The sequence below is a fragment of the Streptomyces sp. NPDC052225 genome (assembly GCF_040679615.1).
In the GTDB taxonomy this organism is placed as follows: domain Bacteria; phylum Actinomycetota; class Actinomycetes; order Streptomycetales; family Streptomycetaceae; genus Streptomyces.
The window spans coordinates 112,471-169,211 of the sequence record NZ_JBFAVD010000015.1 but is presented as its reverse complement, the minus strand read 5'-3'; the positions used below and the strand labels follow the sequence as shown (position 1 = coordinate 169,211).

The window sequence follows — 56,741 nt, the reverse complement described above, 5'->3', positions numbered from 1 at the left end:
CGCCCGCGGCCGCCGCCGCTTCGATGCCGCGGCGGCAGCGGTCCTGCCAGTCGAGGACCGCGTCCAGGAGCGGGGTGCGGTCGGTGACACCGTAGGCGTCGCAGAGGAGGCGCAGGCGGCGGGAGGTCTCGGGGACGTCGCTCGCCTTCGGGCCGAGGTCCAGGTACTGCCAGCAGACGTGGGCCACGTCGTCGATGCGGCGGCCGGGGGCGGCCAGGTCCCAGTCGATGAAGGCGGTGGGGTGCCAAGTGCCGGGCGCGTAAAGCGTGTTGCGGGGGTCGAGGTCGTTGTGGCAGACGACCTCGTGGTCCCCTGCGAGTGACGTGCCCGCCGTGATGTCGTGGAACTCGCGTACCAGCGTGCCCAGTTGGGCGAGGGTCTCGTCCGTGCGGGCCGCTTGCCGGTCCTCCGCGGAGAGGGCCGCGCTGCCCGGCAGGTACGTGTAGATCTCGCGGCCCCCGTCGTCGGTGCCGAGGAAGCGGGGCGCGCCCGGCCAGCCCTGTCGCTCGAACAGGGCCAGGAGTTCATGGACGTACGCCGAGCGGGGCGTGGGGGCCCGGCGGACCGTCGTGCCCACGCGTGTGACGTGGTGGACGTGGCCGCCGGGAAGGGTTTCGCTGATGTCGGGCTCGCTCATCCCGCGACTGCCTCAGTCGCCGGAGAAGCCCCAGAAGTACAGCTCGCTCGGGCGGCCCGCCGCGTCGTGCAGGACCGCGACCCTGCCGTACCAGCGCTCGGTGGCCAGCGGCTCTATCGCCTCGACGTGCTCGCGCGTGAGGACGTCCGTGCCGGTAGCGCGGCGGGCCTCCTCGGCGCTGACCGGGCGGACCGTGGTGATCTCGGGGTCTTCGCCGGGGCGCAGGACGCGGTCCATGTCGAGTATCGAGTGGGTGCCCGTCTCCTGGACGGACTCGTCGTCCCACAGTTCCTCGATCGTCGCCGGATGCGGGATGTCCTCGTACCAGAGGTAGTCCCGTGCGTCGAAGACCTGCCGCTTCAGGTCGTCGAGCGCCGCTCCGACGTCCTCCAGGTACGGAACGTAGTAGTCCCAGCCCGATGCCCCCATGACGGCCTGCTCCCCAACTCGTCCATATGTGCGTGCACTTGGCAGGCGAAGAACGTAGCAGCGAAATCCGGTTGGCCGGGCGGGGGGTGGGTGTTAGCTTCTCGGTGATCGTGAAGTCGGCCCAGGAGGTGAGTCCCGTGAACGCAGTACCGCATGGGTGCTCCCCCTGTCCTTCACGGTCGGGCGACTGACGCAGGTGTCGCCGGGAGCGCCGGACCGCACTCCCGAAGGACGGACACCATGAATGCATACATAGACGTCGCGCGCGTCGCCGATGACCGATGGCAGGCGCTTGAAGGCGATCAGGTCGTCGGCACCGGAGACCTGTCGCACCGGCCCGACGGACGGGCCTTCGTCAGTATCGACGCCTGGACCGACGCGGCCTTCGACCGGCTCGCCCGCGTCCTGCCCGCCGAGCTGCCCGCCCCGCTGTACACCCTGGTCGACGAGGCCGACCACGCCCTCGTCGAGCGCTGGCGGCAGGCCGGTTTCGCGCCGGGCCGCCGCGAGGGCGAGTACGTCGTCCCCACCGATCCCCGCGTCACGGGGCTCGGCTCCGCGCCCGCGCCGCAGGGGGTGACGATCGTGCCCTTCGGCGAGGCGGAGGAAGGCCCGCTGATCGCCCTCGACCGGGCGGTCAGGGAGGAGGTGGGCGCCGCGGGCGGCTGGCACACCATGCCCGCCGAGGTCGTGTCGCCGCCGGCCCTTGATCCCGCCAAGTACGCCGTGGCCGTTCTCGACGGCCGGTACGTCGGCATGCTCAGGATCGCTCCCGTGCCGCGCAGGCCACGGCTCGGGGCGCTCGCCGTCCGCATCGAAGCGCGCCGCCGCGGTATCGCGCGGGCCCTGCTCGCCGGGGCTCTTGGGTCGCTGCACGCCGCAGGGGTCGCCGGCGCCTGGGCCGAGGCCCAGGAGTCCAACCGCGCGGCCGTCTCCCTCCTTGAGGCCGTCGGTGCCCAACGGGTCGGCGTCAATGTCGAGTTGGAGCGTCGATAGCCATGGCGCGTGTGGCGAAGGGCATCGAGCTGGAGGGGGTCGTCGTGGAGTGCCTGCGCGGCGCGACGTTCCGCGTCGAGATGCAGAAGGGGCACGTGGTGCTCGCGCACATCAGCGGAAAGATGCGCAAGCACCACATCAAGATCCTGCCGTACGACCGGGTCCTGGTGGAGATCAGCCCGTACGACCTGACCCGCGGCCGGATTCTGTTCCGGTACCGGTCCTAGTCGTGGGGCCGGCCGGCGGGGCCACCGGCGCCCCCGCCAGGATCCAGCCCTCCACCGCCTCGTAGAGGTGCCGCTGGGCCTGCGCCTTGCGCGGAGCGGTGAGGACCGTGCCCAGCCAGCCGAGGAAGAAGCCCAGCGGGATGGAGACGAGACCCGGCGTCGTGAACGGGAACCAGGTGAAGTCCTGGTCCGGGAAGGCCGACGCCGGGTTGCCCGACACCAGCGTGGTGCCGGTGATGAGGACCATCGAGGAGAGTGTGCCGCCGATCAGCGTGCACAGCAGTCCCGTACGCGTGTAGCGCCGCCAGAACAGGCTGTACACCAGCGCGGGGGCGAGCGCGGAGGCGCCGATGCCGAGGGCGAGGAAGACCAGCGGCTGAAGGCTGCGGTGCTGGAACCAGGTGGCGAGCGCGATGGTGACGGCGCCGACCGCGAGCGCCGAGTAGCGGGCGAGCGCCATCTCCCTGCGGGGTGTGGGCCGGCTGCGGCCCCAGTGCGCGAACACGTCGTGGGCAAGGGAGTTGGCGCAGGCCAGGATCATGCCCGAGACCGACGCGAGCAGTGTGAGGAACAGGGCCGTGGTGACCGTCGTGAACACCAGGGCGCCCACGGTGGACAGTTCGGCGCCGAACGCGGCGCGCGAGCCGAGCAGGAACGCCGTGTTGCCCTGCGGGTCGGCCGTCGCGATCACCTTGCTGCCGACCAGCGCCGTGGCCCCGAACCCGATCACCGAGATCATCAGCGCGAACACCCCGGTCGAGGTGACGGCCCAGGACATCGAGCGGCGCACCTCGCGGGCGTGGCTCGCCGTGTACATGCGCATCGTGACGTGGGGCAGGGCGGCGCCGCCGAGCATGACGGTCACGTACGAGCTGATCATGTCGAGGCGGGGACTGCCGCTGTGCACGAACTGGAGCCCCGACGTCAGATAGGCGCTGCCCGCGTCGTTGTGGGCGACGGCCGCGGCGAGCAGCGTGCCCGGGTTCCAGTCGAAGCGGCGCAGGATGAGCAGGGAGACGACGGTGCCGGAGCCGAGCAGTGTCACGATCTTGAGGATCTGGATGACGGCGGTGCCCTTCATGCCGCCGATCGCCGCGTAGCTGATCATCAGGCCGCCGACGGTGATGATGACACCGGTCTTGAAGCCGGTGCTGTCGAAGCCGAGCAGGAAACCCAACAGGTCGCCCGCGCCCGCGAGTTGGACCAGCATCATGGGCATCAGGGCCGCGAGCGTGACCAGGCAGGCGGCGAGCCGCGCGGCGCGGCCCGGCATCCGGCGGGCGAGCACGTCGCCCATGGTGAACTGGCCCGCGTTGCGCAGCGGTTCGGCCAGCAGGAACATCAGCAGCGTCAGGGAGAGCGCCGTGGCCAGGGCGAGGACCGCGCCGTCGTACCCGGTGAGCGCGACGACGCCGCAGGTGCCGAGGACGGTCGCCGCCGAGATGTAGTCACCGGCGATGGCGAGCCCGTTGCGCAGCGGGCCGAGCCGCCCGAACCCCGTGTAGAACTCGGTCAGGTCGTCCCGCTCGGGCCCGGTGACGATGCACAGCAGCAGGATCACCGAGGCGACACCGGTGAACGCCACCAGGGCCATCGACTCGGTCGACACGGGGGTCGCCGCGAGCGGGCTCATCGCGCACCTCCCTGGCGGCGCAGCCGGTACGCGAGCGGGTCGACGCGGCGCCGGGCCGTGTGCTCGTACACGTAGACCGCGAAGCACGTGACGGGGAACTGGCACAGCCCGATGAGCAGCCCGAGCGACAGGCCGCCGGTGACCGCGCGGGTCATCAGGGACGGGGCGAACGCCGACAGGACGAGGAAGGTGAGGAAGTAGCCGATCGCGGTGAGCGTCGAGACGCGGCGCTGCCAGCGGTAGGCGGTGCGCAGCAGCATCAGTTCGCCCGCGGGGCCGGACTGCGCGGGGCCGCGGTCCGGGTGGCGGGGGAGGCGGTGCGAGTGGGCGGTGCGGGGCGGCTGCTGGGCGAACGGCTGGTACGGCTCGGACATCCCGGGGCTCCTTGCACGGCTCGGGTCCGCCGGGGACGAGCGGACCGCAGGGAGGTCGTGGGGGGAGCCGGAACGTTACTCGCAGGTAGGGGAGTTGGGCGAGGGTTTGGGCGAACTGTTCAGTCGGTTCGCCGCTCGTTTTCCAGTGAGGGAGGTGAGTGTTGCTGGTGAGGTAGTTGTGCTTCGGGTGACTTTTCAGCGGGGTGGGGATCGGCTAGCGGCTCGCTCAGTACGGGGAAGCGGCGCGGCGCCAGCGTCAGAAGGATGATCAGCGACAGGGCCGCCGCGCAGGCCGCGCCGGTGTACACGGAGTCGACGGCAGCGTCGACCGCCCGGCGCACCCCGGCCGCCGCGGAGTCGCGGACCACCGAGTCGAGGTCGGCGCCGCTGCCGAGGCGGGCCGAGACGACCCTGTTGGCGACGGCGCCGAACAGGGCCGCGCCGACCGTCTGCCCGATCTGCCGGTAGAAGAGGATCGACGCGGTGGCCGTGCCGCGCTCCGCCCAGCCGACCGTGGACTGCACGCCCACGATGAGCGGGAGCTGGAAGAGGCCGAGGGCCGCGCCGAGCAGCAGGCTGAGCAGCGTCGGCTGCCAGACGGCGCCGGGGAACGGCAGCAGCGGGAAGGCGATCAGGATGCCGAGCGTGGCCGTCATGCCGATCACCGCGGTGTCCCGGAAGCCGATCCTGCGGTACACGTGCTGGCTCAGGGCCGCCGAGATCGGCCAGCTCAGCGTCATCACGGACAGCACGAACCCGGCGGCCGTGGGCGACAGGCCGAGCACCGACTGCGCGTACGTCGGCAGGAACGTGGTCGGCGCGACCATCAGCAGGCCGAGCGCGGCAAGCGCCAGATTGACCGCGGCGATGGTCCGCCGCCGCCACACCCACCCGGGCAGGATCGGTTCGGCCGCGCGCCGCTCGATGACGACCACGGCGCCGACGAGCGCAAGTCCCGTACAGAGCAGGGCGATGGAGGCGGCGGAGCCCCAGGCCCAGGCGACGCCGCCCTGCACCAGCCAGGTGAGCAGCACACCGCCGGCCGCGAACACGGCGAGTGCGCCCGCCCAGTCGACGCGCGGACGCGGGGCCGCTTCCCGGGGCGGCTCGTGCAGATGCCGTACGACGAAGAAGAGCGCGACCGCGCCGATCGGCAGGTTGATCAGGAAGATCCAGCGCCAGCCCGCCGTCGAGGCGAGGACGCCACCGAGCGCCGGGCCGAGGACGGACGACGTGGCCCACACGGTCGACAACTTCGCCTGGATCCTGGGGCGTTCCTTCAGCGGGTAGAGGTCGGCGGCGAGCGTCTGGACCGTGCCCTGGATCGCGCCGCCGCCCAGTCCCTGGATGACGCGGAAGGCGATCAGGGCGCCCATGTTCCACGCTGTCGCGCACAGCAGCGAGCCCGCGAGGAACAGCACGCTGCCCGCGATCAGGACCGGCTTGCGGCCGAGGGTGTCGGAGAGCTTGCCGTAGACGGGCAGCGTGACCGTCACCGCGAGCAGGTAGCCGGAGAACAGCCAGGAGAAGACGGAGAAGCCGCCGAGGTCGCCGACGATCTGCGGGACCGCGGTGGAGACGATCGTGGAGTCGAGGGCGGCGAGCGCCATGCACAGCATCAGGGCGGCGACGACCGCCGTGTTCCTCTTCCGCATTTCCGTTTCCCCCTGCATCTATCTCTGCTGCGAGCTTATGCGGGTGGAGACGACCCTGAGTAGAGCTCCACCGAGGGGTGGACCTCCCCTAGGGGGACCTCCGTACAACGGACCGGGGACGGTTCCTCCCCCTGGAGGACGAGGGCGGTGGGGGGTTCTTCCTACCGTTCAGGGGTGGGGTTTTCCCCCGGGAAAGACGGTGACTTCCACCAGCGCGCCCGGGGCCCCGCGTCACCAGACTTGTACCCGTACCGCAGAGGACTGCGGACGCCGGGTGACCGACATAGGAGACTTACCGTGACAACGGCTGTGACCATTCCCAGGCACGGGGGCACTGGAGGGCGAACGGCTGTTGCCGCGAGGGCGCGGCAGGTCGTCAAGGCGTACGGGTCGGGGGAGACCCGGGTCGTCGCGCTCGACCACGTCGACGTGGACATCGCGCGGGGCCAGTTCACCGCGATCATGGGCCCGTCGGGGTCCGGCAAGTCGACGCTGATGCACTGCCTCGCCGGCCTCGACACCGTGACGTCCGGGCAGATCTACCTCGACGAGACCGAGATCACCGGCCTCAAGGACAAGAAGCTCACGCAGCTGCGCCGGGACCGGATCGGCTTCATCTTCCAGGCGTTCAACCTGCTGCCCACGCTGAACGCCATCGAGAACATCACGCTCCCGATGGACATCGCGGGCCGCAAGCCGGACGCCGCGTGGCTGCGCCAGGTCGTCGAGACCGTCGGCCTCGCCGAGCGGCTCAAGCACCGGCCGACCCAGCTCTCCGGCGGCCAGCAGCAGCGCGTCGCCGTGGCCCGCGCGCTCGCCGCACGGCCCGAGATCATCTTCGGTGACGAGCCCACCGGAAACCTCGACTCCCGTGCGGGAGCGGAGGTGTTGGGCTTCCTGCGCCGCTCGGTCGACGACCTCGGCCAGACCATCGTGATGGTCACGCACGACCCGGTCGCCGCCTCGTACGCCGACCGCGTCCTGTACCTGGCCGACGGCCGCATCGTCGACGAGATGATCCGCCCGACCGCCGACGCCGTCCTCGACCGCATGAAGGACTTCGACGCGCGGGGGCGCACCTCATGAGTGCCAACACCGTCATGAAGACCTCGCTGCGCAACTTCTTCGCGCACAAGGGCCGCATGGCCCTCTCCGCGGTCGCCGTGCTCCTGTCCGTCGCGTTCGTGACCGGCACGCTCGTGTTCACGGACACGATGGACAAGACCTTCGACAAGCTGTTCACGGCCACCGCGTCCGACGTCACCGTCAGCCCGAAGGACTCCGGGTCCGAGGGCAGCGCCACCGGGCGGCCCGAGTCGCTGCCGGCCTCCGTCCTGGAGACGGTGAAGAAGTCCGAGGGCGTCAAGTCGGCCGAGGGCGCGGTCAGTTCGATGAACGTGACCGTCGTGAACGCCGACAACAAGAACATGGGCTCCGAGAACGGCGCCCCGACCATCGCCGGCAACTGGACCACGAACGACCTCCGCTCCATGGAGATCACCTCCGGTCACGCGCCGCGCGGCCCGACCGAGGTCATGGTCGACGCCGACACCGCGAAGAAGCACCACCTGAAGCTGGGCGACGAGCTGCGCACGATCGCCGTCACCGGCGACATCAAGGCGAAGATCGTCGGCGTCGCCTCCTTCAAGGTGACCAACCCGGGTGCGGCCGTCGTCTACTTCGACACCGCCACCGCCCAGCGTGAACTCATCGGAAAGACCGGGCAGTTCACGCAGATCAACGTCGCCGCGGCCGAGGGCGTCTCGGACGCGCGGCTCAAGCAGAACGTCAAGGCCGAACTGGGTGCCTCCGGTACCTACAAGATCCAGACGCAGCAGCAGGCCGCGGACGCCAACGCCTCCGACGTCGGCTCCTTCATGGACGTCATCAAGTACGCCCTGCTCGGCTTCGCCGGCATCGCCTTCCTCGTCGGCATCTTCCTGATCATCAACACGTTCTCGATGCTGGTCGCCCAGCGCACCCGCGAGATCGGCCTGATGCGCGCCATCGGCTCGTCCCGCAAGCAGGTCAACCGCTCCGTGCTCGTCGAGGCGCTGCTGCTCGGCGTCGTCGGCTCCGTCGTGGGTGTCGGCGCCGGTGTCGGCCTGGCCGTCGGCCTCATGAAGCTCATGTCGTCCATGGGCATGGACCTCTCCACCGACGACCTGACCGTGAAGTGGACGACGCCCGCGATCGGCCTGCTCCTCGGCATCGTCGTCACCGTCCTCGCCGCCTACCTGCCCGCACGCCGGGCCGGCAAGGTCTCCCCGATGGCCGCCCTGCGCGACGCGGGGACCCCGGCCGACGTGAAGGCCGGTGCTGTGCGCGCCGTCATCGGACTGCTCCTCACGGGCGGCGGCGGCTTCGCCCTCTACCTCGCGACGCAGGCCGACAAGGCGAGCCAGGGCTCGCTGTGGCTGGGCGTCGGCATCGTCGCCTCGCTCATCGGGTTCGTGGTCGTAGGACCGCTGCTCGCGGGCATCGTGGTCCGCGTCATCAGCGCCGTCCTGCTCCGCTTCTTCGGCCCCGTGGGACGCATGGCCGAGCGCAACGCGCTGCGCAACCCGCGCCGCACCGGCGCCACCGGCGCGGCCCTGATGATCGGCCTGGCGCTCGTCGCCTGCCTCTCCGTCGTCGGCTCGTCGATGGTCGCCTCGGCCACCGACCAGCTCGACAAGTCGGTCGGCGCGGACTTCATCGTCGAGGGCCAGGGCGGCATCAAGCCGCAGGCCGCGCAGGCGCTGAAGCGGGTCGAGGCGGACGGCCTCGTCTCGCACGTCACCGAGGTCAAGTGGGTCAAGGCCACCGTGACCACGCCGGGCGGCGCCAAGGAGGACGAGGAACTCTCCGCGGCCAGCCCCAGCTACACCCAGGACCTGCGGCGCGAGGCTACCTCCGGTGAGCTCTCGGCGGCGTACGGGAAGAACGCGATGTCGGTCGGTTCCGACTTCGCGGAGCGCCACCACCTCAAGGTCGGCGACACGATGACCGTCGCCTTCGACCACGGCCGCACGGCGAAGCTGAAGCTCGCGGCGATCACGTCCGACGACACCGCGTTCGACAAGGGCGCGATGTACACGAACATCGCGACGGCCGAGCGGTACCTGCCCAAGGACCGGGTGCCGCTGAACGGGATGATGTTCGCCAAGGCCGCCGAGGGCAAGGCCGACGCCGCGTACAAGGCGCTCAAGAAGTCCGTGGCCGCCGACCCGACGGTCAAGGTCAAGGACCAGACCGACTACAAGGAGACCCTCAAGGACCAGGTCGGCCAGCTCCTGAACATGATCTACGGCCTGCTGGCGCTGGCGATCATCGTGGCGGTCCTCGGTGTGGTCAACACCCTGGCCCTCTCGGTCGTCGAGCGGACGAGGGAGATCGGCCTGATGCGCGCCATCGGCCTCTCCCGCCGCCAGCTGCGCCGCATGATCCGCCTGGAGTCGGTGGTCATCGCCCTCTTCGGCGCCCTCCTGGGCCTCGGCCTGGGCATGGGCTGGGGCGCGACCGCCCAGAAGCTCCTGGCCCTGGAGGGCCTCGGCGTCCTGGACATCCCCTGGCCGACGATCATCGGCGTCTTCATCGCCTCGGCCTTCGTGGGCCTGTTCGCGGCACTGATCCCGGCGTTCCGGGCGGGACGGATGAATGTGCTGAACGCCATCGCCACGGACTGACTCCGTCGGTACGTGTGAGGGGCCCGGAAGCTCGTGCTTCCGGGCCCCTCACACGTCATGCGAAGAACCTGCCGGCGGTGTCCACAGCGGGGTCGTCCCCGCTGACTCGGCAGGTCGACAGCGCTTCAGCCCCCGTCGCCCACGGACCTCGTCCGGCGGGACCCCGGCAACCGTTCCGGCAGCCTGTCCGGCGCGGTAGTCCGCCGGAGCCGGCCGTTCCTCCGGCTCCGCCGGTTCGGACAGGTGCCATCCCGCCCGGCGTCGTACCCTGGAACCCCCGGCCCGTTCGACGTGTCGGGCCCTTTGCGTTGCCCACTGACCCGGGACGGATCTTCTCCATGAGTCTGCACGGACTGCTCGACGCCGTCGTCAAGGACGCCGCGCTCGCGGAAGCGATCAAGGCGGCCGGTGACGGCAACCGGATGCATGTCGACCTGGTCGGGCCGCCCGCGTCGCGGCCCTTCGCCGTGGCCGCGCTCGCGCGCGAGGCGAAACGTCCCGTCCTGGCCGTCACCGCCACCGGGCGCGAGGCCGAGGACCTGGCTGCCGCGCTGCGCTCGCTGCTGCCCGAGGACGGGGTCGCCGAGTACCCGTCGTGGGAGACGCTGCCGCACGAGCGGCTCAGCCCGCGCTCCGACACCGTCGGGCGGCGGCTCGCCGTGCTGCGCAGGCTGGCCCACCCGAGCACCGACGACCCGGAGACAGGACCGGTGTCGGTCGTCGTCGCGCCGATCCGGTCCGTGCTGCAACCGCAGGTCAAGGGGCTCGGTGACCTGGAGCCCGTCGCCCTGCGCAGCGGACAGACGGCTGACCTGAACGAGATCGTGGAGGCGCTGGCGGCAGCGGCGTACGCCCGCGTCGAACTCGTCGAGAAGCGCGGCGAGTTCGCGGTCCGCGGCGGCATCCTCGACGTCTTCCCGCCGACCGAGGAACACCCGCTGCGCGTGGAGTTCTGGGGCGACGACGTCGAGGAGATCCGGTACTTCAAGGTCGCCGACCAGCGCTCCCTGGAGATCGCCGAGCACGGCCTGTGGGCGCCGCCCTGCCGCGAGCTGCTCCTCACCGACGACGTGCGCGCCAGGGCGGCCGAACTCGCCGAGCAGCACCCCGAGTTGGGCGAACTCCTGGGCAAGATCGCCGAAGGTATCGCGGTCGAGGGCATGGAGTCCCTCGCGCCCGTCCTCGTCGACGAGATGGAGCTGCTCATCGACGTCCTGCCGGCCGGGTCGATGGCCGTGGTCTGCGACCCGGAGCGGGTGCGGACCCGCGCCGCCGACCTGGTCGCCACCTCGCAGGAGTTCCTCCAGGCGTCCTGGGCGGCGTCCGCGACCGGCGGCGAGGCCCCCATCGACGTGGGCGCCGCCTCGCTGCGGGCCGTCGCCGACGTACGGGAGCGGGCGCGCGAGCTCGGGATGATGTGGTGGTCGGTCTCGCCGTTCGCCGCGGACGAAGCCCAACCGGACGCGGACACCCTGAAGTTGGGCATGCACGCCCCCGAGATGTACCGCGGCGACACCGCCAAGGCCCTCGCCGACACCAAGGGCTGGCTCGCCGACGGCTGGCGCACCGTCTTCGTCACCGAGGGGCACGGCCCCGCGGCCCGCACCGTCGAGGTGCTCGGCGGCGAGGGCATCGCCGCCCGCCTCGACAAGGACCTCACCGCACTCGCCCCGTCGGTCGTGCAGGTGGCCTGCGGCAGCCTCGAAGTCGGCTTCGTGCACCCGGAGTTGAAGGTCGCGGTCCTCACCGAGACCGACCTCACCGGCCAGAGGACCGCCGGCAAGGACGGCCAGCGGATGCCGGCCCGCCGCCGCAAGACCATCGACCCGCTCACCCTCGAATCCGGCGACTACATCGTCCACGAGCAGCACGGCGTGGGCCGCTACATCGAGATGGTGCAGCGCACGGTCCAGGGCGCGACCCGCGAGTACCTCGTGGTCGAGTACGCCCCCGCCAAGCGCGGCCAGCCCGGCGACCGCCTCTACATCCCCACCGACCAGCTGGAGCAGATCACCAAGTACGTCGGCGGCGAGGCGCCCACGCTCCACCGGCTCGGCGGCGCGGACTGGACCAAGACCAAGGCGCGCGCCAAGAAGGCCGTCAAGGAGATCGCGGCCGACCTCATCAAGCTGTACAGCGCGCGCATGGCGGCGCCCGGCCACGCCTTCGCCCCGGACACCCCGTGGCAGCGCGAGCTGGAGGACGCGTTCCCGTACGCGGAGACGCCCGACCAGCTCACGACCATCGCCGAGGTCAAGGAGGACATGGAGAAGACGGTCCCGATGGACCGCCTGATCTGCGGCGACGTCGGCTACGGCAAGACGGAGATCGCGGTCCGCGCCGCTTTCAAGGCGGTCCAGGACGGCAAGCAGGTCGCGGTCCTCGTCCCGACCACGCTCCTCGTGCAGCAGCACTTCGGCACGTTCTCCGAGCGCTACTCCCAATTCCCGGTCGCCGTACGGGCGTTGAGCCGCTTCCAGACGGAGACCGAGTCGAAGGCGACCCTGGAGGGGCTCAAGGACGGCTCGGTCGACATCGTCATCGGCACGCACCGCCTCTTCTCCTCGGAGACCCGGTTCAAGGACCTGGGCCTGGTCATCGTCGACGAGGAGCAGCGGTTCGGCGTCGAGCACAAGGAGCAGCTGAAGAAGCTCCGCGCCAACGTCGACGTCCTCACGATGTCCGCGACCCCCATCCCCCGTACGCTCGAAATGGCAGTCACCGGCATCCGCGAGATGTCGACGATCACGACCCCGCCCGAGGAGCGCCACCCGGTCCTCACCTTCGTCGGCCCGTACGAGGAGAAGCAGATCGGCGCGGCCATCCGCCGCGAACTCCTGCGCGAGGGCCAGGTCTTCTACATCCACAACCGCGTCGAGTCGATCGACCGCGCGGCGGCGCGGCTCCGCGAGATCGTCCCGGAGGCCCGCATCGCGACGGCCCACGGCCAGATGTCCGAACAGGCCCTTGAGCAGGTCGTGGTCGACTTCTGGGAGAAGAAGTTCGACGTCCTCGTCTCGACGACGATCGTCGAGTCCGGCATCGACATCTCGAACGCGAACACGTTGATCGTGGAGCGCGGCGACAACTTCGGCCTCTCCCAGCTCCACCAGCTGCGCGGGCGCGTCGGCCGTGGCCGCGACCGCGGCTACGCGTACTTCCTCTACCCGCCGGAGAAGCCCCTCACCGAGACGGCCCACGAGCGCCTCGCGACGATCGCCCAGCACACGGAGATGGGCGCGGGCATGTACGTCGCGATGAAGGACCTGGAGATCCGCGGCGCGGGCAACCTCCTCGGCGGCGAACAGTCCGGCCACATCGCGGGCGTCGGCTTCGACCTCTACGTCCGCATGGTCGGCGAGGCGGTCGCCGACTACCGGGCGTCCCTGGAGGGCGGCGTCGAGGAGGAGCCGCCGCTGGAGGTCAAGATCGAGCTCCCGGTCGACGCGCACGTCCCGCACGACTACGCGCCCGGCGAGCGCCTGCGCCTCCAGGCGTACCGGTCCATCGCCTCCGCGAACACGGAGGAGGACGTCAAGCAGGTCCGCGAGGAACTCACCGACCGCTACGGCAAGCTGCCCGAGCCGGTCGAGAACCTGCTCCTCGTCGCGGGCCTGCGGATGCTGTCCCGCGCGTGCGGCGTCGGCGAGATCGTCCTTCAGGGCACCAACATCCGCTTCGCGCCGGTGGAGTTGAGGGAGTCGCAGGAACTCCGCCTGAAGCGGCTCTACCCGGGGACCGTCATCAAGCCGGCCACGCACCAGATCCTGGTGCCGCGCCCGAAGACAGCGAAGGTGGGGGGCAAGCCGTTGGTCGGGCGGGAGCTGCTGGGCTGGGTCGGCGAGTTCCTGGCGACGATCTTGGGGTCTTAGGGGTCGTAGGGGTCGAGTGCGGGTGCGGGTGCGTGGGGGCTGGTCGCGCAGTTCCCCGCGCCCCTGAAATGCAGGCGCTGCGCGCCGCATTTCCCCGATGAAGGCTGAGCGGCGAAGCCGCTCGCCTTTAGGGGCGCGGGGCTGTGTCATGAGCGGCTCCGCCGCAGGGCGCGACCAGCCCCCACCGGACCCGCAGACGACGGCTAACCCAACCCGGCAGAATCCAGCGCCGCCGACAACCGATCCCGCACCGCCACCTGCGACGCGATCCGCCGCTCGATCACCGCGAGCCGCTCACGAGCAACCCGCACGAACCCCTCCGACACCCCGCGCGCCAGCATGTCCCCGTCGAGACACGGCAGGAACACCCGTACGTCGTCGACGGTGAGCCCCGCCTCGACCAGCATCCGGATGTTGCCGACGCGGGTCACGGCGCCGGCGTCGTACACCCGGTACCCGTTCGCCGCCCGCTCCGAGTCGATCAGCCCCGCCTGTTCGTAGTGGCGCAGGGACCGCGCCGACACCCCGGTCGCCGCCGCCAGTTCTCCGATCCGCATCCCCGCATCATGCCCGCACGGTCATGCCACGACCGCGCCCCCGTCCACCGGGACGACGACGCCGGTGACGAACGACGCCTCCGGCGAGGCCAGATACGTGATCGTCCGCGCGATCTCCTCCGGGCGCCCGACCCGGCCGAGCGGCGTGTGCTCCAGCTGCCACTTGCGGATCGCGGCCCGCTGCTCGGGCGAGTACGCGGAGTGGTCGGCGATCGGCGTCTCGACCGCGCCGGGCGCGACCGCAGCGACCCGTACCCCGCGCGGGGCGAGCTGCACCGCCCAGCTGCGGGTCAGCGAGTCGAGGGCCGCCTTCCCGGCCGCGTAGAGGGAGTTGCCCGGCCAGCCGCGCTGCCCGATCGCGGTCGTCACGTTGATCACGACGCCCCGCGCCTCGGCCAGGGCGGGCAGCGCAGCCTGCGTCAGGAGCACCGGCGCGATCAGGTTCGTACCGAGCAGGGCGTGCGCGGAGTCGCGGGTGTACGTCTCCAGGGACTCGGCGTTGGTGATGCCCGCGTTGTTGACCAGGACGTCGATGCGGCCGTGCGTCTCCAGGACCGTACGGACGATGCGCGACGGGCCGTCGTCGGCCGTGATGTCGGCGGGCAGCGCGGTGATCAGGCCGGGGGAGTGCGAGGCGGTCTCGGCGAGCGGGTCCGGCCTGCGGCCCACCGCGACGACGCGGCAGCCCGCCGCGGCGAAGGCGTGCGCGGTGGCCCGGCCGATGCCGGTGCCCGCGCCGGTGACGACGACGGTGCGCGGCACGGTGGTGGCGTTCATGAGGTCCATGCGGGGATTGTCTGTCCTTGACGTCAGTGACAAGGTCGAGTCGAACGTCGAGCCGGGCGCCAAGTCGCCTGGGAAATGGGGGAGTTCATGACGCACGTGGCCGACGCCAAGGTCCGTCAGATGTGGCACCTGCTGGAACCGCTGCACGCCGTGCTCTACTACGCGCCCGAGGTCTACGAGGAGGCGGCCGCGCTCGGGTACGAGGTCGGGGAGCGGTGGCCGAGCTACTTCGCCTGGCGGGCCGCGCCGCTCGGCCCGGTGGGCGTGGAGCGCGTCGCCTCCGCCTTCTACAGCTTCAGCCCCGCCAAGGTCGCCGAGCACATACCGGCCGCCTGGGCGGTGGCCGCGCCGCAGGACGTGCTCGCCGCCCGGCTGCGCGGCATCGACCGGACCTACCGGACGCTCTTCGGTGACGTACTGGACAGCCCGGAAGTGGCGCGGGCCGCCGAGCTCACCCGGCGGGCCGCCGAGGCGGCGAACCTCGAAGGGCGCCCGCTGGCCGCCGCCAACGCCGAACTGCCCTGGCCCGACGCCCCGCACCTGGTCCTGTGGCAGGCGGCCACCGTGCTGCGCGAGCACCGCGGCGACGGGCACGTGGCCGCCCTGCTCACGGCGGGGCTCGGGCCGGCCGAGTCACTGGTGTCGTTCGCGGCGATCGGCGCCGCGCCCATGGACACGTTCGCGAGCCGCGGCTGGACGCGGGCCGAGTGGGACGCGGCCCATCAACTCCTCGCCGGCAAAGGCCTGGTGGACGAGGACGGCATCGCCACCGACGCGGGCCGCGCGCTGCGCGCCGACGTCGAGGCCCGCACGGACCGGCTCGCGGCAGCGCCCTGGCGTGCGCTCGGGGAGGAGACGGTCGGCGAACTGGGCGATCTGCTCGGCGAGTTGTGGGTAACCGTCATCGGGTCGGGGCTTCTCCCCTCTGTCACGACGCTGGGCATCGGAAAGGTGTGATCTTGCGTCGGGTACGGTGAGGGAGGCGGGCGAAAGCGAACAAAAGGGGAGTGGTGTGGTGCGGTTGAGGCGGATCGCGGGCGCGGTGCTTGTGGCGGCCTTCGCCGTCACCGGCTGCGAGGCGACGACCGGGACCGGCGGCGGTGATGCGGGCCCCGAGCCGCAGGGCAAGGCGGGCAGCGCGCTCGCCGCCGTCGACACGCTGACCGTCAAGGGCCGCGCGCCCAAGACCGGTTACTCCCGGGAGCGGTTCGGCAGCGCCTGGGCCGACACCGACACGAACGGCTGCGACACCCGCGACGACATCCTCAAGCGCGACCTCGACTCCGTCCGCTTCACCGACGGCGAGTGCCGGGTCGGCTCAGGCTCGCTCGCCCCGGATCCGTACAGCGGCAAGGACATCGCCTTCGTGCGAGGACGCAGCCAGGTCGACATCGACCACCTCGTCGCCCTCTCCGACGCCTGGCAGAAGGGCGCCTTCCAGTGGGAGCCCGGCAAGCGCATCGCGCTCGCCAACGATCCCCTGAATCTGCTCGCCGTCGGGGCGACTCCCAACCGCAGCAAGGGAGACGGCGACACGGCGACCTGGCTGCCGCCGAACAAGAAGTACCGCTGCGCGTACGTCGCAGGTCAGGTCGCCGTGAAGAAGAAGTACGGGCTGTGGGTGACCGCCGCCGAGCGCGACGCCATGAAGAAGGTGCTCGGCGGCTGCCCGGACGAGAAGCTGCCGACCGGCGGGAATTCGACTGCGGCGCCGCCCCGCTTCCATGCACGATGAGGGCATGACATCTGGCGAAGGCCCCGACCTCACGATCACCACGCTTGCCGAGCGCCCCGAACTCGGCGTCCCGATGTGGACGATGCCGGACACCTGGCCGGAGTTCATCGGCCACGACCTGGTCGGCGCCGCGTTCCTGCCCCGCATCTGGCAGGAGCTGCCGGAGTACGTGGTGGTGGCGACGGACGCCGAAGGAGCCGTGGTCGCCAAGGGGTTCAGCGTGCCGTTCGCCCTGCACGCCGACCGCCGCAGCGGCCAGGGCGGTGGTGAACTGCCGGACAAGGGCTGGGACCAGGTGCTCCAGTGGGCCTTCGACGATCAGGCGACGGGCCGCGCCCCCGACACCGTCAGCGCCATCGAGATCAGCGTCCTGCCCGGACTCCAGGGCCGCGGCCTGTCGGGGCGGATGCTCGCCGCGATGCGGGACAACGCCCGCGCGAAGGGTTTCCGCGAGGTCGTCGCCCCCGTGCGGCCCAGCTCCAAGCACCTGGAGCCGAAGACGTCCATCGACGAGTACGCGTATCGCGTACGGGAGTCGGACGGGCTGCCGCACGATCCGTGGCTGCGGGTCCACGTCCGCGCGGGCGGCGTCATCGCCAAGGTGGCCCACGCCTCGATGACCGTGTCCGGCTCCCTCGACCAGTGGCGGACCTGGACCGGGCTGCCCTTCGACACCGAAGGGCCGGTCGAGGTGCCGGCCGCCCTGGTGCCCGTGCACTGCACGCCCGAGAGCGGCTACGCCGTGTACGTCGAGCCCAACGTGTGGGTGCGGCACGCGCTGTGAGCGCGTGCCGCACGTCCTCCCGCCGGTGACTACAGCTTCAGGTCCCACTGCGTGGCGTCGTACTCGAAGCTCGGCTCGACCTCGACCGTGAGGTTCTTGGCGGCGGCCGGGGAGTCGAAGCCGTAGACGACCGTGGCCTTCTTGCCGGGCATGATCGTGCCCTCGAAGCCGGTGCCGACCGCGTCGTCGAAGATCTGCTCGGAGTCCACGCCGTCGGCGCCGGCGCGGGCGCTCACCTGGAGCAGGCTCGCGTCGAACTTCTCCTTGCTGTCGTTCGTGACGGTGACGGTGACCTTGTAGGCGTGGTTGCCGTTCTTGTGGCCCGCCGCGTACTGGCTCGGGCTGAAGGTGACCGCGTTCGAGACGGAGACGGTCAGGTCGTCGTCGTAGATCACGGAGTCGCCCGCCTCGAGCGCCTTGCCGGCGGCCGGCTTCTCGTCCTTGCCCTTGTCCGCGCCCTTGTCCTTGTCGGACGTGCCCGAGCCCTTCGCGTCCGAGCCCTTCGAGTCCGTGTCCTTGGCCTTCGTGTCCGACACCGACTTGTTGATCTCGTCGACCGCGTCGTCGACCGCGTTGAACGTGGTGACCGCGCCGAACACCGCGAGGCCGAGCGAGACGAGCGCCAGGATCGCCCCGGTCAGCGCCACCCCCTTGTTCGTGGCCTCGCCCCGCTTGGCGCGGGCCCGGCCCGTCAGGCCGAGGATCAGCGCGATCACGCCGAGGATGCCGGCCAGCCAGAACATCAGCGGGATCAGGCCGGAGAGCGCGCCGATGATGCCGAGGATCAGCGCCGCGGTCCCCAGACCGTTCCGCGCGACCCGCGTCGGCTCCTGCGGCGGCTGGAACGGCGGGTACTGGGGGTGCTGCTGAGGCTGGTGCGGCTGCTGGATCTGCGACATGGGACTTCCTCCGAGATGAGAGACGCCAACCTCCCCCCGGCTTTCCGTGTGTCCGGCGGTTGGCTGGGTCAAGAACACCATCTTCTGTGAACCGAGTCAACCTGGTTCACAGGGAATGGGTTGTGCACAGCTGTGAATGCGGTTCTTACGCAGAAGTCGATAAGGTCTGGCCCATGGACAACGCGACTGAGGTGACGGCCGCCGGAATCGCCCGGCTGGCCGGGGTGGGCCGGGCCGCCGTCAGCAACTGGCGGCGGCGGCACGCCGACTTCCCCAAGCCCGTCGGGGGCACCGAGACCAGCCCGTCCTTCGCGCTGGCCGAGATCGAGGACTGGCTGCGCGCTCAGGGCAAGCTCGCCGAGGTCCCGCTGCGCGAGCGCGTGTGGCAGCAGCTCGCCGGGCACCCCGCGGGCCCGGTCACCGCGCTGCTGCACGCGGGCTCCGTGCTGCTGCTCGTCCACGACCGGCCCTCCGAATGGCTCGCCCTGAGCGCCACGGACGACGACCCGTTGCTCGCCGAGCGGCTGCCCGCCGCCCTCGAAGGCGTCCTCACCCTGCGCTTCGGCCACGCCACCGAGCGCGCCGTCACCACCCCGAAGGCCGCCGCGCTGCTCCCGTCGGTGCCCCTGCTGCGCGGCGCCGGCGAACTCGCCGCCGAGCTGGGCGCCCGCCGCGCCTTCGCGTTCCTGCTCGGCCGCCACCTCGACGCGAACCCGCGCCAGTACACGCTCACCCCGCCGGGCCCGGCCGCGCTGATGGCCGCCCTCGCCGGACCCGCCGACAGCGCTCTCGACCCGGCCTGCGGCACCGGCGCCCTGCTGCACGCCGTGCGCACCCTCGACAGCCGCCCCGGACAGCGCCTCTACGGCCAGGACGCGGCGCCCGAGCTCGCGGCCCTGACCGCCCTGCGCCTCGCGCTCGACGGACCGGCGCAGGAGGGCGCCGACCCCGCGATCCGCACCGCGGCCGCCGACTCGCTGCGCGCCGACGCCCTCAGTGACGTACAGGCCGACGTGGTCGTCGCCCACCCCCCGTTCAACGAACGCGGCTGGGGACACGACGAGTTGGCGTACGACCCGCGCTGGGAGTACGGCTTCCCGGCCCGCACCGAGTCCGAACTGGCCTGGGTGCAGCACGCGTTGGCCCGCCTCAAGGACGGCGGCAGTGCCGTCCTGCTGATGCCGCCCACCGTCGCGTCCCGCCGCTCGGGCCGCCGCATCCGCGCCGACCTGCTGCGCCGCGGAGCCCTGCGCGCGGTGATCGCGCTGCCCGCCGGAGCCGTCCCGCCGAACAACATCCCGCTGCACCTGTGGGTGCTGCGCCGACCCGCCGCGACCACACCCGCCGCCCCCGAGCTGCTGCTCGTCGACACCACGGCCGTCGACACCGGCGAGGCGCGCGACCTGCGCGAACAGCAGGCGTGGGCCGCCGTCCAGGACGCGGTGCTCGACGCCTGGCGCGCGTTCGACCGCGCCGGGACCCTCGCCGAGCGCCCCGGCCTCGCCCGCTCCGTGCCCGTCATCGAGCTGCTCGACGACGAGGTCGACCTCGCGCCCGCGCGCCGCCTGCCGCCCCCGGCCGCCGGCGGCGGCGCCGAGGAGCTGACCGCCGTCCGTCTCCAGCTCGCCGACACCCTGAGCCTGACGACGAAGCTCGCCCCCAAGGCGGCGACCCCGGTCGCCGCACCCGTGCGGTGGCCGCAGACCACGATCGGTGAACTCGCGCGCGCGGGCGCCCTGTCGCTGCACACGGCCCCCACCACCGTGAGCCCCACGGTCGGCCACGCGCGCGTGCCCGTGCTCACCGACCACGACGTGCTCGCCGGGACCGGCCCCTCGGGCAGCCACTCCGGCGACGACGACGCGGTCCTCGTCCGGGCCGGGGACGTCGTGGTGCCCGTCGTCGGCGGCGGCGCCGTCGCCCGCGTCGTCGACGAGAGCGCCGCGGGCGCCGCGCTCGGCCGCGGTCTCGCCCTGCTGCGGCCCGACCCGGCGGCGCTCGACCCGTGGTTCCTCGCCGGGTTCCTGCGCGGCACCGCCAACAACCGGCAGGCCAGCAGTTACGCCTCGACCGCGACCCGGCTCGACGTGCGCCGCCTCCAGCTGCCCCGCCTGCCGCTCGCCGAACAGGCCCGCTACGGCGAGCGGTTCAAGTCCCTCGCCGCCTTCGAGGACGCGCTGCGCCTCGCGGGCCGGCTCGGCGAACAGCTCGTCCAGGGTCTGCACGACGGCCTCACGGACGGGGTCGTCGAACCGGAGTGACGGCCCCCGCCCGACCACGGTCCTGGGCAGGTCGGCAACGGTTCGGTACAACCCGGGGCCGGTTGTCCGAGTCGGCCTATACGCTCGACGGAGCACGCAGTTCGCACCCCGGCACCGACCAGCAGGAGCAGTCATGCACGGCCACGGCTATGCGCCCCCGCCCCCGCGGCTCCCCTCGGCCGGAGCGCGGGTCGGCTGGCGTGTGCTCTTCGTGGCGATCGCCGTGCTGACCATCGGCTTCTTCGGGTTCGTACCGGCGCTCAGGGCTGCCCTGACCACCCGCCGCAAGGTCGACTGGTACGTCTTCGCGGGCATCGCCGCGGCCCAGTTGGTGGCGTGGACATGCATCGTCGCCGACCCGGGCGCCGAGGAGTTCACGACCTGGTGGGGGAACGCGGGCATGGTGCTGATGCTCAGCACGCTCGTCGTCTCCGTGACCTACTACTTGATCGTCGACATCCGGTTCGGCGCCCGCGGCGACGGCCCCTTCCCCACCGGCACCCCGTTCGACCCGTACGCCGTGACCCGGCCGCAGCAGGCCTACGGCTACCCGCAGCCGAGCCCCCAGCAGCCCTACGCGCCGCCGCAGCCGTACGCGCTGCCGACGCAGACCGCAGGTCCGACGCCCGTGCCCGCACCCGCACCCGCACCGCCGCCGAACCAGGCTCCGGCGCAGCCGCGCATCGACCAGGTCCGCGCCGAGCTGGACGAGCTGAGCGACTACCTGCGCAAGCAGGAAGGCGGACGGTGACCCACCGGTGATCATGCCCCTCAGCACCACCGCAGGACGCGTCGTCGCCGGCCGCTACGAACTCTCCACGCTCATCGGCCAGGGCGGCATGGGCCAGGTCTGGACGGCGTACGACCAGCGCCTCGACCGCCGCGTCGCCGTGAAGCTGGTCCGCCCCGACCGCGTCGCGGGCGCCGAGGCCGATGAGCTGCGCCGCCGCTTCCTGCGCGAGTGCCGCGTCACCGCCCAGGTCGACCACCCCGGCCTGGTCACGGTGCACGACGCGGGCACCGAGGACGACGGTGCCTCCTCGTTCCTGTTCCTCGTCATGCAGTACGTCGACGGCTCCGACCTCGCCGACCACCTCGCCGAGCACGACCCGTACCCGTGGCCGTGGGCCGTCTCGATCGCCGCCCAGCTGTGCGCCGTGCTCTCCGCCGTGCACGCGGTGCCGATCGTCCACCGCGACCTCAAGCCGCGCAACGTGATGGTGAAGAAGGACGGCACGGTCACCGTCCTCGACCTCGGCGTCGCCTCCGTCCTCGACACCGACACCACGCGCCTCACGCACACCGGCTCACCCATCGGCACACCCGCCTACATGGCGCCCGAACAGGCCATGGGCGGCGCCGTCGGCCCGTACACCGACCTGTACGCGCTCGGGGTACTGCTGCACGAACTCCTCAGCGGCGACGTCCCGTTCGCGGGCACGACCGCCCTCGGCATCCTCCACCGCCACCTGTACGAGGCCCCGCTGCCGGTCCGTCAACTGCGCCCCGAAGTACCGGAAGCCCTGGAGAACCTGGTCCTTCGCCTGCTCGCCAAGGACCCGCAGCACCGCCCGGCCTCCGCGCAGCAGACGTACGAGGAACTGCTCCCGCTGCTGCCCGCGCGCGGCGTCCCCACCGGCCACCCCCTCGACCCCACCCGCCCGTTCCTGCGCCCGCACGCCCCCTGGCCCGACCGCGCGGTGACGCCCGCGCCGCAGCCCGCGGGCTCCGACGTGCAGGGCGACCGCCCGGACGTGGCCCGCGCGGTCGACGAGGTCAAGCGGCTGCTCGGCGAGGGGCGCATCACGCAGGCCGTCGACATCCTCGGCGCGATCCTGCCCGCCGCGGCCGCCCAGCACGGCGAGCACTCACCCGTCGTACGGACGCTGCGCAAGCAGTACGCGGCCACGCTCATGGACGACGGCCAGTACCGCCGCGCCCTGCCCGAGCTGCGCCGCCTCGCCGACGAGCGCGCCGCGGAGGCCGGACACGCGGACCCGCAGTCGCTCCAGTTCCGCTACGAGTCGGCGCAGTGCCTTGAGGCGCTCGGCGAACCGGCCGCGGCGCTCGCCGAGTACCGCTCGCTCCTGCCGTACTACGAGAACCAGTACGCGACGACGGACCTGCGCCTCGCCCTCGAAGTGCGCCGCCGCATCGGCCAGTTGCTGCTCGCCGTGGGGGACCGGGGCGCCGCGCACGAGACGCTGATCCGGCTGCTGCACGACGCGGAGCGGCTGCACGGACCCGGGCACCCCTTCACCGCGGAGGTCCGGCGCACGCTCCAGTGGCTGGGGCAGGTCAGGGGCTGAGGCAAAGTTCCGGGAAACCCCGGGCCAAGTTATGGCCGGATGGGCGTTCGAACCGGCCCTGACCAGGCAAAATCAGCTCGCTCGCTGTGCGCTCCCCCAGGCGTGCCTGTGCCTTGTCCTTCCCCCACCAGGGCCGAGCCGGCATTCACGTACGTCTACCGAGAAACGTCACCTCCCCATGCGCATCACCGCTCCCGCCCGTGCCGCCGCCGTCCTCGCCGTGGCCGCCCTCCCGTTCACCCTGACGGCCTGCTCGTCCGGCGACTCCGCCGGCGACAAGGCGAGTGCCAAGCCCGCCGCCAAGCCGTCGCAGAAGCCCGAGCAGCACCTGGCCACCGGCGCGGAGCTGAAGAAGGCCCTCGCCCCCGCGTCGTTCTTCGGCGCCGGCTACAAGGTCGACCCGGACGGCGCCCGCGACACCGGCACCTCGTACCAGAAGCAGGCCGCTCACCCCGAGGCCCTCGCCAAGCCGGACTGCACCAAGTTCGGCGGCACCAGCTGGATCGCCCTCACCGGCGACGAGGGCGTCTCCTTCGCCCAGAACGACTACGTGAACGACGACTCCTCCGCGGACATCGCCCAGGAGATCGACGTGTTCCGCGGCACGACGGCCAAGACCGTCATGCAGCACCTCAAGAAGGTCGTCGCCGCGTGCCCCACCTACAAGGACACGGACACCAAGAGCGTCGTGAAGGTGGCCGGCACCGCGGCCGCCGGGCTCGGTGACGAGGCGTACGCCATCACGCTCACCGACCCGACCTGGACCAACGGCACGACCCTGATCGCCGTCCGCAAGGGCACCGCCGTCGTGAGCATCATGTCGACCGACGGCCACGACAACGGCCAGGCCACCGCGAAGAAGCTGGCCGCGCAGGTCACGGCCGCGGTCACCGGCTGACCCACGCCCCCTCGTCCTGCTGAAGCCCCGTACTCCTGAAGGAAGACGCATGCCCGCAACCGGCAGTCACCGGCTCTCCCGCAGAGGCCGCCGCATCGCGATCGGCAGCGCGTGCGCGGCCCTGCTCGCGGGCGGCGTCACGGTGCAGCAGTCCCTCGCCACGACGACGTCCTGGCCGGCCGCCAAGACGTACACCGGCCGCGCCTTCGACACCTGCGCCGCGCCGTCGGCCTCCGCCATGAAGGCGTGGCACACGGGCTTCTACGGGGCCGCGGCCGTCTACGTGGGCGGCAAGAACCGCGGCTGCGCCCAGGCCAACCTCACCGCCTCCTGGGTGAAGTCCGTCAACTCCCAGGGCTGGAAGCTCATTCCGCTCTACGTAGGCGCACAGCCGCCGTGCGCGAGCGGCACCAACCCCGAGAAGATGACCGCCTCGACCGCCGCCTCGCTCGGCGCCACCGACGGCGCCGACGCGGTCGCCAAGGCGTCCGCGCTCGGCATGAAGGCGGGCAGCGCGCTCTATCTCGACATGGAGGCGTACGACATCACGGACTCCTCCTGCAACACGGCGGTGCTCACCTACGTACGCGCCTGGCAGAAGGCCGTCCACGCGAAGTACTACCGGACCGGCATGTACGGGTTCTCCAGCTCCAGCGCCAAGGCCGTCGCCACGACGACCGACCGCACCAACCTGCCGGGCAACCTCTGGTACGCCAAGTGGGACAAGGTGAACACGACGACCACGGACTGGCCGTTCGCCCCGACCCTGTGGACCGGGCACCACCGCGGCCACCAGTACATGGTCAACAGCAAGGAATCGCGCGGCGGTTACACCATCACGGTGGACCGGGACGCCTGGGACGCCCCGGTGGCCGTCGTCGGCTGAGCGGGTTCGGTACGGGTCAGTACCGGGTCAGTACCTCAACTCGCGGCGAATCGTTGTCGAATAGGTGGCCGAGCGATCGGCCACCTCCTACCATCGATCAACGCCGGACTTTGTGCGCCCACCCGCCGCCCGACCGCCACCCCTGGTGGACGCGCTTCGCGCGGCGGAATGCCCACAAACTCGCCGCAGGGAGGCCCACCTTGCACCGCCGCAACAGCCGTCGCATCGCGCTCGTCCTCACATCCGCTGCCGCCGCCGTACCCCTCCTCACCGCCTGCGGGAGCGACGCCCATCCCGGCGCCGCGGCCGTCGTCGGCGGGCAGCGCATCACGGTCTCCCAGCTGGAGAGCCGGGTGAACGAGGTGCGGGACGCGCAGCAGGCCGCGACGGACGGCAGCGCGCAGTACGAGCAGGCCATCGCCAAGACCGGCGGCCTCACCCGCAACACGCTGCACACGATGGTCCTCGACCGCGTCCTGCACCGGGCCGCCACCGACAGCGGCGTCACGGTCACCCGCAAGGAGATGCAGCAGATGCGGGCCGGCCTCGAACAACAGGCGGGCGGCGCCAAGGCGTTGGAGGTCGCCTGGCTCCAGCAGTACAACGTCGCGCCCAAGCGGCTCACCGAGTCCCTGCGCACCGAGATCGAGGCGCAGAAGCTCGCGACGAACCTGGGCGCCGACATGCAGACCCCCGAGGGCAAGGCCGCCTTCTGGAAGGCGCTCGCCCATGCCTCCAAGGAGCTGAACGTCGACCTGAACCCCCGCTACGGCTCCTGGGACGTGACCAAGAGCAGCCGCGTCGACGCGAAGACGCCGTGGGTCAAGCAGGTCACGGCGCAGGCGTCCGAGGCCCAGCAGACCGCCTAGCCGTACGACTGGACACGACTGGATACGGCTGGCTGTACGGGATGTCGGTGCGCTGCGTTACGTTCGAGACGTGAACGACAAGGTGAACGACCCCGCAGGCCGCATCGTCCTGCTCACCACCAGCCACCGGGTCGCCCCGGGGCTGCTCTCCTGGCAGGCGTGGCAGGCGCTGCGGGGTGCCGACGAGGTGCTCTGCGCCGACGCCGCGCACCCGCAGCTGCCGTACCTGAAGGAGGCGGGCGTCGAGGTCGCCGTCGAGGCGCCCACGGCCCGCGACCTCGTGGACCGGTGCGTGGACGGCGGCCGCACGGTCGTCGTCCTCGCCACGGCCGAGGGTGACCGCCGCCTCACCGACGGCCTCGCCGCGCTGGCCGGCTCCGGCCGCGAGCAGATGCCGTCGCTCGAACTGCTCCCCGGCTCGTACGACCTGCCCGGCGCCCGCCTCCTCGACCTCGTCCAGGTCATGGACCGCATCCGCCGTGAGTGCCCCTGGTCGAAGCTGCGCACCCACGAGGACCTCGCCAAGTACGCCATCGAGGAGGCGTACGAGCTGGTGGAGGCGATCGAGACGGACGACAGGGAAGAGCTGCGCGAGGAGCTCGGCGACGTCCTGCTCCAGGTGGTCTTCCACGCCCGCATCGCCGAGGAGGACGCCGACGAGCCGTTCTCGGTGGACGACGTCGCGGGCGGCATCGTCGACAAGCTCATCCACCGGCATCCGCACGTCTTCGGCGACGAGAGCGCCGCCACCCCGGAGGAGGTCCGGGAGATCTGGCTCCGCAAGAAGGGCGAGGCCAAGCGCCGGGCCTCCGTCACGGACGGCGTCCCGCTCGGGCAGCCCGGCCTCGCCCTCGCGGCGAAGCTCGGCTCGCGCGTCCGTACGGCCTCTCTGGATGTTCCGGTGCCCGTGGGGTCGGGGGTCGGCTACGAGTTGCTGGCGCTTGCCCTCCGGGCGGAGGCGGAGGGGGTCGACCCCGAGGCCGCACTCCGTGCCGCGGCCCGCGCTTATCGCGACGCGGTCCGCACCGCCGAGGGGCTTTAGGTCTCGTCGCGGCTGCGGGTGGGTGGGGGCTGGTCGCGCCGTTCCCCGCGCCCCTGAAATGCCTGCGCTTCGCGCGCATTTCCCCGATCAAGGCCAGGCGGCGAAGCCGCCGGCCTTCAGGGGAGGCTGCGCGCAGCGCATGCCTCAGGGGCGCGGGGAACGGCGCGACCAGCCCCCACCGAACCCGCACCCGACAACCCGCCCCCCTACCCGGCGGCTACCGTCAAGGCGTGACCGAAAGCCCCGCCCCCCAGACCCCGGCCGCCCCCGAACTGTTCACCTGGGAGTTCGCCAGCGACCCGTACCCCGCATACGCCTGGCTCCGCGAACACGCCCCGGTACACCGCACCACCCTCCCGAGCGGCGTCGAGGCCTGGCTGGTCACGCGGTACGCGGACGCCCGTCAGGCCCTGGCCGACCAGCGGCTCAGCAAGAACCCCGACCACCACGACGAGCCCTCCCACGCCAAGGGCAAAACGGGCATCCCGGGCGAACGCAAGGCCGAGCTGATGACGCATCTGCTCAACATCGACCCGCCGGACCACACCCGCCTGCGCCGCCTCGTGTCGAAGGCGTTCACCCCGCGCACGGTGGCCGAATTCGCGCCCAGGGTCCAGGAGTTGACCGACCGGCTCATCGACGAGTTCGCGGCGAAGGGCGAGGCCGACCTGATCCACGACTTCGCCTTCCCGCTCCCCATCTACGCCATCTGCGACCTGCTCGGCGTCCCGCGCGAGGACCAGGACGACCTGCGGGACTGGGCGGGCATGATGATCCGCCACGGCAAGGGCCCGCGCGGCGGGGTCGCCCGCTCCGTGAAGAAGATCCGGAACTATCTCGTCGAGCTCATCCATCGCAAGCGCGACGAGCCCGGCGACGACCTGATCTCCGGCCTCATCCGCGCCTCCGACCACGGCGAGCACCTCACGGAGAACGAGGCCGCCGCGATGGCCTTCATCCTCCTCTTCGCCGGTTTCGAGACGACCATCAACCTCATCGGCAACGGCACGTACGCCCTGCTGACCCACCCCGAGGAGCGCGAACGCCTCCAACTCGCCCTGAAGCAGGGTGAAACGGATCTCCTGGACACCGGCATCGAGGAACTGCTGCGCTTCGACGGCCCCGTGGAACTGGCCACCTGGCGGTTCGCCACCGAGCCCCTGCGTATCGGAGGCCAGGACATCGGCGTCGGCGACCCGGTCCTCGTCGTGCTCGCCGCGGCCGACCGCGACCCGGAGCGCTTCGCCGAGCCCGACACCCTCGATCTCTCCCGCCGCGACAACCAGCACCTCGGCTACGGGCACGGCATCCACTACTGCCTAGGCGCCCCGCTCGCGCGCCTGGAGGGAAAGACCGCCCTGGCCTCGCTCTTCACGGCTCTGCCGGACCTGCGACTTGCGGAGGAACCGGACGATCTGCGCTGGCGCGGCGGGCTCATCATGCGCGGACTGCGCACGCTTCCGGTGGAGTTCACGCCCCGCCAGAACTGACGGGCCGTCAAAGCTGTGACTTTCACGTGATCTCCGCTGCATCGACTTGTGACAAGCGTTCGAGTGCCGCTACGTTCACCAGTCATCGCGACACATGCACAACCGTCACCTCCGCACCACTCGTCGCGTGCAGCAGCAACAGTCTCGCGAAAGGCAAACGCATGCTCTCCGGGAACGGTCGTCACCGTCGCCCCCGTCAGGCCCCTGCTCTGATCGTCGCCGCCGGAGTCACCGGCAGCGCCATCGCGATCCCGCTGCTCGCCGCGACGAACGCGAGCGCCGCCTCCACCCATGCCTGGGACAAGCTCGCCGAGTGCGAGTCCGGCGGCCAGTGGAGCCTGGACGCGGGCAACGGCTACTACGGCGGCCTCCAGTTCTCGCAGGAGATGTGGGAGCAGTACGGCGGCCTCGACTACGCCCCGCGCGCCGACCTGGCCAGCCGCTCGCAGCAGATAGCCGTCGCCGAGAAGGTCCTCGACGCCAGGGGCACGGCCGCCTGGCCGAGCTGCTCGCTCGCCGCGGGCCTCAGCAAGAGCGACGACTCCGCCGACGTCGACCCGGGTACGAGCCCCTCCCCGCAGGCGTCCGATGCGGACACGTCCTCGGGAGAGAAGAATCACGACGGGTCGGACGACTCGGACACCGCATCCGACGGCGCGTCAACTGACGCCTCGGGGGATACCTCCGGTAACGGCACCGACGGCGACAAGAGTGACACCGCGGCCGACGAGAGCTCGAACAACTCGGACAAGTCGGAGCAGAGCGCCACAACTCCCTCGGCCGACCCGGGCGATTCGGCCGGCCCGGCCGACTCGGCGGACCCCGCCGACGCGTCCGGCTCCGTCGATCCGGCCGCCCCCGAGTCCTCCGCCTCGGCCACCCCGGACCCCTCCGCCACCGGCGGCGACGCCTCCGCCGCCGGCCGCCACCGCGGCGACCGGGCCGCCGACGACGACGCCGACTCCCGTACGGGAGAAGGCCGTCACGCCTCCCGCGACGACAAGCGCGGCGACGGGACCTACACGGTCCGCTCCGGCGACAACCTCTGGGACATCGCCGACGCGCAGGACGTGGACGGCGGGTGGGCCGCGCTCTACGACCGGAACAAGAAGGAGGTCGGGTCCGACCCGGACCTCATCATTCCTGGTCAGAGTCTGGATCTTGGTCTCGAATCGGTCGAAAAGTAGCGGGAGTTCGGGACGCATTGATGGTTGTTTGTCCGCTTTGGCGCAAGTGAGAGATGGGTCTCAAAGGGCCTGATCGTCTTTGAAATCGGGCGGATCCACTGCTTACGGTCGTGACCGCTCGCCACAGCGGGCCCCGATGGACGTCACGCCGAATCCTGCCAACGTCCGTACGGGAACAGTCGACGCGTCAGCGCCGTAGGCAGGAGCGGGGGACCCAGGTAAGCGCCGTACGAGGTCGACGACTTCGGACGGCTAGGGGTTAAGCCGCGCACAAGGATGCGCGGCCGGGCACTCACTGGCCCGAACCCGACAGCTCACCTCGTAGGCGTCGGTGAGGGGATCTCTCCATGCTGCTTTCCAGCAAGGGCAAGCACCGCCGCCCGTCCAAGGCCGTCCGTGTCGCCACGCTCGCCGGTGTCGCCGGTGCCGCCGTCGCCGTCCCGCTGATGGGTGCCACCTCGGCCTCCGCCGCGACCACCTCCGAGTGGGACCAGGTCGCCCAGTGCGAGTCCGGTGGCAACTGGTCGATCAACACCGGCAACGGCTACTACGGCGGCCTCCAGTTCTCGTCCTCCACGTGGGCCGCGTACGGCGGCACCGCCTACGCGTCCTCGGCCGACCAGGCCTCCAAGGCGCAGCAGATAGCCGTCGCCGAGAAGGTCCTCGCCTCCCAGGGCAAGGGCGCCTGGCCGAGCTGTGGCGTCAACCTGTCCGGCGCGTCCACCGGCAACTCCGCTCCGGCCGCCGAGACGCAGCAGCAGGCGCAGCCGCAGCAGCAGGCGCAGCCCAAGCAGCAGGAGCGCTCGGACTCGTCCACGACGACCCGCTCCGAGAAGCGCGAGACCGTCACGACCCCGACCGGCCAGAAGGTCGAGAAGGGCGACGGCGAGTACAAGGTCAAGTCCGGCGACACCCTCGGCGAGATCGCCGGCGCGCACGGCACGACCTGGCAGAAGCTGTTCAAGCTGAACAAGGACATCGTCAAGGACGCCGACCTGATCTACCCGGGTCAGCAGCTCCACCTGAAGTAGTCCGCAGCCGCACCCTTATAGGGAGTCCCGGCATCGGCGGACGCCGAGGACCCCGCCCCGTCCCCACGGGCCGCTCGCACCGCGACCCCCGTTCCGGAATCCGGAACGGGGGTCGCTGTTTTTGTTCCGTTCAGGAACATTTCGCTCACGGCGTTGTCCAAGGGACGGTCGGTCGGCTGGCCGATGCCCCGGAGGCGGTTAGGCTCAAGGGGTCGAGGCCGTGCATCGCGGCCCCGCATAGCCCGCGTCACATCCCAGAAGGAGATGCTCGTGCCGTCCATCGACGTCGTCGTAGCCCGGGAAATCCTGGACTCCCGAGGCAACCCCACGGTCGAGGTCGAGGTCGGCCTCGACGACGGCAGCACGGGTCGTGCTGCTGTCCCGTCCGGCGCCTCCACCGGTGCCTTCGAGGCCATCGAACTCCGTGACGGTGACCCCAACCGTTACCTCGGCAAGGGTGTCGAGAAGGCGGTCCTCGCCGTCATCGAGCAGATCGGCCCGGAGCTCGTCGGCTACGACGCCACCGAGCAGCGCCTGATCGACCAGGCGATGTTCGACCTGGACGCCACGGACAACAAGGGCTCGCTCGGCGCCAACGCCATCCTCGGCGTCTCGCTCGCCGTCGCGCACGCCGCGTCCGAGGCCTCGGACCTGCCGCTGTTCCGCTACCTCGGTGGCCCGAACGCGCACCTGCTGCCCGTCCCGATGATGAACATCCTGAACGGTGGGTCGCACGCCGACTCCAACGTCGACATCCAGGAGTTCATGATCGCCCCGATCGGCGCGGAGTCCTTCTCCGAGGCGCTGCGCTGGGGCGCCGAGGTCTACCACACCCTCAAGAAGGTGCTGAAGACCAAGGGCCTGTCGACCGGCCTCGGCGACGAGGGCGGCTTCGCCCCGAACCTGGAGTCGAACCGCGCCGCGCTCGACCTCATCCTCGAAGCGATCAAGGAGGCCGGCTACATCCCCGGCCAGCAGATCGCGCTCGCCCTGGACGTCGCCGCCTCCGAGTTCTACAAGGACGGCAAGTACCAGTTCGAGGGCAAGGAGCGCTCCGCCGCCGAGATGACGGAGTACTACGAGGAGCTCGTCTCCGCGTACCCGCTCGTCTCCATCGAGGACCCGCTGTACGAGGACGACTGGGCCGGCTGGAACGTCATCACCGAGAAGCTGGGCGACAAGGTCCAGCTCGTCGGCGACGACCTCTTCGTCACCAACCCGGAGCGTCTGGCGCGCGGCATCGAGGAGAACTCGGCCAACGCCCTGCTCGTCAAGGTCAACCAGATCGGTTCGCTGACCGAGACCCTGGACGCCGTCGAGCTGGCCCAGCGCAACGGCTTCAAGTGCATGATGTCCCACCGCTCCGGCGAGACCGAGGACGTCACCATCGCCGACCTCGCCGTCGCCACCAACTGCGGCCAGATCAAGACCGGCGCCCCGGCCCGCTCCGAGCGCGTCGCCAAGTACAACCAGCTCCTGCGCATCGAGGAGATCCTCGACGACGCGGCGGTCTACGCCGGCCGCTCGGCCTTCCCGCGCTTCAAGGGCTGAGCCCGCTGAGGTAGCAGTTACCTACGTCCCCGCACTCGGTCCCGTACCGTGTGCGGGGACGTACGTACGTATCGGGGAGGCGAGCACGCGATGGCCGCAAAGGTCCGCGACCGGGACAAGGACCGCTCCGCCGCGTTCTCCACAGCGACCCGGCTGCGCATCCTCGGCGAGCAGACCGCCGAGCGCGTCTACCGCTCGCAGAACAAGCGCCAGGCCCGCCGCTCCCGCCTCACCGGACGCGCGGCGCTCCTCGCCCTCGTCCTGTGCACGCTGGTCGTCGCCCTCGCCTATCCCATAAGGCAGTACGTCTCCCAGCGCGGCGAGATCGAGGACCTCCAGCGGCAGCAGCAGGAGGCCAAGGAGCGCGTCGACCGGCTCCGCGACGAGAAGGCCCGCTGGCAGGACGACTCCTACGCCGAGCAGCGGATCCGGGAGCGCCTGCACATGGTGATGCCGGGCGAGACCGGGTACGTGGTGCCCGATCCGCGCGCCACCCAGTCGAGCCGCGTCGAGCAGGGCGCCGCCGACCGCCCCTGGTACTCGAACGTCTGGGACGGCGTCGACAAGGCCGACCAGGCAGACTGAAACGCCCGCAACCGATCCACGTACACGTCTGATCCACGTACACGACGAAAGACGCCGAACACAGTCATGCAGACGCCTCCTCCCCAGACCGAGCCCACCGCGCCCACGGACGCCGACATCCACGCGTTCCAGGAGCAGCTGGGCCGCCCGCCGCGCGGTCTGCGGGCCATCGCGCACCGCTGCCCCTGCGGCAACCCGGACGTGGTCGAGACGGCCCCGCGCCTGGAGGACGGCACGCCGTTCCCGACGACGTACTACCTGACGTGCCCGCGCGCGGCCTCCGCGATCGGCACCCTTGAGGCCAACGGCGTCATGAAGGAGATGACCGAGCGCCTCCAGAGCGACCCGGAGCTGGCCAAGCAGTACCGCGCCGCGCACGAGGACTACATCGCGCGCCGCGACGCCATCGAGGTCCTGGAGGGCTTCCCGAGCGCCGGCGGCATGCCGGACCGCGTGAAGTGCCTGCACGTCCTCGTCGGCCACTCCCTGGCGGCGGGCCCGGGCGTGAACCCGCTCGGCGACGAGGCCATCGCGATGCTCCCGGAGTGGTGGAAGAAGGGGCCGTGCGTGACGCCGTGCGCCGACGCGGGGGAGGACGCGTGACCCGGGTCGCCGCCATCGACTGCGGTACGAACTCCATCCGCCTCCTCGTCGCCGACGCGAACCCGCAGACCGGGGAACTCGTCGACCTGGACCGCAGGATGACGATCGTCCGGCTCGGCCAGGGCGTCGACAAGACGGGCCGGCTCGCCCCCGAGGCCCTGGAGCGCACCTTCGCGGCCTGCCGCGAGTACGCCGCGGCCATCAAGGAGCACGGCGCGGAGCGCGTCCGCTTCGTGGCGACGTCGGCGTCCCGCGACGCGGAGAACCGGGACGACTTCGTGCAGGGCGTCCTCGACATCCTGGGCGTCGAGCCCGAGGTCATCACGGGCGACCAGGAAGCGGCCTTCTCTTTCACCGGTGCGACCAAGGAACTCACGGGCCGCACCGACCTCGACAAGCCGTACCTGGTCGTCGACATCGGCGGCGGCTCGACCGAGTTCGTCGTCGGCGACGACGCCGTGCGCGCCGCCCGCTCCGTCGACATCGGCTGCGTACGGATGACGGAGCGCCACCTCGTCGGCCCCGACGGCACGGTGACGGACCCGCCGTCCCCGGCGCAGATCGAGGCGGTCCGCGAGGACATCGCCGCCGCCCTCGACCTGGCCGCGCAGACCGTCCCGCTGGCCGACGCCCGCACCCTCGTCGGCCTGGCCGGCTCGGTGACGACGGTGGCGGCCCTCGCGCTCGGCCTGAAGGCGTACGACTCGACGGCGATCCACCACTCCCGGATCTCCTACGAGAAGGTCGCCGAGCTCACCGACTGGCTCCTGACGTCCACGCACGACCAGCGCGCCCTGAACCCGGTCATCCACCCCGGCCGCGTCGACGTCATCGCCTCGGGCGCGCTCGTCCTGCGCCTGATCATGGAACACACGGGCGCGCGGGAGGTCGTGGTCTCGGAGCACGACATTTTGGACGGAATCGCCTGGTCGGTGGCGTGAGCCGCTGAGCAGAGCCCCCTCTTGATCACCGGCCCCGGACCGCGGGGCCGGTGGACGAGGCCGCGGCCTGCCCGGGGGAGGGCTTCTGGGTGGACACGACCTGCCGTCCGAGGGCCCGTCGAGGGCCTCGCATGAGCACGGCGAACCCCGCCTGAGCACCTGAAACGGCCCCCGCGACACGCTCCGGCGACACCCCGTCGGGAAAGTTCGTGAAGTTCTTCACAAGGAATTCGGCCCTCTTGGACGCCGATTGCGGTCCAGGGGCCCGTTCGGGGCCGACCAAGGACCCTGCCGGGAGGGGTGCGCGGGGTTTTCGGAGTGTTACGCGCACATGAAGAACGGGAGTGGTTCAGTGCGGCCGAATGCTCACTGTGGCTGCTCAAGGGGGGTGAGCAACGACTGGCGGTACGCCGTGGTTCCCTCCGGACGCCATGACATGGGTCACGTGGGCGGCGAAGTGTAGCAGAGCCCCCACCGAACCTTGTGAAGGGGCGCACGAGCGACCCCCTCCAGTCGGGTGGATACTCGATGGCATGAGCACCACGGAGCGTCCCAGGATCCTCATTGTCGGGGGTGGGTACGTAGGCCTGTACGCGGCGCGACGCATCCTGAAGAAGATGCGTTACGCGGAAGCGACCGTCACGGTCGTCGACCCGCGCTCGTACATGACGTACCAGCCCTTCCTCCCCGAGACCGCCGCCGGCAGCATCTCGCCGCGCAACGTCGTCGTCCCGCTGCGACGCGCTGTGCCGGGAGCCGAGATTCTCACCGGCCGCGTCACCACCATCGACCAGGACCGCAAGGTCGCCACGGTCGCCCCGCTCGTCGGCGAGGCGTACGAGGTGCCCTTCGACTACCTGGTGATCGCGCTCGGCGCGGTCTCCCGCACCTTCCCGACGCCGGGCCTCGCCGAGGTCGGCATCGGTATGAAGGGTGTCGAGGAGGCCATCGGCCTGCGCAACCACGTCCTCGAGCAGCTCGACAAGGCCGAGTCGACGACCGACGAGGAGATCCGCCGCAAGGCGCTCACCTTCGTCTTCGTCGGTGGCGGCTTCGCGGGCGCCGAGACGATCGGCGAGGTCGAGGACCTGGCACGCGACGCGGCCAAGTTCTACAAGAACGTGAAGCGCGAGGACATGCGCTTCATCCTGGTCGACGCCGCCGACAAGGTGCTGCCGGAGGTGGGCCCGGACCTCGGCGTCTACGGCCGCAAGCACCTGGAGTCCCGCGGGATCGAGGTCTACCTCTCGACGACGATGCCGTCCTGCGTCGACGGCCACGTGGTGCTGAGCAACGGCCTGGAGGCCGACTCCAACACCATCGTGTGGACCGCGGGTGTCAAGCCGAACCCGGCGCTCGCCCGCTTCGGTCTCCCGCTCGGCCCGCGCGGCCACGTGGACACCAGCGAGAAGCTCCAGGTCCAGGGCACCGACTACATCTGGGCCGCGGGCGACAACGCCCAGGTCCCGGACCTGGTCGGCCGCGCCAACGGCAACCCGAACGCCTGGTGCCCGCCGAACGCGCAGCATGCCATGCGCCAGGCCAAGGTCCTCGGTGACAACGTGGTCTCCGGCATGCGGGGCTTCCCGCAGCGGGACTACAAGCACGCCAACAAGGGTGCGGTCGCCGGTCTCGGCCTGCACAAGGGCGTCGCGATGATCGTCATGGGCAAGATGAAGATCAAGCTCAAGGGCCGTCTCGCCTGGTACATGCACCGTGGCTACCACGGCATGGCGATGCCGACGTACAACCGCAAGATCCGTGTGATCGCCGAGTGGACGATCAACATGTTCCAGAAGCGCGACATCACCGCGCTCGGCGCCCTGGAGACTCCGCGCGAGGAGTTCTACGAGGCTGCCAAGCCGGCTCCGGCGCCTGCCAAGGCGGAGGAGAAGAAGGCCGAGGCCAAGGCCTCCTGAGGCCGAAGCCGTAGCAGTACGCCCGAAGGGGCCGCCCGCCATCCGTGGTGCGGGCGGCCCCTTCGGCGTTTCCGCGGACCGGTCCGGCACCCCTAGATACATGGCAGCTACAGGCATTTTGCCGTTCCGTAACGCAGTAACGGGACTGCGAGAGCGCCCCGTTGGTGTTTACGTGGTGTTGGACCGTTCCGGGATCGCTCCCATTTCGGAGGTGTGCGCCATGCAGGACGCCGCACAGCGGCTGAAGAACCTCGTCGAGCAGCTGCTCGGCGCCGAACTCCCTGTGCGCCTCCGCGCCTGGGACGGCTCGGAGGCCGGGCCCCCGAGCGCCTCCGTGCTGGTCGTACGCAACCGTCGCGCGCTGCGCCGCCTGCTCTGGAAGCCCGGCGAGCTGGGCCTCGCCCGCGCCTGGGTCGCCGGTGACCTGGACGTCGAGGGCGACCTGTACGCGGTCCTCGACGCCGTCGCCGGGCTCATCTGGGAGCGCGACGAGGACGACCGCCGCTCGCTGGCCGAAGCCGCCAAGGACCCCGCCGTGCGGGCCGCCTTCCGCGAGCTGCTCAAGATGGCGGGCCCGTACCCGCCACCCGCGCCGCCCGCCGAGGAGAGGCGTCGCAGAGGCCGTCTGCACCGCCACACCAAGGACAGCGACAAGCAGGCCATCAGCCACCACTACGACGTTGGCAACGACTTCTACGAGCTGGTCCTCGGCCCCTCGATGGTGTACTCCTGCGCCTACTTCGCGTCCGACGAGGCGACCCTCGAATCCGCCCAGCGCGACAAGCTGGAGCTGATCTCCCGCAAGCTCGGCCTCAAGCCCGGCATGCGCCTGCTCGACGTCGGCTGCGGCTGGGGCTCCATGGCCATCCACGCGGCCCGCGAGCACGGAGTGAGCGTCGTCGGCGTCACCCTCTCGCAGGAGCAGGCCGCGTACGCCCGCAAGCGCGTCGCCGACGAGGGGCTCACCGACCGGATCGAGATCCGCGTCCAGGACTACCGCGACGTGCGCGACGGCCCGTACGACGCGATCTCCTCCATCGGCATGGCCGAGCACGTGGGCGCCGAGCGGTACCTGGAGTACGCGAGCGACCTCTACGCCCTGCTCGCCCCCGGCGGGCGGCTGCTCAACCACCAGATCGCGCGGCGGCCGCAGGAGGACGAATCGACGTACGAGGTCGACGAGTTCATCGACGCGTACGTCTTCCCCGACGGGGAGCTGGCGCCGCTCGGCACGACGACCGGACTCCTGGAGCGGGCCGGGTTCGAGGTCCGCGACATCGAGGCGATCCGCCCGCACTACGCGCTCACGCTGCGCCAGTGGGTGCGCAACCTGGAGGCCCGCTGGCCCGAGGCCCTGAAGCTGGTCAGCCCCGGCCGGGCCCGCGTCTGGCGCCTCTACATGGCGGCCTCCGCGCTGAGCTTCGAGCGCAACCGCATCGGCGTCAACCAGATCCTCGCGGTGAAGACACCGGTGAGCGGGGTGTCGGGGATGCCGCTGCGGGCGCGTACCTGGAACTAGCTGCTTGAGAGCTTCTTGAGATGTACGTGGACGGGCCCCCGGCGATGTGTCGCCGGGGGCCCATCCACGTAACTGCCCTTCCGCTACTCGGACTTGATCGCCGCGAGCATGTTCAGGCGGGCCGCGCGGCGGGCCGGCCACAGGGCCGCCAGGATGCCGACGACCGCGGCGAGCGCGAGGAAGACGCCCATCCGGGCCCAGGGCAGGATCAGCGTGTACGTCGACATGGAGTTGCCGATGAGCTGTCCCGCCGCCCAGCCGAAGAAGACGCCGAGACCGATGCCGAGGACGCCGCCGAACAGGGAGATCACCAGGGACTCCAGGCGGACCATGCGCTTGATGCCCTTGCGGTCGATGCCGATCGCGCGGAGCATCCCGATCTCCTGCTGACGCTCGAAGACCGACATGGCGAGGGTGTTGATGACGCCGAGCACGGCGACGATGACCGCCATGGCGAGCAGGCCGTAGAGCATGTTCAGCATCAGCGTGAACATCTGGGCGATCTCGTTGGAGATGTCCTTGCCGTCCTGGACCTTGATCGCCGGGTTCTCGCCGAGCGCCTTGGTGATCTTGTCCTTGGTGGCGTCGGAGGCCCCGCCGGACGTCTTCAGCATGACCTGCATGTCGGAGGCGGTGCCGGTGATGTGCGGGTTCAGGGTCGGGGCGTCGACCATGATGCCCCGCATCATCTCGTTGCCCTCGTAGACGCCCGCGACCGTCAGCTTCTGCTTCGCGCCGTCCTCGTAGGCGGCCGTGAAGGTCGAGCCGGCCCTCCAGCCGTGGTCCTTCGCGGTCTCCTCGTCGACGACGACGTTCGTGCCGCCGACCGTGAACTTGCCGTTGTCGACGGGGAGTTCGGTCAGCTTGGTGATGGTCGAGCCGTTGACGCCGGTCAGGTACTCGGTGCTGCCGTCGATCCGCGAGGGCGAGTTCGACAGGCCGCTGGTGGCGGTCACGCCGTCGGTCTTGTCCAGGGTCTTCAGGACGTCGGGGGAGAGCGGGTTCCCGTTCGCCATGGAGACGACGTAGTCGGCCTTGAGGGAGTCGGCCGCCATCTTGTCGATCGCCGTCTGCACGCTGCCCGCGATGACCGTGAGGCCGGTGATCAGGGTGAGCCCGATCATCAGGGCCGAGGCCGTTGCGGCGGTGCGGCGCGGGTTGCGCACCGCGTTCAGGCGGGCCAGCTTGCCGGAGATGCCGAAGGCGCGAAGCACCGGGGCGGCGGCCGCGATCAGCGGGCGGGACAGCAGCGGCGTGAGGATGAAGACGCCGATGACGAGCAGGGCGGCGCCCGCGCCCATCGGCAGCTGGCCGTCGCTGCCCTTCATGGTCGTCGCGGCGAGCACGGCGGCGATGCCGACGGCACTGACCAGCGAGCCGAGCGTGTTGCGCAGGATCAGCGACTTGGCGCTCGCCGTCGCGTGCACCGCGCTCATCGCGGCGACCGGCGGGATCTTCGCGGCGCGGCGGCCCGGCAGCCAGGCGGCCAGCATCGTGATGAGGATGCCGACGACGAGCGCCGAGACGACCGTGCCGAGGGAGACGACCAGCGGTCCGTCAGGGAGGATCGCGCCGGTCCTGCCGAGCAGCGCGCGCATGCCCGCGCCGATCCCGACGCCGACGGCGAGGCCGGTGACGGCGGCGACGGCGCCCACGCAGAACGCTTCGAGGAGCACGGACCGCGTGACCTGGCGGCGCGAGGCGCCCACGGCGCGCATCAGCGCGAGTTCCTTGGTGCGCTGGGCGACCAGCATCGTGAAGGTGTTGGCGATGATGAAGATGCCGACGAAGAGCGCGATGCCCGCGAACATCAGCAGCATCGTCTTCATCGAGCTCATCGACGACTCGATCAACTCGGCCTGGTCGTCGGCGAGTTGCCGCCCGGTGTCGGTGTGCACGGCGGCGTCGCCGAGCGCCTTGTCGACGTTGGCCTTGAGCTGGTCCTGGCTGGTGCCTGCCGCGGCCTTCACGTCGATCTCGTCGTACGCGCCCTGCTTGTGGAAGAGCTGCTGCGCGGTCGCGGTGTCGAACAGGGCGAGGGAGCCGCCGGCCGCGACGTTGCCGTCGTCCGTCGTGAAGATGCCGGTGACGGTGGGTGTGAGCACCGGGCCGTCGATCGACATCCGGACCTGGTCGCCGACCTTGTAGCCGGCGCGCTCGGCGGTCTCGGCGTCGAGGGCGACCTGGTTCGCGCCGTGCGGGGCGGTGCCGGAGGTGAGCGGGTACCGGGAGTCCTCGGTGCCCCAGTAGTTGCCGCCCTTGGTGGAGAAGCCGTTGCCGACGAGCTTGCCGTCCTGGTCGGCGACGGCGGCGTACCCGCTGACCACGCCGTACGCGGAGGCGGCGCCGTCCACGCCCCGCGCCTTCTTCAGCGTGGCGTCGGTCAGCTTCACCTCCTTGCTGACCCGGTCGCCCTCGGCCGCGGTGCTGCCGGGGGTGAGGGCGACGTCGACCTGGTCGAAGCCCTTGGACGACGACTTCTCCAGCGCGGAGGAGATGGTGTTGGTGAAGACGAGGGTGCCGGTGACGAAGGCGACTCCGAGCATGACGGCGAGCACCGTCATCAGGAGGCGGGCCTTGTGCGCGAACACGTTGCGCAGGGCTGTTTTGAACATGCGGGTCTCTTCTTAGGTCCGGGGCACATTGAGCCCCTGGGGCGGCCGGGCAGATCGGGCCCGGTGATCAAGCCCCTGCGGCGATTGAGCAGCGGGGTCCGGGGCGGAGCCCCGTGGCCTTCGTGTCGTCGGGGCTGCTGATGTGTTCGCGGGTGCTGCGCCGTCGTGGCTGGTCGCGCCCCCGCGGCGGAGCCGCTGATGACACGGCCCCGCGCCCCTTGCGGGGTTCAGCTGGTGCGGCCCTTCGCGTCGAAGCGCTTCATGCGGTCGAGCACCGTCTCCGCCGTCGGCTCCCGCATCTCGTCCACGATGCGCCCGTCGGCCAGGAAGATCACCCGGTCCGCGTATGCCGCCGCGACCGGGTCATGGGTCACCATGACGACGGTCTGCCCCAGCTCCCGTACGGAGTTGCGCAGGAAGCCGAGGACCTCCGCGCCGGAGCGCGAGTCCAGGTTTCCGGTGGGCTCGTCGCCGAAGATGATGTCGGGCCGGGAGGCCAGCGCCCGGGCGACGGCGACGCGCTGCTGCTGGCCGCCGGAGAGCTGCGAGGGCCGGTGCCCGAGCCGGTCGGCGAGGCCCACCATCCGGATCACGTCCTCCAGCCACTCCTTGTCGGGCTTGCGGCCCGCGATGTCCATGGGGAGCGTGATGTTCTCCAGGGCGGTCAGCGTCGGCAGCAGGTTGAACGCCTGGAAGATGAAACCGATCTTGTCCCGGCGCAACTTGGTGAGCTGCTTGTCCTTCAGCGAACCGAGCTCGGTCTCGCCGATCCGCACGGACCCGGAGGAGAACGTGTCGAGCCCGGCCACGCAGTGCATCAGCGTCGACTTGCCGGAACCCGAGGGGCCCATGATCGCGGTGAACTCGGCCTGGCGGAACTCGACGGAGACCTGGTCGAGCGCGACCACCTGGGTCTCGCCCTGTCCGTAGATCTTGGACAGATCCGTGGCGCGGGCGGCCGCCGTCGTGGTCCGGCCTGCGAGCGGGGTGGTGGTCACGGGTGGGTGCTCCTGTCGGTGGTGCTGTCTGGCTGGGGACCGTTCCATCGTCCCGGCGCGGCAGGCCCGTGAAGTCAGCCGCAGTTCCCGTTCCTGGGGGCGACTTCGGGGGGACCGGCGGAGCGTGTGTCATACCTGGGGATGACCCGGGACCCTGAGACGAGGCAGGTGAATTCCCGTCAATCCGTCACGGAGGGCGTTCCCTCGTGGAAGGGCCCCCGGCAAGTGCGGATGGCGCGTTCAGTGGCCTGATGCACCCTCAGACGCCAATAAAATAAGACAACATCGGTTCGTCGTTCCGCTGTTCGGGGGATGCCGCCGGATAGGCTCGGACGGTCGATGCGGAGCCCCACAGCCTGCCCGGATGGTGGAATGCAGACACGGCGAGCTTAAACCTCGCTGCCCCTCGCGGGCGTACCGGTTCAAGTCCGGTTCCGGGCACCTCCGTCTTCCTCCCCCTCCGTACCCCTCACTTTTGAGGGTCTTGCCGCAGGTACGTGTGCCCGGCAGGCGTGGCGGTGGGAGCCTGCTGCCGTACGGGCCACGGGGGCACGGGGAGACACTCATGCGCGGGCGACTTCATTTCAGGTGCGGGGCGGTGGCCGCGGTCGCCGCCGCGGTGTGCGTGGTCGGCGGGTGCGCGGGCGGCACGGGCGGGTCAGGGGGCGGTTCGGGCGGATCCGTCGGTGGCTCGGTCGGGGGCGGGGCGGGCGGTGTCGGCTCGGCCGGGGTGCCCGTCTCGCAGACCGCCGGCGGCGGGTCCGGCGACGACGGGTCCGGCGACGACGGCGCCGGTGCGGCGGGCGGGATCGGCGACCCGGGGGTCCCCTCGGTGCCGCAGCCGCCCTCGGACACCGGGCCCGACATCACGCCGGGCCCCGGAGTCAGCGGCAGCGAACCGCCCACCTCGCCGGGGAACTGCGGCGCCGGGGCGACCCCGGGCGACGTCCCCGACCCGGACTGCCCGCGGGAGACCACGTCGCCGCCCGTGTACCCGCCGCCGCCGTCCCCGGAGTCGACGTCGCCGACGCCCGGCGAGAGCTGACGGGGCGAGCGCGGTGGCCGGACTCGTACCGCCGCCTCCGCCGTACCCGCCGCGGGTCCCGGACCCGCGGCGGCCGGACCCCGGCCCCGCGCCGGCCGGGGGCGTGCGCCTGGAAGTCCTCAACTCCCTTGTCGGGGCAGGGTCGTTCGTCGGCGGTCTGATGCTGTACGCGGGCTACATCTACACCAACGCCTACTTCGGGTACTTCCGGCTCGACACGTTCGCCGTCGGCTTCGACACCTTCGAACTGGTCATGCGCAGCCTGCGACTTGCCACGCTGCCCGCCCTCGAGGTGCTCACCGTGATCCTCCTCGCGCCCGCCCTGCCACGGCTCCTGACGGTGCTTCGGGTCCCGGTGCCCCAGGTGGAACGGGTGCGCACGGCCGGCCGCGCGGTGGCCCGCGCCCATCTCGTGCCGGTCGCCCTGGGCGCCGTACTGCTGCTGCTCTGGGGTTGGATCCAGCCGTACGGATGGACGGCGCCGCTGCTCGTCGCGGGCGGGCTGCTGCTCGGGCAGGCGCGCGCGGCCGGGCGCAGGGCCGGGTGGGAGCGGGGGGTGTCGCTGCTCATGGCGGGGGTGTTCCTGATCTGGGCCGTCGCCCTGGTGGCCGGGCAGCTCGGCAGGCAGGACGCCCGGACGGACGCGGAACTGATCGTGCGCCGCCCCTCCGTGGTGGTCCTCAGCACCCACCGGCTCGCCATCGCGCCACCGGGTCCGGGCGCGGTGGACCTCGGCAGGAGGAGCTTCTACCGGTACCGCTACGAGGGCTTCCGGCTGCTCGTCGAGCGCGACCACCGCTACTACCTGCTGCCGCTGAACTGGCGGCGCAGAACCGATCCGGTCTACGTCATCGAGCCCGACAGCGGCGTCCGGGTCGAACTGCGGCCGGGTGTGCTCCCGCGCAAGTAGGGCGCGCGAAACCGTTGACACCCGCAGTGCGGCAGGCGGAAGATCCCAGCGAGCCAAGGATGAACGAAAGTTCACCAGGCGAACGCAAGGTCGCGAGAGGGACGAGGGATCCGTATGCGCACGACCGTCGGCATCATCGGGGCAGGCCCCGCCGGGCTGCTCCTGTCCAGGCTGCTGCACAACGCGGGGATCGCGTCCGTCGTCCTGGAGAGCCGCGACCGTGCGTACGTGGAGCAGCGTCAGCGCGCCGGAATCCTGGAGCAGGGCACCGTCGACGTGCTGCGCGAGGCGGGCGTCGGCGCCCGCATGGACCGCGAGGGCCTGCCGCACGACGGCATCGAGCTGCGCTTCGACCGCCGCCGCCACCGCGTCGACTTCCCCGCCCTGACCGGCGGCAAGCAGGTCATGGTCTACGCGCAGACCGAGGTCTGCAAGGACCTCATCGCCGCCCGGCTCGCCGACGGCGGTCCGCTCCTTTTCGAGGCGGAGGCCCTCGCGGTCGAGGGCGCAGACACGCAAGCGCCGCGCGTCCGCTTCCGGCACGAGGGCCGCGAGGACGTCCTGGAGTGCGACTACGTCGTCGGCTGCGACGGCTTCTGGGGCGTGGCCCGCGCGGCGGTGCCGCAGGACCTCACCCGGACGTACGAGCGCACGTACCCCTTCGCCTGGCTCGGCATCCTCGCCGACGTCGCCCCCTCCCACGACGAACTGGTCTACGCCCGCAGCGACCGAGGCTTCGCGCTCCTGTCCATGCGCTCCCCGTCGGTCACCCGTGCCTACCTCCAGGTCCCCGAGGGCACGGACGCCGCCGACTGGGCCGACGAGGAGATCTGGGACGAGCTCGACCGCCGCCTGGAGGTCGACGACCCGGCCTGGCGCCTGGCCCGCGGACCGATCACGCAGAAGTCCGTCACCCCCATGCGGTCGTACGTGCACGAGCCCATGCGGCACGGCCGGCTCTTCCTCGCCGGTGACGCGGCGCACATCGTCCCGCCGACCGGCGCCAAGGGCCTGAACCTCGCCGTCGGCGACGTCGTCACCTTCGCCCGCGCTCTCGTGGCGTACACGGAGAAGGGCGACAGGGAACTCCTCGACGCGTACTCCGAGACGTGCCTGCGCCGCGTCTGGCAGGCCGAGCGGTTCAGCTACGCGATGACGACGATGCTGCACCGCGCCCCCGACGCGACCGCCTTCGACGACCGGATCCAGCGGGCGGCGCTCGACCGCGTGACCACGTCGGACGCGGCGGAGACCGACCTCGCGGAGGCGTACACCGGCTTCCCTCTGTGAGCGGAACAACAGGGGGTGCCGCCGCGTTCCTCGTAACAGGATGGGAAAGATCCTCCTTGAGCACTAGGGTCGGATCTTTGCCAGACCATTACCCTTGGGGCAAGGCCATACACGGTGGCCATGGAGGAGTGAGATGAGGAGCAGCAACCCGGTCTTCTCGCGACGGGGGTTCAGCCGCGACAACGGCTACGCGCAGTTCAACGCGCAGCAGCCGCAGGCCGGGGGCCCCGCCGTAGGGACACAGGCCAATCCGTACGGCCAGGCCCCCGCCGGCAACCCGTACGCGCAGAACCCCTACGCACAGCAGGATCTGCAGTACGGCGCTCCGCAGGCGCCTGCCACCACCGGCCGCATGACGATGGACGACGTCATCATGCGCACCGCCACCACGCTCGGCACGCTGATCGTCACGGCCGCCCTCACCTGGGCGCTGCTGCCGGTCGACGAGGCGAACCTCAACAAGTCGTACGGCATCGCCATCGGCGCCGGCCTCGTCGCGATGATCCTGGGCTTCGTCCAGGCCTTCAAGCGCAAGGCGTCCCCGCCGCTCATCCTGGCGTACGCCGCTCTTGAGGGTGTCTTCCTCGGCGTGCTCTCCAGCATCGTCGACAACTACATCGCGAGCGGTGCGGCCATGCAGGCCGTGCTCGGCACGATGGCCGTCTTCGCGGCGGTCCTCATCGCGTACAAGGCCGGCTGGATCCGCGTCAACCGACGCTTCTACGGCTTCGTGATGGCCGCGGCGATGGGCTTCATCCTGCTCATGGCCGTGAACCTGCTGTTCGCGGTCTTCGGCGGCGGTGACGGCCTCGGCTTCCGCAGCGGCGGCCTCGGCATCCTGTTCGGCGTCATCGGCATCCTGCTCGGCGCCTGCTTCCTCGCCCTCGACTTCAAGCAGGTCGAGGACGGGATCGCGTACGGCGCCCCGAAGGACGAGGCGTGGCTGGCCGCGTTCGGCCTGACCATGACGCTGGTCTGGATCTACATGGAGTTCCTGCGGATCATCGCGATCCTTCAGGGCAACGACTAGGAGAGGTGCGGCCGCTCCTGAGCGGGCATGCCTTGCGGCCTGCGACGACGCTGGTGTACCTCGCGTCGTCGCAGGCCGCCCCCTTTCCACCGGCCGGGCGGCCCCAGTCGTTCCTAGACCTGACGGGTGGCTGCTTCGCGGAGCCCGTATCTGCCCTGCGTTCCGCAGCGTTGTAAGGGCATGATCTCAACTCGACGAGCCATTACCGCGGCCCTGCTCGCAGTGGGAGCCGCCGCGATCGCCGCACCGACGGCCGGCGCCGCTCCGCTTCCGCTCACCGATCAGGGAAGCGACGCGATCTCTCCGACAGCGACGCTCGACTCGGTGTCGACCATGGCGATTCCATCCGAGCACCGAGGCGACATGCCCACCGCTGCCGGCCAGCTCTCCGGGCTCAATCGACTGAACGAGCTGCATCAGGTGACCGACCTGGTGGCCCCTGTCACCAACGTGGTTCCCTCGGTTCAGTAATTGCAGATGGTGCCGGTGGGACGGCATCCGTCGCCGTCCCACCGGCACCATCCCGTACGACAGAGGGGCAGCCGCACCCGCGGCTGCCCCTCTGCGCTTTCAGTGGTTCTCGGTGCCGTTGCCGGAGAGAACCGGGATGTCCGACAGGATGTGCGACAGCGGTTCGTCGCCCTTGGCCTGGGTGGAGTTCTCGGTGCACTGCTGGTTCTGCGGGGCCGACAGGACGGGGATGTCCTGGACGGCGACCGGAACGACACCGACGAGGGAACCGGCGTTGACCTTGGCCGGCAGCCCGACGCAAGGCTTGTTCAGGGAGCCCTGCACCAGGCCGAGCTGCGGGCTCATGTCGCCGTGGGTCGCGGAGTTGCCGTACTCCTGCTGCGCGCCGTTGCCGCTGTTGGACGTCGTGCCCCCGTCATCGCCGATGGCCAGCGCCTGGGGAGCGGCCACCGCCGAAAGCCCGGCGACGGAGGCGGCGATGGTTGCGGTTGCCCATAGCTTCTTCATGAGATGTCCTTTCACGGAGCGAACTCCGATGACGAGTTACGTTTGATCAACTGATCAGGAACCGTGGGGTTGCACAGCAGGACCCATTTGGACCAGTGCTGTTCGGGTCACTCGCAGGCCAGCTTGTCGCCGTGCACGAAGGTCTGGACGTTCAGGCGAGGCGGATCCATGGGCTCGGTGTGAGTCCCGGGCTCGGTCACGGGCAGGTCCTCCCGAATCCGCGAGAAGAGCTCCTCGGATCGCTCCTGATCCCAGCGCAGGGTGGAGCCGACGTTCTCGATCAGAGGATTGAACCCACTGATGGGGACGGTTCCGAATTCCATCCTCGCCAGGGGGATCCGGCTGAGATCACGCGCCAACGACACGAGGTCGTCGATGGTGAACCCCTGATCGACGGTCGCCGGGCCGAGCACGGTCCTGGCGAGTCCGGCGGTTCGCACCGGATCCGTGAGAGCCGCTTCCACCCCCGCGCTCCGCAGGGCGTTGACCAGGAACCGTTGCTGCCGTTGAACGCGTCCCAGGTCCGCGCTGGTGTCCACATGCCGCGACCGCACGTACTGCAGAGCACCCCCTCCCGCCAGGTGGTGGTGCCCAGGGGCGAGTTCGAGCTTGGTGGCGGAGTCCGACAGTCTGCGTGATGTGCAGACGGTCACCCCATCGACAGCGTTCACGCTGTCGATGAACCGGCGAAAATCGATCTGCAAGAAGTGATCGATGCGAACACCAGTCATGGACTCGACCGTCTGCACGGCGAGTTTCGGGCCCCCTTCCGCGTACGCGGCATTGATCTTCGCCGGGTGGGCGGCCCGTACGGTTCCGCCGTCGACGCCATGCTCGGGAACATCCGCGTAGGAGTCCCTGGGAAGGCTCACCACGCTGACGTGATCGCGCGCCTCTGACAGGTGAACCAGCATCATGGTGTCACTGCAGTTACAGGCGATTCCGCCGGCGTGAAACTTCTCCTTCTCGGCGCGGGTGATGGTGTCGCGGCCGTCCGTTCCCATCAGGAGAATGTTCGTTCCACGGCCCTGCGCGGGACGGGTATGGAGACCTTCGAAAACACTGATCTGCCGCGGAAGGGACTCCATCGTCTGCCCGATCGCAGCGCCTGAAATGCCCAGGATGCCGAGCGCCAGCGCGCCGATCGCAAATCCTTTGCGGCCGACGCGGAGGGGGGTCATTCTCATCGGGACGCTCCACAGCGGAGGGGTAAGTGCAAGAAGAGAGTAGGCAGATCCACTTTTCTCTCCTCGCGGCTCGCACCGGGAGGTTGAAAACTAACTCTTTCGCATCACAAAGGGATTGATCCCGTTCTGCAGGAGCTGATCACCAGCGGGGCGCATAAAAATTGGGCCGCCCTGTCGGGCGGCCCAATGATGCTGTGCGGTCTGTCAGTGGTTGCCGACTCCGTTGCCGGAGAGCACCGGGATGTCGTCCAGAACGTGCGACAGCGGCTCGTCACCCTTGGCCTGGGTGGAGTTCTCGGTGCACTGCTGGTTCTGCGGGGCCGACAGGATCGGGATGTCCTGGACAGAGACCGGCACGACACCCACGAGGGAGCCGAGGTTCGCCTTGGCGGGCAGAGCGACACACGGCTTGTTGAGCGAGCCCTGGATGAGGGCCATCTGCGGGCTCATGTTGCCGTACGTGGCGGAGTTGCCGTAGGCCTGCTCCGCGTTGTTGCCGCTCTCGGAGGTGGTCCCTCCGTCGTTGCCGATCGCCAGGGCCTGCGGAGCCGCCGCCGCCGCAATGCCGACCAGGGACGCGGCGACAGCCGCGGTGGCCACAGCCTTCTTCATCATGAGGTGTTCCCCTTCATTGGGTTTTTGAGAACACCCGGAACAACTCCGCCTCGCCGGATCGGTTGCCCATTTTCACCCGGACGGGTTCGCGAGCAGGTTCTGCAAAGGTGGTGCGTCGGCTCGATGGTCGGCGGCGAAGACGAAGGAATGTAAATCGCATAAGTGTATCGGGGGCTCGTCACGCCTTCGGCGGTGCCGCTTCCGCTGCATCCAGCGTCACCCGGTTGGCCAAACGAGTGAACCTGCGCAACCAATCCGCCACTCCGACAGTTGATTCCTTCGCAGTAACTGGAGCCTGTCAGAAAAGGAATGCATCAATGCTTAAGAAGGCTATGGCTGCAGCTGCAGTCGCGGTATCCGTTGTCGGTGTTTCGGCTGCGGCCGCCCCGCAGGCTCTCGCCATCGGTGACGACGGTGGAACCACCTCGTCCAGTGGCAACGGGGCGAAGCAGGCTTTCGGCAACTCCATGACCGAAGGCGACATGAGCCCGCAGCTCGGCCTGGTCCAGGGTTCGCTGAACAAGCCCTGCATCGGCCTGCCCGTCAAGGGCAACGCCGGTTCCCTCGTCGGCCTCGTGCCGGTCTCCGTCCAGGACGTCCCGATCCTGTCGGCCCCGCAGAACCAGCAGTGCACCGAGAACTCCACCCAGGCCAAGGGTGACGAGCCGCTGTCGCACGTTCTGGACGACATCCCGGTGCTCTCCGGCAACGGTGCGCAGAACGGCTGATCAGCCACAACGGAAAGCTCGGGCCGCCTGCCCACTTCGCACGCCGGCGGCCCGAGCTTTTTTGCTGTCTCGTAAACTCGCCGGATCAGAAGATTTCTCCGGCCGCCGGGTGAAAGCAATCTCCTTTCGTGGTGGGCCAGTTTCTTTCCTGTGTCGTGGATCGTTCTGATTTCGTGGTGGCTCAAGAGGTGTCATATGGGAAATCTTCAGCCACTTCATCCGATCGACCCCTTTCGATAAAGGAGAGAATCGTGTCTCTGAAGAAGAGCGCCGCAGTCGTGGCTGGTGCCCTCATGGCCCTCGGTATGGCGGCTCCCGCGTTCGCCGACTCCGGTGCCGAAGCGATGGCGTCCGACTCCCCGGGCGTCCTGTCCGGCAACGTCCTCCAGGTTCCCGTGCACGTGCCGGTCAACTTCTGCGGCAACAGCATCAACGTGATCGCCCTGCTGAACCCTGCCTTCGGTAACTCCTGCATCAACGACTGAGGCACGTACAGCAGTTGACCTCCTCGCCGACCCTGGGCCCTTCGCGTCCCAGGGTCGGTTTCGAGTTTCAATCACGAAGGGAAACGCCTTGAGGCAAGCTCTGAGGTTCGGTGTGGTCGCGGCCGCCGCAGCGACAGGAATTCTGTCCATCCCGGGATCCGCCGCCTCTGCTGCGACCGGGGATCAGGGGCAGCCGAGCGGTTCGGCCGGCCTGCTCTCGGGCAATTCGATCGCGGTGCCGTTGACCGTGCCCGTGAACCTCTGCGGCAACACGGTCGACGTTCTGGCGGCGGCGAACCCCGCGGCGGACAACAGCTGCGCCGGCGAGGGTGAAGCAGCCGCCGTCTCCGCCCCGGCCGGGGCGGAGTCGACCGACACGCAGGGCTACGGCCAGGAGGCGCCGCACGACCGGATCGGCGGCGCTGAGGCATCTTCGGCGCAGAGTACGTCGTCATCCGGCGGGTTGTTGGCCGGGAACTCCGTGCAGGCGCCCGTGAGCGTCGGACTGAGTCTCTGCGGCGACACCGCCGACGTGGTGGGCGCGGCCAACCCCGCGGCTCACAACTCGTGTTCGAGCACGCAGGAGGCGTATGCAGCCGCCCCGGTGCCCACGGTGGAGATTCCTCCAGCGCAGGAGGTGGGGCCGACAGCGCCTACCAGCAGGGCGCTTCCTGTGCCGACGCAGGCCACCCCTCTGCCCGCCGTGCACCAGGGGGAGTTGCCCGCGCCTGCGGTTCCCGTCGGTGTGCCGCAGCCTCACGCGCACGAGCACCTCGCTGACACGGGCGCCGACCAGAACCTTCTGGCAGCCGCGGCCGCCGCTGCCGGGCTCCTGGTGGGTGGAGGAATTCTGTACCGCCGGGCAAGTGCGTCAGAACGCTGAAGTCAGGTCGGGAAGAGCCACGCAAAAGCTCTTCCCGACCGCAGAGGATGCCGCAGTCAGAGGCTGCCTCCCCACGGCGTGGAGCCGACGGCTGGGAGGGAGGCAGCACGGTCACCTTCATGACGGATGCCAGTGCACCACCGACGAAGCCGCCGTCCGGTGCTCCTTCACCCATTCGCCCGTGATATCACCCCAACGGGTTGCGGACGCGTCATGGCTCGGCTGCGCCGGACGGATCGAAGCCGGCAGCTTGTCCCGCCGGTCGCCGACGGGCCGCAGCGTCTGACCCGGCCAACTGCCTGAAGAGGTCGAGCATCTGTCGATTCCTCCCCTGAACTCCTCCGAGCGGGTGACGTAGGGGCAACCATCCGCCGATCCACGATTGGCGCCGTACTCATTTATATGACTGAGTGTCAGGAATGGAGCGAATGCGGTACTGAGGAGTAGACATGGCTCGAAAGCGCCGAGAGGCGAAGCGCAGACGACTGCCGCTGATCGCGGTGGGGGCTCTGATCTCACTGGTGGTCGCCTCCGGGTCCGTGTCCGTCGAGCGCGCGGACGCCTACGCGCGCAGTGATCCGGCGCCGCCCCCTCCCACGAGCCCGGTCCCGTGGTGGCCGGCCGAAGTGCCTGATCCGACGCCGTCCGTCTCGGCGAGCCCGGAGCCCTCAGCGTCGCCGACCACCTCCGTGTCGCCGACCACCTCCGCGTCGCCCACCGCGACATCGACCCCGAGCCCGGACAAGTACCCGGCCTTCGGCGCCTATCTGGACTACGGGCCCCGCGGCATCACCCGGATGGCGAAGCTGTCGGACTGGCTCGGCGGGGCCGATCTGCGGGTGGGGCACACCTACCTGCCCGGCGACCAGTGGAACAACATCGAGGGCAAGCCCTCGTTCCTCGCTCCGTGGGCCGAATGGCGCCTGGAGCGCGACGACCGGCTCTTCGCTCTCAACGTCCCCATGCTGGAGCGCAACGAGGAGGGCGTGCCGGACTCGGAAGTGCGCGGGCTGCTGCGGCAGGGCGCGGCCGGCGACTTCGACGAGCACTTCCGGACCCTCGCCGAGCGCCTGGTCGACCTGGACGTGCCGGACACGATCGTGGTCCTGGGCTGGGAGATGAACGGCGTCACCTACACCCACCGCTGCGGCCCGGACCCCGCGGCGTGGAAGCAGTACTGGACCCGCATCGTCACCGTGATGCGTTCGGTGCCCGGACAGAAGTTCCGCTTCGACTTCACTCCCAGCCGCGGCCGTGACGCCGTCCCGTGGACCGAGTGCTACCCGGGTGACGATGTCGTCGACATCGTCGGCATGGACTCCTACGACCAGCCGGAGGGCAAGTCCTTCGACGAGCAGGTCTCCGAGCCGTACGGGCTTCAGGCCCAGGTCGACTTCGCGACGAAGCACGGCAAGCCGATCTCCTACCCGGAGTGGGGGCTGTTCCGCAACGGCGACAACTCCGAGTACATGAAGCGCATGCTCGCCTGGATGGACGAGCACAAGCCGCTCTACAACACCCTCACGGACTACTGTCCGCACGGAGTGTGGCAGTGCGACGAGAACCCGAAGGCGTCGGCGGCCTACCGGGCCGTGCTGACCGGACGGGACAAGCCGACGGCGCCCACGCAGCCGACCAACCCGACGCAGCCCCCGCAGTGTTCGCCCCTCGACCTCGGTGACTGGGTGGAGCACTGGCTCGGCGGCAAGCTGTGCCTGCGCTTCGACTGGTGGGAGCGGAACTCCTGACCCGAAGTGCCCCCCGAGCGTGGCGGTGGCCCGGCTTCTAGGCCGGGCCACCGCCACGCTCCCGCCATGCGCGGCGCGCCCGCTTGGCACAGGCGCGGGCACGGATGCCGGCCAGGGCGGTGGCGAACTGCGGCGCGGAACCGGAGCGGGCCAGCAGGAGGCGCTGGTTGACCAGCTGCTCGGGCTTCCAGTGCATCTTGTACGGCTCCGTACCGCGCAGCAGACTCAGCACCGCGGTCCGTGAGTCGTTCTGCACGTGCTCGACGCACGACCTGAGCAGCATCGTGGCCACGTCGATCTTGCGTTCCCTCAGCGTCGGGTGGGCGCCGTAGAGATAGCCGCCCGCGAGCCGTGGCGACACGAAGGTCAGGTCGGCGGCCACGACTGTGCCGTCGAGCGTGAACTCCGTGACGACGGCGTCGCCCGTCTGCGCCATGAGCGTGACCGAGCGGGACAGGTGCTCGGCGAACCGCGGCTCCAGGTGTTCGGTCGTCACCTTGCGTTCCCGCCACTGCAGTCGATGGAGCTCCAGCAGGCGGTGCACCGACGCTCCGACCTCTGCCGTGGGCACGATGCGGCGCTCGATGCCCACGGCGTCCAACTTGCGCATCTTGGCTCGCGCCCGCTGGGCCCGAGGCCGCGGCAGCCGCTGGACGAGGTCGTCCATGGCGAGGGCGGGCAGCTCGAGACAGGCGGAGTCGTCGAAGCGGCGCCGCAGACCCGGCCAGGCGTCATGGACGGCCTCCGCGGCGCTGCCCGGGCGCACCTCGCGCAGGTCGAGCACGGCGCTTTTGGCGAGACGCCACAATGCGGCCGTCAGCGTCTCCACGATGCCGTCGGCCGCCCCCGCGCACCGGCCGTCGACGAGCACGTCGCTGAAGTCGGAGATGCCCGTCCCGAGCGGCGTGAGCGTCGGGAGGGGACGCAGCTGTCGCATCAGCGGAGCGGCCGCGACGAGCCTGCCGTCCTGGCGTACGAGGACGATGCGCAGGCTGCCCCTGCCCCCGTAGGAGAGCCACCACGAGTGAAGCCAGGCGTGGCTCTGGAACGGGGTCGCGGTCGGCGACGCCCGGTGCAGGCGGTTCCACTCCTCGCGGAGCGACCCGAACTCGGCCGTGTCCGTGCACACCGTGGCGACCGGGGCGTCGGCACCCCGAGGCATCAGGCGCTGCCTCGCAGTCCTGCCGCAGCCGTGGGGGCGGGGACCGTGGCCACGGCCGTCCCCAGCTCACGGCGCGGGCGCAGCAGCAGCCCCAGCCCGCCCAACAGCCCCCCGGCACAGGTGCCGACCAGCGTGGTCAGCGCGGCGGAGGCCGACGAGGGCTCCGTGGGCTTCACGGCCCGGGTGAAGCGCAGCAGTTTCACGTGGGTCTCGTCCTTGGCGTGGCTGGCGTTGGCGGTGAGGGCACGGGCGACGGCGTTGGCCATCTCCATGGCCCGGGCGGGCTCGGCCGCGGAGGCGGAGATCGCGACCATCGGTGCGTCCGGCGATGTCTCCGCGCGGACCTGCGACTTCAGGGTCTGGACCGGGACACGGGCCGCGACCTGAGCATCGCTCAGCACCGCGATCTGAGTGGCCACTCGGCTGTAGGCCTGGGCGAAGCCGAGGGCGGACATGGGGTCGGCCTTGTCGGTGGGCACGGCGATCACATAGCTGGTCGCCGTGTACTGCGGGGTGCTGAGCACGCCGTACATCCCGCCGGCGAGCGCGCCGACCGCGAGGCCGAACGGCAGAGGCCACCACCGGGGCAGCCTGCGCGCGCCCGGGCCGGGCCGGGCGAACCGGCGGGGGAACGGGCTGTTGCCCTGTGCGTCTTCGGTCATCACGTCAACACTCCTGGCGTCGGTGCCCCCATGGCCGTCGCGTACACGTCGCGGTGCAGGACGGCGCTGCGGGCAATGCTGTAGTGGAGAGCCGCCTGTGACGGCAGCCTGGGAACCATCGGTTCGTCGCGGATCCGTCGGACCTCACGGACGAACGAGGCGGGCGCACACGGGACACGGACGGCGTGGGCCACCGTCCCCGCGGGCAGGTCGTCGAGTGCCGGACAGCTGACGTGGACCACGGGCAGCCCGCTGGCCTGTGCTTCCACCACGGCCAAGCCGAACGCCTCGTCGACGGACGGAGACGCGAGCACGTCCATCGCCGACATCAGCGCGGGCAGGTCCGTGCCCGTCGCGGCCGTGTGGGGGCGTTCCCCGGCGAGGACGACGCGGTCGTGCACGCCGGCGCGGCGGGCCGCCTGCCGCAGCGACTCCTCTTCGGGCCCGGTGCCGACGAGCAGCAGGTGTACGTCGTGGGGAAGGTCGCGCAGTGCGGCGATCAGGACGTCGAACCGTTTGCCGGGCACCAGGCGTCCGACGCCTCCCAGAACGAAAGCGCCTGCGGGCAGCCCGAGTTCGTGGCGCGTCGCGGCACGGGCGGCCGGGTCGAACGCGAAGGCGGCGACGTCGACACCGTTCGGGACGACGTGGACGCGATGCGGTGCCACGCCCCATCGGTGCAGTCGCTCGGCCACCGCGGGCGACACGGCGACCGTCGCCCTGCCCAGCCGTTCCCCGGCGAGGTAGAGGGCGCGTACCCCGGAGGTGAGGGGGCGGCCTTCGATCTGGGCGGTGCCCAGGGAGTGCTCGGTGGCGACGACGGCCCGGACACCCGCCATGCGTGCCGCGATACGCCCGTACAGGCAGGCCCGGTAGAGGTGGGTGTGGACGACGTCGTACCGTCCGCCGCGGATCAGCCGGGTCAGGCGGGGCAGGGCCCGTCCGTCCCGGTTCCCCGCCATGCCGAGGTGGGCGACGCGGACGCCGTCCTGGAGCAGCCCCTGCGCGACCTGCCCGGGGTTGGTCAGGGTCACGACGTCGTGGGTTCCGGGCAGATGGCGTACGAGCAGGCGCAGTTGCTGTTCGGCGCCGCCGGCTCCCAGGCCGGTGATGACGTGGAGCACCTTCACCGGGCGGCCTCCCCGATCCGCAGAGAACGTCTTCGCACTCGGTGGACGCGGCGTTTGAGTTCCATCCGCCACGGGGCGTCGCGCTGTCCGACGAACACCCGGGGCAGGGCGTGGACGCCGGCCAGGGAGCCCGGGGAGATGGCGCAGGCGTACCGGTAGCCGGCCCGGCGGACGGCCTCGACCGTCGGCGGGTCCACGAGCCCGTACGGGTAGCAGAACCCGCGCACCTCGCGGCCCGTCAGCTCCTCGATCTGCGCCTTGCTCCGCTGGATCTCGGCCCGGCGCTGTTCCTCGTCCGTGCGCGTGAGGTCCACGTGCATGAGGCCGTGCGAGCCGATCTCCATGCCGGCTGCCGCGGCCGCCCTGATTCCCTGAGCGGTCAGGAGCGGTTTGCGCGGGCCCTCGACGTCCCAGTCGTTCTCGCCGCCCAGACGGCCCGCGAGGACGAAGACCGTGGCGGAGCACTCGTAGTGCCTGAGCAGCGGAATCGCGTTGTCGACGAAGTCACCGTAGCCGTCGTCGAAGGTCAGACCGACCAGGCCGCGCCCGGCTCCCCGGCGGCGCGCGGCGAGGAGCTCGGCGACGCTGACGCCGCGCAGCCCGCGCGAGCGCAGCCAGTGCAGTTGTTCCTGGAGGCGGTCCGGCGTGACGGTGACGTTGTACGGGTCCTCCGTGCAGTCGTCGACCGAGTGATACATGGCCACCCAGGGAGAACGACCGGGCAGCAGCTCTCTCGTTCTCGGGCCGCGTGGTTCCTGAGACGCTGTGTCAATGGGCATGACGAAGCTTTCTGGTCACGAGGTGGACGGCGGGCAGGAACGCCTGAACACGCAGGCCCCACAGGAGCAGGCCGAAGACGACCGCGATGGCCAGGCAGCCGGCGGCGAGAGCGGCCATGGGCTGCGCGAGATGTGCTGAGCACAGCAGTCCGGCGGCGGCCGCCACCACCGCCGAGAGCACGGTCTTGCCGAGTTCGAGCAGGACTGCGGGGATCCGTACGGGCACGCTGCGCTTGTCCATCGCCGTCAGCAGCAGCACCGCGGTGAACGTGATGCCCAGAGCGTTGGCCGCGGCGATGCCTCCGACGCCCCAGACGCCGACCGCCCACGTGCCCACGCCCGCCGTGAGGGTCATTCCCGCGGCCATGGCGGCCACCGGGTACCACGTGGGACGCCCGGCGGAGAAGTAGGAGCGGACAAGGGCACCGACGAGACAGTGCCCCAGCAGGCCCAGCGAGTAGACCCGCATGATGGATGCCGTGGCGGCGGTGTCCTCGGCCGTGAACGCCCCGCGCTGGAAGAGGAGTTGGATGATCTGGGGGGCGCAGGCGAACACCACGGACGCGCCGCACAGCACGACGCAGGCCGCCAGGGCGAGGTCTCGCTCGACCCGGTCCCGCGCGCGCTCGGTGTCCCCGCGCGCCAACGCCTTGGCGACCACGGGGAAGGTGACCGTGCACACCATGAGGGACAGCACCATCGGCAACTGCGCCACCTTCTGGGCGTAGTTGAGATGGGAGATGGCGCCGGAGGGAAGAGGGGAGGCCAGGAAGCGTTCGATGAACACCTGCGCCTGACGGCACAGCGCGAAGAGCAGCACGGCCGCGATGAGCGCCAGGTCCATCGGCTGCCTCTTCGTTGCCTTCGCGCCCTTCTCGTCGGCGATGCACCGGGCGGCGGTGCGCTTGAGGCGGCGGTGCAGCGACGGCACCTGGACCAGCACCATGAGGCAACCGCCCACCGCGACACCGGCGGCCGCGGCGCGCACCCCCCAACGGTCGGCGAGCACCAGCAAAGTGACGATGATGCCGGTGTTGTACGCGATGTAGATGGCGGCCGGAGCCAGGTAGCTGCTGTGGGCGCGCAGTGCGGCGCTGCAGTAGCCGGTGAGACCGAAAGTGAGGAAGCAGGACGCGGTCAGCCTGGTGCAGTC

At 70.7% G+C, this 56,741-nt stretch carries 51 protein-coding genes, 1 tRNA gene and 1 riboswitch (2 of these 53 only partly in view); of the genes, 34 read left to right on the top strand and 18 right to left on the bottom strand.

Features of this window, described 5'->3' with window-relative positions; all coding sequences use genetic code 11:
* Together AB0L37_RS22680 and AB0L37_RS22675 are read right to left on the bottom strand one after the other, a co-directional pair.
* Positions 1-637, bottom strand: the 5' portion of a protein-coding gene (locus tag AB0L37_RS22680; RefSeq protein ID WP_365508223.1) for a phosphotransferase. Its footprint begins 104 nt before the window's first position; 637 of the gene's 741 nt are visible here — the first part of the coding sequence; its start codon is at positions 635-637; its stop codon lies off the left edge, out of view.
* A gap of 12 nt (positions 638-649) precedes the next feature.
* The gene (locus AB0L37_RS22675; protein WP_365508220.1) at positions 650-1,066 is read right to left on the bottom strand and encodes a hypothetical protein; all 417 of its coding nucleotides are present in this window, start codon (positions 1,064-1,066) and stop codon (positions 650-652) included.
* Between the two features lie 240 nt (positions 1,067-1,306).
* Here AB0L37_RS22675 and AB0L37_RS22670 point away from each other — a divergent pair, with 240 nt between their 5' ends.
* Positions 1,307-2,062 carry a GNAT family N-acetyltransferase gene (locus AB0L37_RS22670; RefSeq protein ID WP_365508218.1) on the top strand — a complete coding sequence of 252 codons (756 nt, stop codon included), beginning with the start codon at positions 1,307-1,309 and terminating at the stop codon, positions 2,060-2,062.
* A gap of 2 nt (positions 2,063-2,064) precedes the next feature.
* Complete coding sequence (infA, locus tag AB0L37_RS22665; protein ID WP_255982768.1) at positions 2,065-2,289, top strand: translation initiation factor IF-1; 225 nt, start codon at positions 2,065-2,067, stop codon at positions 2,287-2,289.
* On the opposite strand, the gene AB0L37_RS22660 is transcribed toward infA, so the two are convergent.
* From AB0L37_RS22660 to AB0L37_RS22650, 3 genes are all read right to left on the bottom strand, one after another.
* Positions 2,237-3,922, bottom strand: a complete 1,686-nt coding sequence (locus AB0L37_RS22660) for a cation acetate symporter (RefSeq protein ID WP_365508215.1) — start codon at positions 3,920-3,922, stop codon at positions 2,237-2,239. The genes infA and AB0L37_RS22660 overlap by 53 nt on opposite strands.
* On the bottom strand, positions 3,919-4,296 hold the full coding sequence (locus tag AB0L37_RS22655) for a DUF485 domain-containing protein (protein WP_365508212.1): 378 nt from the start codon (positions 4,294-4,296) through the stop codon (positions 3,919-3,921). Before AB0L37_RS22655 ends, AB0L37_RS22660 begins: the two co-directional genes overlap by 4 nt.
* Positions 4,297-4,415: 119 nt before the next feature.
* Positions 4,416-5,951 (bottom strand): MDR family MFS transporter, encoded by a 1,536-nt coding sequence (locus tag AB0L37_RS22650; RefSeq protein WP_365508209.1) that lies wholly within the window; start codon positions 5,949-5,951, stop codon positions 4,416-4,418.
* A 297-nt stretch (positions 5,952-6,248) separates the two neighbouring features.
* Between AB0L37_RS22650 and AB0L37_RS22645 the strand changes: the two genes are divergently transcribed.
* The 3 genes from AB0L37_RS22645 to mfd all read left to right on the top strand — a co-directional run bounded on the left by AB0L37_RS22645 (position 6,249) and on the right by mfd (position 13,491).
* The gene (locus AB0L37_RS22645) at positions 6,249-7,037 is read left to right on the top strand and encodes an ABC transporter ATP-binding protein (RefSeq protein ID WP_365508207.1); all 789 of its coding nucleotides are present in this window, start codon (positions 6,249-6,251) and stop codon (positions 7,035-7,037) included.
* Positions 7,034-9,619: an FtsX-like permease family protein gene (locus AB0L37_RS22640; RefSeq protein WP_365508204.1), complete on the top strand. Its 2,586-nt coding sequence runs from the start codon at positions 7,034-7,036 to the stop codon at positions 9,617-9,619. Before AB0L37_RS22645 ends, AB0L37_RS22640 begins: the two co-directional genes overlap by 4 nt.
* Positions 9,620-9,957: 338 nt before the next feature.
* On the top strand, positions 9,958-13,491 hold the full coding sequence (mfd, locus tag AB0L37_RS22635; protein WP_365508201.1) for a transcription-repair coupling factor: 3,534 nt from the start codon (positions 9,958-9,960) through the stop codon (positions 13,489-13,491).
* A gap of 203 nt (positions 13,492-13,694) precedes the next feature.
* On the opposite strand, the gene AB0L37_RS22630 is transcribed toward mfd, so the two are convergent.
* Positions 13,695-14,048 carry a MerR family transcriptional regulator gene (locus AB0L37_RS22630; RefSeq protein WP_365508199.1) on the bottom strand — a complete coding sequence of 118 codons (354 nt, stop codon included), beginning with the start codon at positions 14,046-14,048 and terminating at the stop codon, positions 13,695-13,697.
* Between the two features lie 21 nt (positions 14,049-14,069).
* The gene (locus AB0L37_RS22625) at positions 14,070-14,825 is read right to left on the bottom strand and encodes an SDR family oxidoreductase (protein WP_365508304.1); all 756 of its coding nucleotides are present in this window, start codon (positions 14,823-14,825) and stop codon (positions 14,070-14,072) included.
* Positions 14,826-14,921: 96 nt separating this feature from the next.
* On the opposite strand from AB0L37_RS22625, the gene AB0L37_RS22620 reads away from it, so the two are divergent.
* From AB0L37_RS22620 to AB0L37_RS22610, 3 genes are all read left to right on the top strand, one after another.
* A complete protein-coding gene (locus AB0L37_RS22620) occupies positions 14,922-15,791 on the top strand; it encodes a hypothetical protein (protein WP_365508196.1) in 870 nt (289 codons plus the stop codon).
* A gap of 64 nt (positions 15,792-15,855) precedes the next feature.
* Entirely contained in the window at positions 15,856-16,569 is a 714-nt protein-coding gene (locus AB0L37_RS22615; RefSeq protein WP_365508301.1) for an HNH endonuclease family protein, read from the top strand.
* Positions 16,570-16,573: 4 nt separating this feature from the next.
* Positions 16,574-17,353 carry an N-acetyltransferase gene (locus AB0L37_RS22610; RefSeq protein WP_365508193.1) on the top strand — a complete coding sequence of 260 codons (780 nt, stop codon included), beginning with the start codon at positions 16,574-16,576 and terminating at the stop codon, positions 17,351-17,353.
* 29 nt (positions 17,354-17,382) lie between these two features.
* Here AB0L37_RS22610 and AB0L37_RS22605 read toward each other — a convergent pair whose 3' ends face one another.
* On the bottom strand, positions 17,383-18,252 hold the full coding sequence (locus tag AB0L37_RS22605; protein WP_365508190.1) for a DUF4190 domain-containing protein: 870 nt from the start codon (positions 18,250-18,252) through the stop codon (positions 17,383-17,385).
* Positions 18,253-18,425: 173 nt separating this feature from the next.
* On the opposite strand from AB0L37_RS22605, the gene AB0L37_RS22600 reads away from it, so the two are divergent.
* The 16 genes from AB0L37_RS22600 to AB0L37_RS22525 all read left to right on the top strand — a co-directional run bounded on the left by AB0L37_RS22600 (position 18,426) and on the right by AB0L37_RS22525 (position 37,343).
* The gene (locus AB0L37_RS22600; RefSeq protein WP_365508188.1) at positions 18,426-20,513 is read left to right on the top strand and encodes an N-6 DNA methylase; all 2,088 of its coding nucleotides are present in this window, start codon (positions 18,426-18,428) and stop codon (positions 20,511-20,513) included.
* A gap of 133 nt (positions 20,514-20,646) precedes the next feature.
* Entirely contained in the window at positions 20,647-21,264 is a 618-nt protein-coding gene (locus tag AB0L37_RS22595; protein ID WP_365508186.1) for a hypothetical protein, read from the top strand.
* 13 nt (positions 21,265-21,277) lie between these two features.
* Positions 21,278-22,822 carry a serine/threonine-protein kinase gene (locus AB0L37_RS22590; protein ID WP_365508183.1) on the top strand — a complete coding sequence of 515 codons (1,545 nt, stop codon included), beginning with the start codon at positions 21,278-21,280 and terminating at the stop codon, positions 22,820-22,822.
* 178 nt (positions 22,823-23,000) lie between these two features.
* Positions 23,001-23,720 carry a hypothetical protein gene (locus tag AB0L37_RS22585; protein ID WP_365508180.1) on the top strand — a complete coding sequence of 240 codons (720 nt, stop codon included), beginning with the start codon at positions 23,001-23,003 and terminating at the stop codon, positions 23,718-23,720.
* A 49-nt stretch (positions 23,721-23,769) separates the two neighbouring features.
* The gene (locus tag AB0L37_RS22580; RefSeq protein WP_365508178.1) at positions 23,770-24,606 is read left to right on the top strand and encodes a glycoside hydrolase domain-containing protein; all 837 of its coding nucleotides are present in this window, start codon (positions 23,770-23,772) and stop codon (positions 24,604-24,606) included.
* A gap of 200 nt (positions 24,607-24,806) precedes the next feature.
* The gene (locus tag AB0L37_RS22575) at positions 24,807-25,475 is read left to right on the top strand and encodes a SurA N-terminal domain-containing protein (RefSeq protein WP_365508175.1); all 669 of its coding nucleotides are present in this window, start codon (positions 24,807-24,809) and stop codon (positions 25,473-25,475) included.
* 70 nt (positions 25,476-25,545) lie between these two features.
* Positions 25,546-26,517, top strand: a complete 972-nt coding sequence (locus AB0L37_RS22570) for a nucleoside triphosphate pyrophosphohydrolase (RefSeq protein ID WP_365508173.1) — start codon at positions 25,546-25,548, stop codon at positions 26,515-26,517.
* Between the two features lie 230 nt (positions 26,518-26,747).
* Positions 26,748-28,007 carry a cytochrome P450 gene (locus tag AB0L37_RS22565; RefSeq protein ID WP_365508170.1) on the top strand — a complete coding sequence of 420 codons (1,260 nt, stop codon included), beginning with the start codon at positions 26,748-26,750 and terminating at the stop codon, positions 28,005-28,007.
* Positions 28,008-28,168: 161 nt separating this feature from the next.
* On the top strand, positions 28,169-29,194 hold the full coding sequence (locus tag AB0L37_RS22560; protein WP_365508167.1) for a transglycosylase family protein: 1,026 nt from the start codon (positions 28,169-28,171) through the stop codon (positions 29,192-29,194).
* A gap of 136 nt (positions 29,195-29,330) precedes the next feature.
* Positions 29,331-29,537: riboswitch (cyclic di-AMP (ydaO/yuaA leader) on the top strand.
* 4 nt (positions 29,538-29,541) lie between these two features.
* Entirely contained in the window at positions 29,542-30,225 is a 684-nt protein-coding gene (locus tag AB0L37_RS22555) for a transglycosylase family protein (RefSeq protein ID WP_365508164.1), read from the top strand.
* Positions 30,226-30,495: 270 nt separating this feature from the next.
* The gene (gene eno / locus AB0L37_RS22550) at positions 30,496-31,776 is read left to right on the top strand and encodes a phosphopyruvate hydratase (RefSeq protein WP_026245643.1); all 1,281 of its coding nucleotides are present in this window, start codon (positions 30,496-30,498) and stop codon (positions 31,774-31,776) included.
* A gap of 90 nt (positions 31,777-31,866) precedes the next feature.
* Positions 31,867-32,361, top strand: a complete 495-nt coding sequence (locus AB0L37_RS22545; RefSeq protein ID WP_365508161.1) for a septum formation initiator family protein — start codon at positions 31,867-31,869, stop codon at positions 32,359-32,361.
* A 66-nt stretch (positions 32,362-32,427) separates the two neighbouring features.
* Positions 32,428-32,964: a DUF501 domain-containing protein gene (locus AB0L37_RS22540; RefSeq protein ID WP_365508158.1), complete on the top strand. Its 537-nt coding sequence runs from the start codon at positions 32,428-32,430 to the stop codon at positions 32,962-32,964.
* On the top strand, positions 32,961-33,905 hold the full coding sequence (locus AB0L37_RS22535) for a Ppx/GppA phosphatase family protein (RefSeq protein ID WP_365508155.1): 945 nt from the start codon (positions 32,961-32,963) through the stop codon (positions 33,903-33,905). Before AB0L37_RS22540 ends, AB0L37_RS22535 begins: the two co-directional genes overlap by 4 nt.
* A 533-nt stretch (positions 33,906-34,438) precedes the next feature.
* A complete protein-coding gene (locus AB0L37_RS22530; protein ID WP_365508152.1) occupies positions 34,439-35,824 on the top strand; it encodes an NAD(P)/FAD-dependent oxidoreductase in 1,386 nt (461 codons plus the stop codon).
* Between the two features lie 220 nt (positions 35,825-36,044).
* Positions 36,045-37,343: a cyclopropane-fatty-acyl-phospholipid synthase family protein gene (locus AB0L37_RS22525; RefSeq protein WP_365508149.1), complete on the top strand. Its 1,299-nt coding sequence runs from the start codon at positions 36,045-36,047 to the stop codon at positions 37,341-37,343.
* A gap of 83 nt (positions 37,344-37,426) precedes the next feature.
* Here the strand turns inward: AB0L37_RS22525 and AB0L37_RS22520 are convergent, their stop codons facing one another.
* On the bottom strand, positions 37,427-39,958 hold the full coding sequence (locus AB0L37_RS22520; protein WP_365508146.1) for an FtsX-like permease family protein: 2,532 nt from the start codon (positions 39,956-39,958) through the stop codon (positions 37,427-37,429).
* Positions 39,959-40,185: 227 nt separating this feature from the next.
* Positions 40,186-40,956, bottom strand: a complete 771-nt coding sequence (locus tag AB0L37_RS22515) for an ABC transporter ATP-binding protein (RefSeq protein ID WP_365508143.1) — start codon at positions 40,954-40,956, stop codon at positions 40,186-40,188.
* 358 nt (positions 40,957-41,314) lie between these two features.
* Here AB0L37_RS22515 and AB0L37_RS22510 point away from each other — a divergent pair.
* From AB0L37_RS22510 to AB0L37_RS22485, 6 genes are all read left to right on the top strand, one after another.
* Positions 41,315-41,397 (top strand) — tRNA-Leu (locus AB0L37_RS22510).
* 157 nt (positions 41,398-41,554) lie between these two features.
* Positions 41,555-42,001: a hypothetical protein gene (locus tag AB0L37_RS22505; RefSeq protein ID WP_365508140.1), complete on the top strand. Its 447-nt coding sequence runs from the start codon at positions 41,555-41,557 to the stop codon at positions 41,999-42,001.
* Between the two features lie 13 nt (positions 42,002-42,014).
* Positions 42,015-42,911, top strand: coding sequence for a hypothetical protein (locus tag AB0L37_RS22500; RefSeq protein ID WP_365508137.1), 897 nt, complete (start codon positions 42,015-42,017; stop codon positions 42,909-42,911).
* A gap of 114 nt (positions 42,912-43,025) precedes the next feature.
* Positions 43,026-44,201 carry a 4-hydroxybenzoate 3-monooxygenase gene (locus AB0L37_RS22495; protein WP_365508134.1) on the top strand — a complete coding sequence of 392 codons (1,176 nt, stop codon included), beginning with the start codon at positions 43,026-43,028 and terminating at the stop codon, positions 44,199-44,201.
* A 133-nt stretch (positions 44,202-44,334) separates the two neighbouring features.
* A complete protein-coding gene (locus AB0L37_RS22490) occupies positions 44,335-45,231 on the top strand; it encodes a Bax inhibitor-1/YccA family protein (RefSeq protein ID WP_365508131.1) in 897 nt (298 codons plus the stop codon).
* A 180-nt stretch (positions 45,232-45,411) separates the two neighbouring features.
* Positions 45,412-45,702 carry a hypothetical protein gene (locus AB0L37_RS22485; RefSeq protein WP_365508128.1) on the top strand — a complete coding sequence of 97 codons (291 nt, stop codon included), beginning with the start codon at positions 45,412-45,414 and terminating at the stop codon, positions 45,700-45,702.
* 99 nt (positions 45,703-45,801) lie between these two features.
* On the opposite strand, the gene AB0L37_RS22480 is transcribed toward AB0L37_RS22485, so the two are convergent.
* From AB0L37_RS22480 to AB0L37_RS22470, 3 genes are all read right to left on the bottom strand, one after another.
* The gene (locus AB0L37_RS22480; RefSeq protein ID WP_365508125.1) at positions 45,802-46,209 is read right to left on the bottom strand and encodes a rodlin; all 408 of its coding nucleotides are present in this window, start codon (positions 46,207-46,209) and stop codon (positions 45,802-45,804) included.
* Positions 46,210-46,316: 107 nt separating this feature from the next.
* On the bottom strand, positions 46,317-47,396 hold the full coding sequence (locus tag AB0L37_RS22475; RefSeq protein ID WP_365508122.1) for an LCP family protein: 1,080 nt from the start codon (positions 47,394-47,396) through the stop codon (positions 46,317-46,319).
* A 204-nt stretch (positions 47,397-47,600) separates the two neighbouring features.
* The gene (locus AB0L37_RS22470) at positions 47,601-48,011 is read right to left on the bottom strand and encodes a rodlin (RefSeq protein WP_365508119.1); all 411 of its coding nucleotides are present in this window, start codon (positions 48,009-48,011) and stop codon (positions 47,601-47,603) included.
* Between the two features lie 317 nt (positions 48,012-48,328).
* Between AB0L37_RS22470 and AB0L37_RS22465 the strand changes: the two genes are divergently transcribed.
* From AB0L37_RS22465 to AB0L37_RS22450, 4 genes are all read left to right on the top strand, one after another.
* Positions 48,329-48,739 carry a rodlin gene (locus tag AB0L37_RS22465; protein WP_365508116.1) on the top strand — a complete coding sequence of 137 codons (411 nt, stop codon included), beginning with the start codon at positions 48,329-48,331 and terminating at the stop codon, positions 48,737-48,739.
* Between the two features lie 257 nt (positions 48,740-48,996).
* Entirely contained in the window at positions 48,997-49,224 is a 228-nt protein-coding gene (locus AB0L37_RS22460; RefSeq protein ID WP_365508298.1) for a chaplin, read from the top strand.
* An 88-nt stretch (positions 49,225-49,312) separates the two neighbouring features.
* Positions 49,313-50,107 carry a chaplin gene (locus AB0L37_RS22455; protein WP_365508114.1) on the top strand — a complete coding sequence of 265 codons (795 nt, stop codon included), beginning with the start codon at positions 49,313-49,315 and terminating at the stop codon, positions 50,105-50,107.
* A gap of 449 nt (positions 50,108-50,556) precedes the next feature.
* Positions 50,557-51,855: a glycosyl hydrolase gene (locus tag AB0L37_RS22450; RefSeq protein WP_365508111.1), complete on the top strand. Its 1,299-nt coding sequence runs from the start codon at positions 50,557-50,559 to the stop codon at positions 51,853-51,855.
* 37 nt (positions 51,856-51,892) lie between these two features.
* On the opposite strand, the gene AB0L37_RS22445 is transcribed toward AB0L37_RS22450, so the two are convergent.
* The 5 genes in view from AB0L37_RS22445 to AB0L37_RS22425 are tightly spaced (each overlapping or abutting the next) and all read right to left on the bottom strand, a layout consistent with a single transcriptional unit that may run on beyond the window.
* Entirely contained in the window at positions 51,893-53,017 is a 1,125-nt protein-coding gene (locus tag AB0L37_RS22445; RefSeq protein WP_365508108.1) for a GNAT family N-acetyltransferase, read from the bottom strand.
* Positions 53,017-53,679 carry a lipopolysaccharide biosynthesis protein gene (locus AB0L37_RS22440; protein ID WP_365508106.1) on the bottom strand — a complete coding sequence of 221 codons (663 nt, stop codon included), beginning with the start codon at positions 53,677-53,679 and terminating at the stop codon, positions 53,017-53,019. The genes AB0L37_RS22445 and AB0L37_RS22440 overlap by 1 nt, the downstream gene beginning before the upstream one ends.
* Positions 53,679-54,809 (bottom strand): glycosyltransferase, encoded by a 1,131-nt coding sequence (locus tag AB0L37_RS22435; RefSeq protein WP_365508103.1) that lies wholly within the window; start codon positions 54,807-54,809, stop codon positions 53,679-53,681. The genes AB0L37_RS22440 and AB0L37_RS22435 overlap by 1 nt, the downstream gene beginning before the upstream one ends.
* Positions 54,806-55,588 (bottom strand): polysaccharide deacetylase family protein, encoded by a 783-nt coding sequence (locus tag AB0L37_RS22430; protein ID WP_365508100.1) that lies wholly within the window; start codon positions 55,586-55,588, stop codon positions 54,806-54,808. Before AB0L37_RS22430 ends, AB0L37_RS22435 begins: the two co-directional genes overlap by 4 nt.
* Positions 55,578-56,741: the 3' portion of a lipid II flippase MurJ gene (locus AB0L37_RS22425; protein WP_365508097.1), read on the bottom strand. Its footprint extends 519 nt past the window's final position; only the last 1,164 of its 1,683 coding nucleotides appear in the window; its start codon lies off the right edge, out of view — the gene reads right to left on this strand; it ends in the stop codon at positions 55,578-55,580. The genes AB0L37_RS22430 and AB0L37_RS22425 overlap by 11 nt, the downstream gene beginning before the upstream one ends.

Bases quoted from the DNA above. Each gene is read 5' to 3' on its own strand.
- AB0L37_RS22675 (WP_365508220.1), bottom strand. From the start codon at position 1,066: ATGGGGGCATCGGGCTGGGACTACTACGTTCCGTACCTGGAGGACGTC.
- AB0L37_RS22670 (WP_365508218.1), top strand. From the start codon at position 1,307: ATGAATGCATACATAGACGTCGCGCGCGTCGCCGATGACCGATGGCAG.
- infA (WP_255982768.1), top strand. From the start codon at position 2,065: ATGGCGCGTGTGGCGAAGGGCATCGAGCTGGAGGGGGTCGTCGTGGAG.
- AB0L37_RS22660 (WP_365508215.1), bottom strand. From the start codon at position 3,922: ATGAGCCCGCTCGCGGCGACCCCCGTGTCGACCGAGTCGATGGCCCTG.
- AB0L37_RS22655 (WP_365508212.1), bottom strand. From the start codon at position 4,296: ATGTCCGAGCCGTACCAGCCGTTCGCCCAGCAGCCGCCCCGCACCGCC.
- AB0L37_RS22650 (WP_365508209.1), bottom strand. From the start codon at position 5,951: ATGCGGAAGAGGAACACGGCGGTCGTCGCCGCCCTGATGCTGTGCATG.
- AB0L37_RS22640 (WP_365508204.1), top strand. From the start codon at position 7,034: ATGAGTGCCAACACCGTCATGAAGACCTCGCTGCGCAACTTCTTCGCG.
- mfd (WP_365508201.1), top strand. From the start codon at position 9,958: ATGAGTCTGCACGGACTGCTCGACGCCGTCGTCAAGGACGCCGCGCTC.
- AB0L37_RS22630 (WP_365508199.1), bottom strand. From the start codon at position 14,048: ATGCGGATCGGAGAACTGGCGGCGGCGACCGGGGTGTCGGCGCGGTCC.
- AB0L37_RS22625 (WP_365508304.1), bottom strand. From the start codon at position 14,825: ATGAACGCCACCACCGTGCCGCGCACCGTCGTCGTCACCGGCGCGGGC.
- AB0L37_RS22620 (WP_365508196.1), top strand. From the start codon at position 14,922: ATGACGCACGTGGCCGACGCCAAGGTCCGTCAGATGTGGCACCTGCTG.
- AB0L37_RS22610 (WP_365508193.1), top strand. From the start codon at position 16,574: ATGACATCTGGCGAAGGCCCCGACCTCACGATCACCACGCTTGCCGAG.
- AB0L37_RS22605 (WP_365508190.1), bottom strand. From the start codon at position 18,252: ATGTCGCAGATCCAGCAGCCGCACCAGCCTCAGCAGCACCCCCAGTAC.
- AB0L37_RS22600 (WP_365508188.1), top strand. From the start codon at position 18,426: ATGGACAACGCGACTGAGGTGACGGCCGCCGGAATCGCCCGGCTGGCC.
- AB0L37_RS22595 (WP_365508186.1), top strand. From the start codon at position 20,647: ATGCACGGCCACGGCTATGCGCCCCCGCCCCCGCGGCTCCCCTCGGCC.
- AB0L37_RS22590 (WP_365508183.1), top strand. From the start codon at position 21,278: ATGCCCCTCAGCACCACCGCAGGACGCGTCGTCGCCGGCCGCTACGAA.
- AB0L37_RS22585 (WP_365508180.1), top strand. From the start codon at position 23,001: ATGCGCATCACCGCTCCCGCCCGTGCCGCCGCCGTCCTCGCCGTGGCC.
- AB0L37_RS22580 (WP_365508178.1), top strand. From the start codon at position 23,770: ATGCCCGCAACCGGCAGTCACCGGCTCTCCCGCAGAGGCCGCCGCATC.
- AB0L37_RS22560 (WP_365508167.1), top strand. From the start codon at position 28,169: ATGCTCTCCGGGAACGGTCGTCACCGTCGCCCCCGTCAGGCCCCTGCT.
- AB0L37_RS22555 (WP_365508164.1), top strand. From the start codon at position 29,542: ATGCTGCTTTCCAGCAAGGGCAAGCACCGCCGCCCGTCCAAGGCCGTC.
- AB0L37_RS22545 (WP_365508161.1), top strand. From the start codon at position 31,867: ATGGCCGCAAAGGTCCGCGACCGGGACAAGGACCGCTCCGCCGCGTTC.
- AB0L37_RS22540 (WP_365508158.1), top strand. From the start codon at position 32,428: ATGCAGACGCCTCCTCCCCAGACCGAGCCCACCGCGCCCACGGACGCC.
- AB0L37_RS22530 (WP_365508152.1), top strand. From the start codon at position 34,439: ATGAGCACCACGGAGCGTCCCAGGATCCTCATTGTCGGGGGTGGGTAC.
- AB0L37_RS22525 (WP_365508149.1), top strand. From the start codon at position 36,045: ATGCAGGACGCCGCACAGCGGCTGAAGAACCTCGTCGAGCAGCTGCTC.
- AB0L37_RS22520 (WP_365508146.1), bottom strand. From the start codon at position 39,958: ATGTTCAAAACAGCCCTGCGCAACGTGTTCGCGCACAAGGCCCGCCTC.
- AB0L37_RS22495 (WP_365508134.1), top strand. From the start codon at position 43,026: ATGCGCACGACCGTCGGCATCATCGGGGCAGGCCCCGCCGGGCTGCTC.
- AB0L37_RS22490 (WP_365508131.1), top strand. From the start codon at position 44,335: ATGAGGAGCAGCAACCCGGTCTTCTCGCGACGGGGGTTCAGCCGCGAC.
- AB0L37_RS22485 (WP_365508128.1), top strand. From the start codon at position 45,412: ATGATCTCAACTCGACGAGCCATTACCGCGGCCCTGCTCGCAGTGGGA.
- AB0L37_RS22480 (WP_365508125.1), bottom strand. From the start codon at position 46,209: ATGAAGAAGCTATGGGCAACCGCAACCATCGCCGCCTCCGTCGCCGGG.
- AB0L37_RS22475 (WP_365508122.1), bottom strand. From the start codon at position 47,396: ATGAGAATGACCCCCCTCCGCGTCGGCCGCAAAGGATTTGCGATCGGC.
- AB0L37_RS22470 (WP_365508119.1), bottom strand. From the start codon at position 48,011: ATGATGAAGAAGGCTGTGGCCACCGCGGCTGTCGCCGCGTCCCTGGTC.
- AB0L37_RS22465 (WP_365508116.1), top strand. From the start codon at position 48,329: ATGCTTAAGAAGGCTATGGCTGCAGCTGCAGTCGCGGTATCCGTTGTC.
- AB0L37_RS22450 (WP_365508111.1), top strand. From the start codon at position 50,557: ATGGCTCGAAAGCGCCGAGAGGCGAAGCGCAGACGACTGCCGCTGATC.
- AB0L37_RS22445 (WP_365508108.1), bottom strand. From the start codon at position 53,017: ATGCCTCGGGGTGCCGACGCCCCGGTCGCCACGGTGTGCACGGACACG.
- AB0L37_RS22440 (WP_365508106.1), bottom strand. From the start codon at position 53,679: ATGACCGAAGACGCACAGGGCAACAGCCCGTTCCCCCGCCGGTTCGCC.
- AB0L37_RS22430 (WP_365508100.1), bottom strand. From the start codon at position 55,588: ATGCCCATTGACACAGCGTCTCAGGAACCACGCGGCCCGAGAACGAGA.